The organism is Clostridium cellulovorans 743B, assembly GCF_000145275.1.
Taxonomy (GTDB): Bacteria; Bacillota; Clostridia; order Clostridiales; family Clostridiaceae; genus Clostridium_K; species Clostridium_K cellulovorans.
In genome coordinates, this window is the sequence record NC_014393.1 from 2,133,846 (window position 1) to 2,191,516 (window position 57,671).

The 57,671-nt window shown below is 31.2% G+C and carries 50 protein-coding genes and 1 pseudogene (2 of these 51 cut by a window edge); 46 read left to right on the forward strand and 5 right to left on the reverse strand.

Going from position 1 to position 57,671, the window contains the following annotated elements:
- From CLOCEL_RS08830 to uraA, 10 genes are all read left to right on the forward strand, one after another.
- Positions 1–215: the end of a DUF881 domain-containing protein gene (locus tag CLOCEL_RS08830; RefSeq protein ID WP_010077284.1), read on the forward strand. It extends 502 nt beyond the left edge of the window; only the last 215 of its 717 coding nucleotides appear in the window; its start codon lies beyond the left edge, outside the window; it ends in the stop codon at positions 213–215.
- Between the two features lie 117 nt (positions 216–332).
- Entirely contained in the window at positions 333–995 is a 663-nt protein-coding gene (locus CLOCEL_RS08835; protein WP_010077283.1) for a YggS family pyridoxal phosphate-dependent enzyme, read from the forward strand.
- Positions 996–1,008: 13 nt separating this feature from the next.
- Complete coding sequence (locus CLOCEL_RS08840) at positions 1,009–1,458, forward strand: cell division protein SepF (RefSeq protein WP_010077282.1); 450 nt, start codon at positions 1,009–1,011, stop codon at positions 1,456–1,458.
- A 9-nt stretch (positions 1,459–1,467) separates the two neighbouring features.
- The gene (locus CLOCEL_RS08845) at positions 1,468–2,235 is read left to right on the forward strand and encodes a YlmH family RNA-binding protein (RefSeq protein ID WP_010077281.1); all 768 of its coding nucleotides are present in this window, start codon (positions 1,468–1,470) and stop codon (positions 2,233–2,235) included.
- A 12-nt stretch (positions 2,236–2,247) separates the two neighbouring features.
- Complete coding sequence (locus CLOCEL_RS08850; RefSeq protein WP_010077280.1) at positions 2,248–2,841, forward strand: DivIVA domain-containing protein; 594 nt, start codon at positions 2,248–2,250, stop codon at positions 2,839–2,841.
- 90 nt (positions 2,842–2,931) lie between these two features.
- Positions 2,932–3,624, forward strand: coding sequence for a 5'-methylthioadenosine/adenosylhomocysteine nucleosidase (locus CLOCEL_RS08855; RefSeq protein ID WP_010077279.1), 693 nt, complete (start codon positions 2,932–2,934; stop codon positions 3,622–3,624).
- Between the two features lie 148 nt (positions 3,625–3,772).
- Positions 3,773–4,372, forward strand: coding sequence for a TraR/DksA C4-type zinc finger protein (locus CLOCEL_RS08860; protein WP_010077278.1), 600 nt, complete (start codon positions 3,773–3,775; stop codon positions 4,370–4,372).
- Positions 4,373–4,392: 20 nt separating this feature from the next.
- Positions 4,393–5,334, forward strand: coding sequence for an RluA family pseudouridine synthase (locus CLOCEL_RS08865; protein WP_010077277.1), 942 nt, complete (start codon positions 4,393–4,395; stop codon positions 5,332–5,334).
- A 191-nt stretch (positions 5,335–5,525) separates the two neighbouring features.
- On the forward strand, positions 5,526–6,059 hold the full coding sequence (pyrR, locus tag CLOCEL_RS08870; RefSeq protein ID WP_010077276.1) for a bifunctional pyr operon transcriptional regulator/uracil phosphoribosyltransferase PyrR: 534 nt from the start codon (positions 5,526–5,528) through the stop codon (positions 6,057–6,059).
- Between the two features lie 96 nt (positions 6,060–6,155).
- Positions 6,156–7,451 (forward strand): uracil permease, encoded by a 1,296-nt coding sequence (uraA, locus tag CLOCEL_RS08875; protein ID WP_010077275.1) that lies wholly within the window; start codon positions 6,156–6,158, stop codon positions 7,449–7,451.
- 64 nt (positions 7,452–7,515) lie between these two features.
- Here uraA and CLOCEL_RS08880 read toward each other — a convergent pair whose 3' ends face one another.
- The gene (locus CLOCEL_RS08880; protein ID WP_010077274.1) at positions 7,516–7,890 is read right to left on the reverse strand and encodes a YraN family protein; all 375 of its coding nucleotides are present in this window, start codon (positions 7,888–7,890) and stop codon (positions 7,516–7,518) included.
- 155 nt (positions 7,891–8,045) lie between these two features.
- Here CLOCEL_RS08880 and CLOCEL_RS08885 point away from each other — a divergent pair, with 155 nt between their 5' ends.
- The 29 genes and pseudogenes from CLOCEL_RS08885 to CLOCEL_RS09025 form a co-directional block, all read left to right on the forward strand.
- Positions 8,046–9,569, forward strand: a complete 1,524-nt coding sequence (locus tag CLOCEL_RS08885) for a YifB family Mg chelatase-like AAA ATPase (protein ID WP_242655240.1) — start codon at positions 8,046–8,048, stop codon at positions 9,567–9,569.
- 69 nt (positions 9,570–9,638) lie between these two features.
- Positions 9,639–10,673, forward strand: a complete 1,035-nt coding sequence (dprA, locus tag CLOCEL_RS08890; protein ID WP_010077272.1) for a DNA-processing protein DprA — start codon at positions 9,639–9,641, stop codon at positions 10,671–10,673.
- 32 nt (positions 10,674–10,705) lie between these two features.
- The gene (gene topA, locus CLOCEL_RS08895) at positions 10,706–12,808 is read left to right on the forward strand and encodes a type I DNA topoisomerase (RefSeq protein WP_013291693.1); all 2,103 of its coding nucleotides are present in this window, start codon (positions 10,706–10,708) and stop codon (positions 12,806–12,808) included.
- A gap of 121 nt (positions 12,809–12,929) precedes the next feature.
- Positions 12,930–13,706, forward strand: coding sequence for a GTP-sensing pleiotropic transcriptional regulator CodY (codY, locus tag CLOCEL_RS08900; RefSeq protein ID WP_010077269.1), 777 nt, complete (start codon positions 12,930–12,932; stop codon positions 13,704–13,706).
- 280 nt (positions 13,707–13,986) lie between these two features.
- Entirely contained in the window at positions 13,987–14,688 is a 702-nt protein-coding gene (gene rpsB, locus CLOCEL_RS08905) for a 30S ribosomal protein S2 (protein WP_010077268.1), read from the forward strand.
- A gap of 71 nt (positions 14,689–14,759) precedes the next feature.
- Positions 14,760–15,686, forward strand: a complete 927-nt coding sequence (gene tsf, locus CLOCEL_RS08910; RefSeq protein ID WP_010077267.1) for a translation elongation factor Ts — start codon at positions 14,760–14,762, stop codon at positions 15,684–15,686.
- Between the two features lie 81 nt (positions 15,687–15,767).
- On the forward strand, positions 15,768–16,481 hold the full coding sequence (gene pyrH / locus CLOCEL_RS08915; RefSeq protein ID WP_010077266.1) for a UMP kinase: 714 nt from the start codon (positions 15,768–15,770) through the stop codon (positions 16,479–16,481).
- An 11-nt stretch (positions 16,482–16,492) separates the two neighbouring features.
- Positions 16,493–17,050 (forward strand): ribosome recycling factor, encoded by a 558-nt coding sequence (gene frr, locus CLOCEL_RS08920; protein WP_010077265.1) that lies wholly within the window; start codon positions 16,493–16,495, stop codon positions 17,048–17,050.
- 61 nt (positions 17,051–17,111) lie between these two features.
- Positions 17,112–17,870 carry an isoprenyl transferase gene (locus CLOCEL_RS08925; RefSeq protein WP_010077264.1) on the forward strand — a complete coding sequence of 253 codons (759 nt, stop codon included), beginning with the start codon at positions 17,112–17,114 and terminating at the stop codon, positions 17,868–17,870.
- A gap of 1 nt (position 17,871) precedes the next feature.
- Positions 17,872–18,666 carry a phosphatidate cytidylyltransferase gene (locus CLOCEL_RS08930; protein ID WP_010077263.1) on the forward strand — a complete coding sequence of 265 codons (795 nt, stop codon included), beginning with the start codon at positions 17,872–17,874 and terminating at the stop codon, positions 18,664–18,666.
- A gap of 169 nt (positions 18,667–18,835) precedes the next feature.
- The gene (locus CLOCEL_RS08935; RefSeq protein ID WP_010077262.1) at positions 18,836–19,990 is read left to right on the forward strand and encodes a 1-deoxy-D-xylulose-5-phosphate reductoisomerase; all 1,155 of its coding nucleotides are present in this window, start codon (positions 18,836–18,838) and stop codon (positions 19,988–19,990) included.
- Positions 19,991–20,001: 11 nt separating this feature from the next.
- Positions 20,002–21,075: an RIP metalloprotease RseP gene (gene rseP / locus CLOCEL_RS08940; RefSeq protein WP_013291694.1), complete on the forward strand. Its 1,074-nt coding sequence runs from the start codon at positions 20,002–20,004 to the stop codon at positions 21,073–21,075.
- Positions 21,076–21,285: 210 nt separating this feature from the next.
- Positions 21,286–22,335, forward strand: coding sequence for a flavodoxin-dependent (E)-4-hydroxy-3-methylbut-2-enyl-diphosphate synthase (ispG, locus tag CLOCEL_RS08945; RefSeq protein WP_010077259.1), 1,050 nt, complete (start codon positions 21,286–21,288; stop codon positions 22,333–22,335).
- A gap of 208 nt (positions 22,336–22,543) precedes the next feature.
- Entirely contained in the window at positions 22,544–26,875 is a 4,332-nt protein-coding gene (locus CLOCEL_RS08950; protein WP_013291695.1) for a PolC-type DNA polymerase III, read from the forward strand.
- Between the two features lie 299 nt (positions 26,876–27,174).
- Positions 27,175–27,636 (forward strand): ribosome maturation factor RimP, encoded by a 462-nt coding sequence (gene rimP / locus CLOCEL_RS08955; protein WP_010077257.1) that lies wholly within the window; start codon positions 27,175–27,177, stop codon positions 27,634–27,636.
- Positions 27,637–27,648: 12 nt separating this feature from the next.
- Positions 27,649–28,719 (forward strand): transcription termination factor NusA, encoded by a 1,071-nt coding sequence (gene nusA / locus CLOCEL_RS08960; protein ID WP_010077256.1) that lies wholly within the window; start codon positions 27,649–27,651, stop codon positions 28,717–28,719.
- A 9-nt stretch (positions 28,720–28,728) separates the two neighbouring features.
- Complete coding sequence (rnpM, locus tag CLOCEL_RS08965) at positions 28,729–28,998, forward strand: RNase P modulator RnpM (protein WP_010077255.1); 270 nt, start codon at positions 28,729–28,731, stop codon at positions 28,996–28,998.
- Entirely contained in the window at positions 28,988–29,302 is a 315-nt protein-coding gene (locus CLOCEL_RS08970) for a 50S ribosomal protein L7ae-like protein (RefSeq protein WP_010077254.1), read from the forward strand. The genes rnpM and CLOCEL_RS08970 overlap by 11 nt, the downstream gene beginning before the upstream one ends.
- 13 nt (positions 29,303–29,315) lie before the next feature.
- Positions 29,316–31,409, forward strand: coding sequence for a translation initiation factor IF-2 (gene infB / locus CLOCEL_RS08975; protein WP_010077253.1), 2,094 nt, complete (start codon positions 29,316–29,318; stop codon positions 31,407–31,409).
- 21 nt (positions 31,410–31,430) lie between these two features.
- Positions 31,431–31,814, forward strand: coding sequence for a 30S ribosome-binding factor RbfA (rbfA, locus tag CLOCEL_RS08980; RefSeq protein ID WP_010077252.1), 384 nt, complete (start codon positions 31,431–31,433; stop codon positions 31,812–31,814).
- Positions 31,783–32,739, forward strand: coding sequence for a DHH family phosphoesterase (locus CLOCEL_RS08985; protein ID WP_010077251.1), 957 nt, complete (start codon positions 31,783–31,785; stop codon positions 32,737–32,739). The genes rbfA and CLOCEL_RS08985 overlap by 32 nt, the downstream gene beginning before the upstream one ends.
- Before the next feature lies 1 nt (position 32,740).
- Complete coding sequence (gene truB, locus CLOCEL_RS08990; protein ID WP_010077250.1) at positions 32,741–33,607, forward strand: tRNA pseudouridine(55) synthase TruB; 867 nt, start codon at positions 32,741–32,743, stop codon at positions 33,605–33,607.
- An 11-nt stretch (positions 33,608–33,618) separates the two neighbouring features.
- Positions 33,619–34,545, forward strand: coding sequence for a bifunctional riboflavin kinase/FAD synthetase (locus CLOCEL_RS08995; RefSeq protein ID WP_010077249.1), 927 nt, complete (start codon positions 33,619–33,621; stop codon positions 34,543–34,545).
- A 136-nt stretch (positions 34,546–34,681) separates the two neighbouring features.
- A complete protein-coding gene (gene rpsO / locus CLOCEL_RS09000; RefSeq protein ID WP_010077248.1) occupies positions 34,682–34,945 on the forward strand; it encodes a 30S ribosomal protein S15 in 264 nt (87 codons plus the stop codon).
- A gap of 116 nt (positions 34,946–35,061) precedes the next feature.
- Positions 35,062–37,179 (forward strand): polyribonucleotide nucleotidyltransferase, encoded by a 2,118-nt coding sequence (locus tag CLOCEL_RS09005; protein WP_010077247.1) that lies wholly within the window; start codon positions 35,062–35,064, stop codon positions 37,177–37,179.
- A gap of 310 nt (positions 37,180–37,489) precedes the next feature.
- A complete protein-coding gene (locus tag CLOCEL_RS09010) occupies positions 37,490–38,740 on the forward strand; it encodes a M16 family metallopeptidase (protein ID WP_010077246.1) in 1,251 nt (416 codons plus the stop codon).
- A gap of 68 nt (positions 38,741–38,808) precedes the next feature.
- Positions 38,809–39,072 (forward strand): YlmC/YmxH family sporulation protein, encoded by a 264-nt coding sequence (locus CLOCEL_RS09015; protein WP_010077245.1) that lies wholly within the window; start codon positions 38,809–38,811, stop codon positions 39,070–39,072.
- 19 nt (positions 39,073–39,091) lie between these two features.
- Positions 39,092–40,294: an aspartate kinase gene (gene dapG / locus CLOCEL_RS09020; RefSeq protein WP_010077244.1), complete on the forward strand. Its 1,203-nt coding sequence runs from the start codon at positions 39,092–39,094 to the stop codon at positions 40,292–40,294.
- Between the two features lie 53 nt (positions 40,295–40,347).
- Positions 40,348–41,028, forward strand: a pseudogene (locus CLOCEL_RS09025) (ClpP family protease); the annotation flags it as partial.
- A 186-nt stretch (positions 41,029–41,214) separates the two neighbouring features.
- Here the strand turns inward: CLOCEL_RS09025 and CLOCEL_RS09030 are convergent.
- Positions 41,215–41,646, reverse strand: a complete 432-nt coding sequence (locus tag CLOCEL_RS09030) for a threonine/serine exporter family protein (protein ID WP_010077242.1) — start codon at positions 41,644–41,646, stop codon at positions 41,215–41,217.
- Positions 41,643–42,413 carry a threonine/serine exporter family protein gene (locus CLOCEL_RS09035; RefSeq protein WP_010077241.1) on the reverse strand — a complete coding sequence of 257 codons (771 nt, stop codon included), beginning with the start codon at positions 42,411–42,413 and terminating at the stop codon, positions 41,643–41,645. Before CLOCEL_RS09035 ends, CLOCEL_RS09030 begins: the two co-directional genes overlap by 4 nt.
- Positions 42,414–42,828: 415 nt before the next feature.
- Here CLOCEL_RS09035 and CLOCEL_RS09040 point away from each other — a divergent pair, with 415 nt between their 5' ends.
- Positions 42,829–43,041: a hypothetical protein gene (locus CLOCEL_RS09040; protein ID WP_010077240.1), complete on the forward strand. Its 213-nt coding sequence runs from the start codon at positions 42,829–42,831 to the stop codon at positions 43,039–43,041.
- A 132-nt stretch (positions 43,042–43,173) separates the two neighbouring features.
- Complete coding sequence (locus CLOCEL_RS09045) at positions 43,174–44,415, forward strand: cell wall-binding repeat-containing protein (RefSeq protein WP_010077239.1); 1,242 nt, start codon at positions 43,174–43,176, stop codon at positions 44,413–44,415.
- A 161-nt stretch (positions 44,416–44,576) separates the two neighbouring features.
- On the opposite strand, the gene CLOCEL_RS09050 is transcribed toward CLOCEL_RS09045, so the two are convergent.
- Entirely contained in the window at positions 44,577–45,941 is a 1,365-nt protein-coding gene (locus tag CLOCEL_RS09050) for a right-handed parallel beta-helix repeat-containing protein (RefSeq protein ID WP_010077238.1), read from the reverse strand.
- 481 nt (positions 45,942–46,422) lie between these two features.
- Complete coding sequence (locus tag CLOCEL_RS09055; RefSeq protein WP_010077237.1) at positions 46,423–47,562, reverse strand: M50 family metallopeptidase; 1,140 nt, start codon at positions 47,560–47,562, stop codon at positions 46,423–46,425.
- 492 nt (positions 47,563–48,054) lie between these two features.
- Here CLOCEL_RS09055 and glyA point away from each other — a divergent pair, with 492 nt between their 5' ends.
- The 5 genes from glyA to CLOCEL_RS09080 form a co-directional block, all read left to right on the forward strand.
- Positions 48,055–49,287, forward strand: a complete 1,233-nt coding sequence (glyA, locus tag CLOCEL_RS09060) for a serine hydroxymethyltransferase (RefSeq protein WP_010077236.1) — start codon at positions 48,055–48,057, stop codon at positions 49,285–49,287.
- Between the two features lie 247 nt (positions 49,288–49,534).
- On the forward strand, positions 49,535–50,008 hold the full coding sequence (gene tnpA, locus CLOCEL_RS09065; RefSeq protein ID WP_013291570.1) for an IS200/IS605 family transposase: 474 nt from the start codon (positions 49,535–49,537) through the stop codon (positions 50,006–50,008).
- Between the two features lie 194 nt (positions 50,009–50,202).
- The gene (gene addB, locus CLOCEL_RS09070) at positions 50,203–53,661 is read left to right on the forward strand and encodes a helicase-exonuclease AddAB subunit AddB (protein ID WP_010077235.1); all 3,459 of its coding nucleotides are present in this window, start codon (positions 50,203–50,205) and stop codon (positions 53,659–53,661) included.
- Positions 53,633–57,505 carry a helicase-exonuclease AddAB subunit AddA gene (gene addA / locus CLOCEL_RS09075; protein ID WP_242655241.1) on the forward strand — a complete coding sequence of 1,291 codons (3,873 nt, stop codon included), beginning with the start codon at positions 53,633–53,635 and terminating at the stop codon, positions 57,503–57,505. Before addB ends, addA begins: the two co-directional genes overlap by 29 nt.
- Positions 57,506–57,523: 18 nt before the next feature.
- On the forward strand, positions 57,524–57,671 hold the 5' end (the start) of the coding sequence (locus tag CLOCEL_RS09080) for a 3'-5' exoribonuclease YhaM family protein (RefSeq protein WP_010077233.1). Its footprint extends 797 nt past the window's final position; only the first 148 of its 945 coding nucleotides appear in the window; the start codon lies at positions 57,524–57,526; its stop codon lies off the right edge, out of view.

Genomic DNA, 57,671 nt, shown 5'->3' on the forward strand with positions numbered 1-57,671 from the left:
GTATTGCTATTTGTGCCCCGTTTAAAATTTCAGCCATTGGTGATGGCGAAAAGATGGAGGCTTATTTAAATTCTCTTGCAAGTGATTTAGGATATATAAAAAATCTTAGAATTAATTTAATAATTGATATTAAAAGAAAAGATAAGATTTTCATACCATCTTTTGACACACAATTTAAAAGTGAGTATATGGATATTCCAGAAACTCGTAACTAAAACATGTAATATAATATTTTTTTTATTTATATTATAAATTTATGAAGGAATTTTGAAATTAATAGAGAATTAATGTAGTAAATGCAGTAAAACTATATCATGAGAGGGGACATAAAATTGACAATAGAAGAAAATATATGTGCTCTTAGAAATGAAATTCCTAAGGATACAGTTATAGTTGCAGCTTCTAAGACAAGAACTTTAGAGGAAATAGAAAAAGCATATAATGCTGGACTTAGAGATTTTGGCGAGAATAAAGTACAAGAGTTCGTAGAAAAATATGAAAAGTGCAATCTTGATATAAACTGGCATTTTATTGGACACCTTCAAAGTAATAAAGTGAAATATTTAGTTGGGAAAAATGTATTAATACATTCTATAGACTCAATTGCTTTGTTAAATGAGATAGAAAAAAAATCTCAAGCACTTGGAATTGAAACAAATGTATTAATTCAAGTTAATATTGCAAAAGAACAACGTAAATACGGATTTTACGAAGAAGAGCTTAAAGAAGTTCTAAAAACTGTTGAAGGATTTACCAATATAAAAGTAAAAGGACTTATGACAATACTCCCAATAGAGAGTCATGAAGAGAATAGAAAGTATTTTAGAAAAGTAAAAGATATTTTTGATGAAATTAAGGATATAAATTATATTAATTCTGAGATGAAATATCTATCTATGGGGATGTCAAGTGATTATATAGACGCTGTTAAAGAAGGGACTAATATGATCAGAGTTGGTGAAGCCATTTTCGGTAAAAGAAATTACAACATATGAAAGGAGAATTAAAATGAGTGTATTAAATAAGATGATGTCAATAATAGGTTTAGATGAAGAAGATGAGTTAGAAGAAGTAGTTGAGGAGATGGAGGAAACTGTTGAAGAAACACCTGTAATCCCTCAAAATAAAGCTAGAAAAACTTCTAAATCTAATATCGTTGAATTGTCTACAGCACAAAATAATTCAACAAAAGTTATCATTTCAAGACCAAAGAATTTTGATGAAGCAATGATAATTTGTGATGAACTAAAAGATAAGAGAATAGTTATGATTAACACTACAGACCTTGATCCAAAGGTTGCTCAAAGATTACTAGATTTTGTTGGTGGTTGTTGTTATTCATCAAATGGAGAGTTACAAGAAGTTGAACGTAATGTTTATATTCTTTCTCCATGTAATGTAGAAGTGTCAAAGGAATTAGGAAGAGAATTAAATAATAAGAGCATATTTAAAATATAGCAAATAATTATGGATAAAAAACGATTTTTAAGCCTCTTTAATGAGGAAGATAAAATAGAGGTTTCAGCTATCTTTGATAAGATACAATTAGCAGAAAAGACTCAAGGTGAAATTTTTCTTAAGGAATTTTATCCACCAAGGATATGGAGAAAGGTTCAAGATATACAAAATGAAATTTATGCTTCTATAGGAACTTTTGGTATTTTTGAACATGCTGAAAGAAGAATGATAAGTTTTAATTGTAGTAGTGAGTATCAGATGCCTGTAAAAGTACTTTTGATAAAAACTAGTAATAAGTTTCAAAGAGTTGAACATAAAGATTACCTTGGTAGTATAATGTCTCTTGGGATCAAAAGAAGTAAGTTAGGGGATTTAATTGTAATAGATAACCTATGCTATGTACCTTGTACAGAGGATATTGCATCCTATATAATTGATAGTATAAGTAAGATAAAAAATACTCCATGTAAAATAGAAATTTTGTCTTCTTATGATAACTTGCCAGAATATCAGTATGATGAACTGGTTATTACCACAACTTCCCTTAGAGTTGATTCTGTTGTTAGCGGAATTACGGGAATTTCCAGGTCAAAGGGGTTAAGCGCACTTAGTAGTGGAGGGATTCTGCTAAATTATTCGGCAGTTTATGATAAAAGTAAGCTTGTATCTACAGGAGATACGTTGACACTCAGAACTTATGGTAAATTTAGTATAAAGGAAATCATTGGTGAAACTAAGAGTGGACGATTAAAAGTAAAAGTATTGAAATTTAAGTAATGAGGTGTTGAGATGAGACTTACAGCTATGGATATATCGAATAAGGAACTGAATAAAGGTTTTAGAGGGTATGATTGTAATGAGGTTGATGAATTTCTTGAAACCATAGCACAGGACTATGAGGCTATATATAAAGAAAATTCTGCGCTGAAAGAAAGACTTCAAACTTTAGAAGATAAAATTAAACATTATGAGAATCTTGAAGCAACAATTCAAAATACTTTGGTATTAGCTCAAAATGCAGCAGAACAAGCAAAACGTTCAGCTGAAAGAGAAGCTGAATTAATAATTCACAATGCTAACGAAAACTCTCAGAGGACTATCGATAAGGCTAATAGTGAAGTTGTTAAGATTAACGAAGAATATGCAGCTATAAAGCAAGAATTTACTATTTTTAGATCTAAGTATAAGAACTTTATGAAAACTCAAATGGAAATGTTTGAAACTCTTGAAAAAGATTATCTTACAAATTACTCCATATCAGTGCCGAAAAGCGAAGTGGCAGCGGATTTAGAAGATTCTTTTTCGGTAAAAGATGAAGATATAGATGATAAAAATTTTTCAAGCGATTTAGATGAGATAAAAAGTTTTTTTGTTAATGATTAAAAACCACTCCTTTGGGGTGGTTTTTCTTTGGAAAAGTTGACATTAATACAATAATTGAGTATTCTAAACTTAAAAACAGGAGGTAAAAAGATGATTATAGGATTAATTGGTGCAATGGATGAAGAATTAGAGATATTATTAAAGGAAACAGAAGTTGAAAAAACTCAGATAAAAGCTTCTATGAAATTTGTTAAAGGACATCTTTATGGTAAAGAAGTGGTTGTAGTAAGATGTGGGATTGGTAAAGTAAATTCTGCAATTTGTGCTCAAATACTTGTTGATGATTTTAACGTTGATTACGTAATAAATGTAGGGATAGCAGGTGGAATAGGAGCTAATGTTAAACCAGGAGATGTAGTAATAGGCGATTCTTTAGTCCAACACGATGTAGAGGCTATTGCTTTTGGTTATGAAGCTGGTCAGATACCAAGAATAGATACTTTAGATTTTAAGAGTTCAGAATACCTTGTGAACTTAGCTAAAGATGCATGTAAAGATGTATTGACTCACGAATATTTTGTTGGCAGGATAGCTACAGGAGACCAATTTATTGCTGATATAAATAAAATTAAATATATAAAAGAAACTTTTGATGCTATCGCTTGTGAAATGGAAGGTGGAAGCATAGCTCAAAGTTGTTACTTAAATCAAGTTCCTTTTGTTGTATTAAGAAGTATAAGTGATAATGCGGATAATGGTGCACATATGGACTACGAGAAGTTTCAACATATCGCGATTAAAAATTCAACAGAAATCATTAAAAATATGCTTATAGCTATGTAGAAAGTGCTAAAAATATAATTAGTTTATGAAAAAGATTTTATTAAATTAGAATTTTAACTTTTGTTAGTTTTATAATATATAAAAAACATGTTATAAAAAATCTTGTATTTGAGAAAATAGAACTAGAGTACTATAAGGAGGTTCTATTATGCTTAATGAAGACGAAAAGAAATATTTTAAAAATAAATTGTTAACAGAAAGAGAGAGAATTAATAAGTTACTAATGGAGATGAAGGATAACGAAACTATCGACAGTAACTTAAATGCAACTGCCGAACTATCTTTTTATGATAATCATCCATCAGACTCTGCAACAGAGTTAAGTGAAATCGAAAAAGGAAAGGCTCTTAAAGCTAATGAAACGAATATGCTTGGTAAAATAAACGAAGCCCTTGATGCATTAGAAAACGGAGATTATGGACTTTGTGGTAATTGCCAAAAAGAAATAACCAAAGAACGGTTGGATTTTCTACCTTACGCAAAGTATTGTGCTAAATGTCAAGGCATTATGCACACTTTAAGGGAGAGAACCTTTGAAGATAGACCAAATGAGGAGTATGTATTAAAGGATGTTTATTATAAAGGTTTTGGAGGTATAAAAGGTAGTGTAGGATTAGACGCTTTAGATACCTATGAATTAGTTGATAGCCATAATCAATTTGTTGATTCTGATGCAGATAAGATAAATGCACATTATGTTGATCCTTTAGATCGAGTTAGCAATATTAGTTATGAGGAAACTTTGTAAGTTATTAATTCAGTGTATTTATGGAAGAAATAATTATAATTTTTAATGAACTTAGCAGTAAAAGGATAGATAAATTTTTAGCAGAACAATTGGATGGTTATTCTAGGTCATTTATACAAAACATTATTGATGGGAACAATGTTTTAGTTAATGGTAAACCATGTAAGAGTAACTTAAAGCTTAAAATGCAAGATGAGATTACGGTTATTATTCCAGAACCACAAGAAATGAATGTAGTTCCAGAAAATATTTCCTTAAATATTCTATATGAGGATGAGGATTTAATTGTGATAAATAAGCCTCAAGGTATGGTGGTTCACCCGGCTTCTGGAGTTTATAACAATACCTTAGTTAATGCATTATTATATCACTGCAAGGACTTATCAGGGATAAATGGCAAATTAAGGCCAGGAATTGTGCATAGAATAGATAAAGATACTTCTGGAGTTATTGTAGTTGCAAAAAATGATAAGAGCCATAATTTTCTTGCAGCACAGTTGAAGGAGCACTCTATGAAAAGAGAGTATATTGCTTTAGTAGAGGGAATAATAAAAGAAGAAGAAGGAACCATAAATCAACCATTGGCAAGAGACCCTAAGGAAAGGATTAAAATTGCTGTGGTTAAAGGTGGAAGAGAAGCAATAACTCATTATAAAGTAATTGAACGGTTCAAAGAAAATACTTTAGTTAGGTGTATATTAGAAACTGGAAGGACTCATCAAATAAGAGTTCATATGAATTATAAAAAACATCCATTAGTTGGTGATCCAGTATATGGATATAAAAAACAAAGGTTTTCTCTTAATGGACAGTTATTACATGCGCAGAAATTGGGATTTATTCATCCAACTACCATGAAATATATGGAATTTAGTACAAATATTCCACAGGAATTTTTAAAAGTATTAAAGGTTCTTAAAAAAGAATTGCATGGTACTGAAAAAAATGATATTATATATTAAAGAAATATGACCTTTAAAGGTTTCCAGAGAGAGCCAAAGGTAAGCTGTCGAACATACATATTGTATGCTTTTACCTTATGGGTAAAAGCATTTTTTGTTTAAGGATGGTAACTTTTGCTGCATAAAATAATATAGGAATAATTTTATTTATTGTTAAAAGTTAATTTTAAATGTTATAGGAGGTGAAAACATTGGAATTTAAGACTCTATTAATGGATGATAAAGCAATAGGAAGAACTTTAAAAAGACTTTCTCATGAGATAATTGAAAAAAATAAAGGAATAGATGACATTGTATTAATTGGGATTGAAAGACGAGGAGTTCCAATAGCTACTCGTATATCAGAATTTGTCGAATTGTTTGAAGAAAAGAAGATCCCAGTAGGTTCAGTGAATATATCTTTGTATAGAGATGACTTAAGTACTATCTATGATCAGCCGGTGGTAAAAAGTACTGATTTAGGTGTTGATGTAAAAGATAAAATAGTAATTTTGGTAGATGATGTGCTTTATACTGGAAGAACTGTAAGAGCGGCTATTGATGCTGTGATTCAGTGTGGGAGACCTAAGAGTATTCAGCTTGCAGTTTTAGTTGATAGAGGGCATAGGGAGCTACCTATTAGAGCTGATTATGTAGGTAAAAATATACCGACTTCTAAAGAAGAGTTAGTATCAGTTTTATTAAAGGAAATCGATCAAGAGGAATCAGTAAAGCTTTATGAATAGATGGCTATGTGAATAAATAGCTACATTTATAAATATAGAATAACAGAAGAAAAAACTTTTAATGATAGTCCAGTGAGACTACAAGGAGGAAATAACATGAAAAAAGAAAGTGCATCAAAAAATTTTATCGATGTAGAGGATAGGTTGCCAATTTTAAAAACTATACCATTAAGTTTACAACATTTATTTGCTATGGTTGGAGCTACTATACTTGTACCTATGCTTACAAATTTACCGCCGTCTATAGCATTGTTTACAAGTGGTGTAGGAACGCTTTTATATATTCTATGTACAAAGGGCAAATTGCCATCGTATATAGGATCATCTTTTGCATTTATCGCCCCAATGACTGTAGCAGCAGCAACTTATGGAAAAGGTGAAATGCTAAGTGGTGTAATTGCATCAGGCCTTGTTTATGTAATAGTTGCGTTAATAATTAAATATGTAGGAACAAAATGGCTAGATAAGATACTTCCACCAGTTGTTGTAGGATCCATTATTTTAGTTATAGGATTGAGTTTAGCAGGTACTGCAGTACAATGGGCAGGGCTATCAGCTAGTACTGTGATTCCAGAAGGTGTTTCTCGAAGTGCATATATTGCAGTAGCTTTAATAACTTTAGCTGTAGGTGTTTTTGGGACTATGTATTTTAAAGGTTTTCTTGGGGTAATTCCAATCCTTATAGCTATGTTAGTTGGATATGTCCTTGCAATAATCTTTAAAGTAATACCACAGGAAGCTATTAATGAAATAACAAGTACTTCTTTAATTGAAATTCCTAAGTTTGTAGCACCGAAATTTAATTTAAGTGCAATAATACTTATGGCTCCAGTTGCTTTTGTAACTCTTGCAGAGCATATTGGACATGTTTATGTAGTAAATAGTGTTGTAGGAAGAGATTTTACAAAGGATCCAGGACTTCATAGATCAATTCTTGGTGATGGTGTTGCTACTATGTTTGCCGGCTTAGTTGGAGGTCCTCCAAATACTACTTATGGTGAAAATATTGGAGTAATGGCTATTACCAAAGTGTATAGTGTTTGGGTAATTGGTGGAGCTGCGATACTTGCTATAATACTTTCATTCATTGGTCCAGTATCAGCTATAATAACTCATATGCCACAACCAGTAATGGGAGGAGTTAGTATACTTCTTTTTGGTATAATCGCTTCTTCAGGTTTTAGAATTTATGTTGAGGATAAAATTGATTTCAGTAAGAAAAGAAATTTAATTATATCTTCTGTTATTGTTGTATTAGGGATAGGTGGAGCATCATTGTCATTTAATCTAGGACAATCAGTAGTTGAAATTTCAGGAGTAGCATTAGCTACAATTGTAGGAATAGTATTAAATTTAATATTGCCTAAAAATAGCTTTAACGAAGAAAATTAAATATTATATATTGCTGCCTATAGCTTGAGAGAAATCTCATATCTATAGGCATTTTTATAGAGTTTTACTCTATAAAATAGAAGGCATTCTTAAAAAGGTTAAAGAACTTATGATCATTATTATAATTTAGGAATATCTCTAGAACATCAAACCTAAAATTACAATCACTAAGCTTGTTTATGGATATATAGTATTTTGCAACCTTGCAAAGCTTTAGTTGTTTATAGCTATTAACAGACTCACAAGGAACACCGTAGCCCATATTATACCTTGTTTTAACCTCTATAAAAGCTATAGATAAGTTATCTCTTGCAATTATGTCTATTTCACCATGGTAGCTTCTAAAATTTCTATTTAATATATGATAACCTTGTTTCTTTAAATATTCTTCTGCTATATCTTCGCCATATTTTCCTACAGCTACTTTTAAATTTTTCATAATAGGCTCCTTATATATAATTTTAATTAACAGGGTATGTTAGTTTCTAGTTTTATTATTGTCTAATAAAGTTAGAGGTAAAACAAAAAATATAAAAGAAATTTTTATAAGGAAGTATTAGATTATTTTCTGCTGTCAATAATTTTGTTGAGGTGATGAAATTGTCAGTGAATTTAAACTCTGCTACCTTTAATGGCATTGATGGAGTAATTGTACAAGTTGAAGTTGATATTAGTAGAGGACTTCCTAGCTTTACTATAGTAGGTCTTGCAACCACAGCGGTTAAAGAAGCAAAGGAAAGAGTTAGAAGTGCTATTGTTAATAGTGGTTTTGAATTTCCTATGGGTAGGATTGTAATAAATTTATCTCCAGCAGATATTAAAAAGGAAGGCGCATTACTTGATTTATCTATGGCTGTTGGGCTTTTGCTAGAGTCTGGACAAATATCTCTAGAAGATATAGGAGAACATATTATTTTAGGTGAATTATCCTTAGATGGTACTATAAAAAGCATTAATGGAGTATTGGCTATAGTGCTAGAAGGAAAAAACTTAGGATATACTAAGTTTATTGTTCCAGAGGATAATAAATTTGAAGGTGCTTTTGTAAATGAAACAGAAGTTTTTCCTTTTAACTCTTTGAAAGAAGTAATTCACTATTTGAAATATAAAGATATTCATCCTTTTAAAACAGAAATAAAAATGCCTGATAAAGAAGAAGTTTTGGATTTTTCGGACATAATAGGTCAGGAAGCCACTTTAAGAGCACTAGAGATATCGGCAAGTGGTAATCATAATATAGCATTGTATGGGCCTCCAGGTTGCGGAAAAACCATGATAGCGAAGAGGTTTAGTTCTATATTGCCTGATTTATCCTATGACGAAGCACTAGAAGTAACTAAGATATACAGTGTTGCTGGACTTTTAGCAAAGGAAGGGATCATTAATAAGAGGCCAATAAGAAGTCCTCACCATAGCAGCTCTATAATCAGCCTTATAGGCGGAGGAACTAGATTAATGCCTGGAGAGATAACTTTAGCTCATAGAGGAGTGCTATTTTTAGATGAATTTTTAGAGTTTGATAAAAAGTTTCTTGAGAATTTAAGGCAGCCTTTAGAAGATAAAAAGATTAATATAACTAGAATATTTGGAAAGGTAATTTACCCATGCGATTTTATTTTGCTTACGTCTTTCAATCCATGTCCTTGTGGTAATTATGGTGATAAAGATAAGAAGTGTATATGCACAGAACTTGAGAGAAATAGATATATTTCTAAACTTTCAGGACCACTAAAAGAACGTATAGATATGTTTATCGGTATGAATAAGGTTGAAGCTCACAAGCTTGTAGAATCTAAAGGAACTATTGATTCAAAGATTATAAAAGAAAAGGTTATTAAGGCAAGAAAAATACAAAAAGATAGATTTAAAGGAGAAAGTTTTTATTATAATAGCAATATGGATTTAAAAGCTATTAACAAATATTGTGTTCTTTCAAAGGAAGCTAAAAAAGAAATCAAGAAATATATAAAGTACTTTGATCTTAGCGCTAGAAGCTATCATAGGGTTTTAAAAATAGCTAGAACCATCGCAGATTTAAGAGAAGTTGAACTTATATCCAGTGAAGATCTTATGGAAGCTATAAAGTATAGAACGGGATTGGATAATAAGGTTTTATAAATTAAAAGGAGTTGATATAACACGGATATTTATGATATATGGTTTCAAAAGATAAAAATAAAATGCAATATGAAAAGAGAACTTCTTGAGGAATATCAATGTACAAAAGATATATATGAAGTATTGACAGCATATAAAAATTTTGAGTACAACATAAAAAATATTGAGCCCTTAGATAAAAGTTATTGTGAAGAAGTTATAAAGTATTTAGCAAAAAATGATATAAAAATCGTAAAAATTAATGATAAAAATTATCCTAAAGAATTATTAAATTATGATGATATGCCCAGTATATTGTTTTATAAAGGAGATATTGAACCTTTAAACAAAAATGAGAATGTTGCCATTGTTGGTTCAAGAAATCCAACTAATTATGGAATTGATGTAGCAGAAATAATTACAAAGTATCTTTGTAAAAAGGAGATAAGTTTGGTAAGTGGGCTTGCAAAAGGAGTAGATGCTGTAGTTCATAAAATATCCTGTGATAAAAATAACTACACTTGTGCTGTGATTGGCAGTGGTATTGATGTGACTTATCCTTATAGTAATAAAGAATTATATAAGAGAATTATAAATAATGGATGTATACTCAGTGAATTTCCGCTTCATACAAAACCGTTATCTTATAATTTCCCAAGACGCAATAGAATAATAAGTGCCTTGTCAAAGCGGATTATTGTGGTTGAAGCTAGTGAAAAGAGCGGATCTTTAATAACCGCTGGACATGGTCTAGACCAAGGTAAGGAGATAATTGCTGTACCCGGTTCGATATTTAGTGAGCAAAGTAAAGGAACTAACAAATTGATATCTGATGGGGCAATACCTTTTTTAAGTTTAGATACTTTAAGAGAAACTTTATCAATATCCATAGATAAAAATGAAAATATGTGTAATAATAATCGAGATAATACTTGGAGTTTGTCGGAGGTAGAAAGTAGAATTTTTGAAAATTTGAGTGATAGTCCTATACATGTAGACGATTTAATTTCTATGGTCAATATTGACATTAATCAAATCTATAAGGTATTATTTGAAATGCAAGCTAAAAACCTAATCTATACGTTAAGTGGTAATTATTATGCGAAGAAATACACTAGTGTTTGATATAGATTGAATAAAAATCTGGAGGGGAAACGATGGGAACAAATTTAGTAATAGTTGAATCACCAGCTAAAGCAAAGACTATTCGAAAGTATTTAGGAAAGAATTATGTAGTAGAAGCATCGATGGGTCATGTTAGAGATTTGCCAAAGAGTCAGACTGGTGTGGATGTAGAAAATAATTATGAGCCTAAATATATAACCATAAGAGGAAAAGGTGAACTTCTAGATAAACTAAGAAAACAAGCGAAAAAAAGCGAAAAGATTTATCTAGCTACCGACCCTGACCGTGAGGGAGAAGCGATATCTTGGCATTTAAGTAAGGTTTTAAAACTTTCAGAAACAGAAAAATGCAGGATTGAATTTAATGAGATTACAAAAACTGCAATAAAAGCAGCGATAAAAAGTCCAAGAGAAATAAATATGAATTTAGTAGATGCTCAACAAGCGAGGAGAGTACTAGATCGATTAGTTGGTTACGGAATAAGCCCTATTTTATGGAGAAAAGTCAAGTGGGGGTTAAGTGCGGGAAGAGTTCAATCTGCTACTTTAAGAATGATCTGTGAAAGAGACAAGAAAATAAAAGAGTTTATTCCAAAAGAATATTGGACTATTGAGGGGATTTTCAATTCAACAGATGATACTAAAAATAGTAAAGAAAAATTAAATTTAAAGCTTCATAACTTTAAAAATGAGAAAATTGAAATTGATACAAAGGAAAAAGCTGATGAGATATTAAATATTATAAAAAGCGGAAATTATACTGTTTCTAAAGTTAAGAAGACTGAAAGAATTAAAAATCCACTGCCACCATTTATAACAAGTACTCTTCAACAGGATGCATATAGAAAACTTAATTTTACTACAAAACGAACAATGTCTATTGCTCAACAATTATATGAAGGTATTGAGATAAAAGGAAAGGGTTCTGTTGCTTTGATAACATATATGAGAACAGATTCGGTAAGAATTTCTGATGAAGCGCAAAAATCAGCACTTGAGTTTATAAATACATCTTATGGAACTGAGTATGTTCCAAGCGAACCAAGAATATATAAGGGGAAAAAGAATATTCAAGATGCTCATGAAGCTATAAGACCAACTTATATAGATATAACTCCAGATAAAATTAAAGGAGATGTAAAGGATGAAATATATAAGCTATATAAGTTAATATGGGAAAGATTTGTAGCTAGTCAAATGAAGTCATGTGTTTTAGATACCGTTTCTGTAACTGTTGATAACAGTGGTTACAATTTTAAGGCTAATGGTTCTACTGTAAAGTTTGATGGGTTCATGAAGATATATAGTTATGGAACAGAAGGAGACGAGAGTCTTACAACTATTCCAAAGGTGCAGGAAGGTGAAATGCTAAGTTGCATTCAGATTGATGGTCTTCAGCACTTTACTGAGCCACCAGCAAGGTTTTCGGAAGCATCACTTGTAAAGACACTTGAGGAAAATGGTATAGGAAGACCAAGTACATACGCTCCCACAATAGCAACCTTACTTAGTAGAAAGTATATTGAAAGAGAAAAGAAGACACTAGTTCCTACAGAACTTGGAATAATTGTTGATAATATAATGTGTGAATTCTTTAATCAAATTGTTGATGAAGAATTTACTGCAAACATGGAAGAACGATTAGATGATATTGAACTTGGAGATAGTGATTGGCGAAAGATTGTAAATGAATTTTTCACACCAGTAAAGGCTGAAATTGAAAAAGCTGAAATTGAGCTTGCTAAAATAACCATTGAAGATGAAGTCACAGATATCCAGTGTGAAAAATGTGGAAGAAATATGGTTATTAAACATGGTAAGTTTGGAGACTTTTTAGCATGCCCTGGTTATCCAGAGTGCGAGAATACAAAACCAATTGTTGAGGAGATTGATACTCCTTGTCCAAAATGCGGAAGTAAAATAGTTGTGAAAAAGAGTAAAAAAGGTAGAAAGTTTTTTGGTTGCAGCACTTATCCTAACTGTGATTATGTTAGTTGGTACGAACCTTCTTCGAAAAAATGCAATCAATGTGGCTCTATTATGTTAAAAAAATATAACAAAACTAATGGAAATTATTTAGAATGTTCTAATAGTGATTGTAAAAGTAAAGAAATTATACAAGAAGAGACCGAATAATATAAAGCTGTCGAAAAAAGTTGTCACATTCTCTCCTTTATGATATAATTTATTCAATTATTCTTAATTTTTTAATAATTTGTACTGGTCAGTACAAATTATCGGTGGGGGAGAAGAAAAGATGCAATCATTATTAAGTAGGACGAGGATGCTCAATAAAATTTTGCAAAAATCTGGAACAGAACCAGTGGAATTCGATGAGATTTGTGAACTTTTAAGTAGAGTTTTAGATTGTAATGTATATATTGTCAGTAGAAAAGGAAAAGTTCTTGGACATTCTTTTGCAACGAATTTTGAAATTAGTCCTGTAGAAGAAAAAGTTCTTGAAGATGGGCGTTTTTCAGAAGCTTATAATAATAAATTATTAAATATACAAGAAACGAAAGCAAATTTATCTAGTAAGGATCAATTTGTTTTTGAGGAAGTTTCTTTATGTTATTTAAAAGACAAATTGTTTACAGTAGTTCCTATAATGGGTAATAGAGAAAGGCTTGGCACTCTTTTGATGATTAAAGCTCAGGAGGAATTTACAGAAGAAGAATTGATTCTATGTGAATATAGTAGTACAATCGTAGGTCTTGAAATCTTGAGGTCAAAGCAGGATGAGATTGAAGTAGAGGCCAGAAAGAAAGCGGTAGTGCAACTTGCTATAGGGACTTTATCTTATTCAGAACTTGAAGCTGTGGAACATATATTTAATGAGCTAAATGGGCAGGAGGGACTTCTTGTAGCATCAAAGATAGCTGACAAGGTTGGAATAACTCGCTCAGTGATTGTAAATGCTCTTAGAAAATTTGAAAGTGCAGGACTTATTGAATCTCGTTCTTTAGGTATGAAAGGAACTCATATAAAAATCCTTAATGATAGATTGTTAGATGAATTAAGAAAGATAAATTAAACAAATATCAAAAATTTTTATTTAAACATATAGACTTAGATTGGTTATCTTTATAAAACAAAGGTTGTCAAAATCTTAAGATCAATGCTTCGGGGAGCATGTTGATTTAAAGATAAGACAACCTTTTTAGTTTCTTTTTTTATATTGCATTCCAATTTTCTGTATGATATACTACTATAGGTAATAAATTCACACATAATCTTATTGACAAAATTGGTGCTAGAGAATAGTAATTTTGTTAGATGAAGATTATGGAGGTAAAAACCAAGGAGGTACTGTGATGGCAGTTATATCAATGAAACAATTATTAGAAGCTGGTGTTCACTTTGGACATCAAACAAGAAGATGGAACCCAAAAATGGCTACTTACATCTTCACAGAAAGAAATGGTATTTATATCATTGATCTTCAAAAGACAGTTAAGAAAATCGACGAAGCTTACAACTTCATTAGAAGTGTAGCAGAAGAAGGCAAAGAAGTTTTATTTGTTGGAACTAAGAAACAAGCACAAGAAGCTATTTCAGAAGAAGCAGTTAGAAGTAGCATGCACTTTGTAAACAGCAGATGGCTTGGTGGTATGTTAACTAACTTCTCTACAATCAAAACAAGAATAGCTAGACTTGAAGCATTAAATACAATGGAACAAGATGGAACATTCGAAGTTTTACCAAAGAAAGAAGTTGCTAACTTAAAAAATGAACAAGAAAAACTTCAAAGAAATCTTGGTGGTATCACTAACATGAATCACGAAAATATCGGTGCTTTATTCATAGTTGACCCAAGAAAAGAAAAAAATGCAATATCAGAAGCAAAAAAATTAGGTATACCAGTTGTAGCTATTGTAGATACTAACTGTGATCCAGATGAAGTTGACTATGTAATTCCTGGTAATGACGATGCTATAAGAGCTGTTAAATTAATAACTGCAAAAATAGCTGATGCTATTATCGAAGGAAGACAAGGTGAACAATTAGCAGAATAATAAAGTATAATAAGGTAGGTGGCCGTAATTGACCATTTACCTTTTAGTAAATAGAACGGAGGAATAACCAAATGGCAATATCAGCTGGAATGGTAAAAGAATTAAGAGAAAGAACTGGCGCAGGTATGATGGATTGCAAAAAAGCGCTAAGTGAAACAAATGGTGATGTTGAAAAAGCAATTGAAGTTTTAAGAGAAAGAGGCTTAGCAGCAGCAGCTAAAAAAGCTGGAAGAATAGCTGCTGAAGGTTTAGTAGTAACTTACATAGCAGAAGATAAAAAGAGCGGTGCTCTAGTAGAAGTTAACTGTGAAACAGACTTCGTTTCTGCAAACGATGAATTCTCTGCATTTGCTGCTAATGTAGCAAAACAAGTAGCATTAAGCAATGCTGCAACTGTAGAAGAATTAGTAGAAGAAAAGTTTATAGCAGATGAAGCTGTAACTGTAAAAGAAGGTTTAACTAACTTAATAGCTAAGTTAGGTGAAAACATGACTATAAGAAGATTCACTAAGTTTGTAGCTGATAAGGGTATTGCTCAAAGTTATATCCATGCTGCAGGAAAAATTGGTGTATTAGTAGAACTTACTAGTGAAGGTGATGCTGAAGCATTATCAGCTGTAGCTAAAGACGTTGCAATGCATGTTGCAGCTTCAAATCCATTATTCTTAGATTCTTCACAAGTTGATGCTGAAACACTTGAAAAAGAAAAAGAAATCTACAGAGTTCAAGCATTAAATGAAGGAAAACCTGCAAATATCGTTGAGAAAATGGTTGAAGGTAGAATTAAAAAATACTACAAAGAAAGCTGCTTAATAGAGCAAGTATTTGTTAAGAACCCTGATTATACAATAACTTCATATTTAAATGAAAAGAGCAAGGAAATTGGTTCACCAATATCTGTTGCTAGATTCGTTAGATATGAAAGAGGCGAAGGTATAGAAAAGAAAGAAGAAAACTTTGCTGAAGAAGTTCAAAGACAAATGCAGCAAGGAAAATAAAAAAAAGGGACACTGTGTGTTCCTTTTTTTTAAAGATAAAATTTTCTTTAAATTCGTATAAATAATTGGAGGTCAATTTAAATGGAATCTGTAAAGTATAAGAGAATTATGTTAAAATTATCTGGGGAAGCATTAGCTGGAGAAAAGGGTTATGGCGTTGATTTTGAAGTAGCCAAAAGAATTGCAGAAGAGATAAAAGAAATAATTGATATGGGTGTAGAAATTGGTGCAGTAGTTGGTGGCGGCAACATTTGGAGAGGTAGAGACGGCGGAGAAATGGACAGAGTAACTGCAGACCATATGGGAATGCTAGCAACTTGCATAAATGCCCTAGCACTTCAAGATTCTTTAGAGGCAGTAGGCGTTCATACAAGAGTTCAAACAGCAATTGAGATGCGTCAAGTTGCAGAGCCGTATATAAGAAGGAAGGCTATTAGACATCTAGAAAAAGGAAGAGTTGTTATATTTGCAGCAGGAACAGGTAATCCATATTTTTCTACAGATACAGCAGCATCATTAAGAGCAGCTGAAATAGAAGCAGAAGCCATTTTACTTGCGAAAAAAGTTGATGGAGTATACGACAAAGATCCAAATAAGTTTACAGATGCCAAGAAGTTTGTTAACCTCTCTCATCTAGAAGTAATTAAGCAAGGGTTACAGGTTATGGATTCAACAGCTTCATCCTTATGTATGGATAACAATATACCAATTATTGTTTTCGGACTTGATAAGCCAGGTAATATAAAGAAAGTAGTGCTTGGCGAGAATATAGGAACAACAGTAAGTAATCAATAAGGAGTGTAATTATGGTTAAAGAAATTATTTCAAATGCTGAAGAAAAGATGAAAAAAACAGTAACAGTATTAAAGAAAGATTTGAATACTTTAAAAGCAGGAAAAGCTAATCCTACTATGCTTGATAGAATAGAAGTAGAGTATTATGGTACAATGACACCAATAAACCAAGTTGCTAATATATCAGCACCAGAACCAAGAATATTATTAATCCAACCTTGGGATAAAGGGTCATTAAAAGCTATTGAAAAAGCTATATTGATTTCAGATTTAGGAATTAACCCAAATAGTGATGGTAATGTCATTAGGCTTATAGTTCCAGAACTTACGGAAGAAACAAGAAGAGATATAACTAAAAAAGTTAAAAAGTTTGGTGAAGATGCTAAAGTTGCAGTAAGATCTATAAGAAGAGATGCTAATGATAAAATTAAAAATCTTAAAAAAGAGAATACTATAACTGAGGATGAAATGAAGTCTGCAGAAGATAATGTCCAAAAGAAAACTGATGCATTTGTAAAAGAAATAGATTCCATTATCAGCGATAAAGAAAAAGAAGTTATGTCTCTATAATGTGATAGTAAAACCTGCGTCGTCGCAGGTTTTATTAATAATTTAAAAGGGTGGCAATAAAATGTTTGGATTTTTGAAAAAAGATAATAATAATAAAGCTATTGAACTTGATATGGATAAAATTCCAGAACATATAGCTATTATTATGGATGGGAATGGCAGATGGGCTCAAGGAAAAAAACTTCCTAGAAGTGCCGGACATAAAGCTGGAGCAGAAAATGTTAGAGAAATAACAAAAGAATGTTCTAAACTAGGAGTAAAATACCTAACACTATATGCTTTTTCCACAGAAAATTGGAAGAGATCTAATGAAGAAGTAAATATTTTAATGAAGCTGATGGTAGAATTTTTAAATAAAGAAATTGATGAGTTACATGAAAACCAAGTTGTAGTTAGGTGCCTAGGGGATATAACTAAGCTTCCAGAAGAATGTAGGAAAACTTTAGAAGAAGCTTACGAAAGAACGAAAGATAACACCGGAATAAACCTTAACCTAGCTATAAATTATGGTGGTAGAGATGAAATTTTAAAAGCTGTAAGGTTAATCGCAAAGGATGTATTAGAGAGTAAGAGCAATATAGAAACCTTAGATATTGGAGATGTTGAAAAGTATTTGTATACTGCAGGAATGCCAGATCCAGATCTTATTATAAGACCAAGTGGTGAAAAAAGAATTAGTAATTTTCTTTTATGGCAATGTGCGTACTCTGAATTTTGGTATTCAAATATAAATTGGCCTGATTTTAACAGAAATAATTTACAGGAGGCTATTTTAGATTATCAAGATAGAGATAGACGATTTGGAGGTATAAATAAGTAGGATGAATAAACGTTATTTAGGAGCACTAATATTAACACCTCTTGTTATTTTTATATCAGTTGGTGGAGATTTACTTAGGTATGGTCTTTTACTATTATCTTTCATGGGAATATATGAATTATATAGTGTTGCCTCGAAAAAAGGTATTAAACCAATTAAATTTGTAGGATACTTCGCTACTATAGCGTACTATATATTTCTTAAGAATGTTGATTTTGCAGTAGTAGCATTTTTGATATTCTTAAGCATGATGCTATTACTTTCTATTACAGCGGTAAATTCAAGATATAATTTTAATGATATTTTTACAACTATAGGTGGTTTCATATATGTTCCTGTATTTTTTAGCTTTATATATTTGACTAATGTTAAGGAATATGGAGAATATTTGATATGGATAATATTTTTTTCTTCGTGGGTTTCTGATACCTGTGCGTATTTTGTAGGAGTGAATTTCGGAAAACATAAAATAATTCCTAAAATTAGCCCCAATAAAACTGTAGAAGGTTCTTTAGGTGGCTTATTAGGTGGAGGAATATCATGCTTTTTATTTGGACTTTTTGCCAAGTCTAATGGCGTACAAGTGGAATTATACCATTATATTATAATTGGATTGTTATGTAGTATTTTTTCACAACTTGGAGATTTAACCGCATCATCAATAAAACGACATGTAGGAGTAAAGGATTATAGTAACTTGATACCAGGACATGGTGGAATTTTAGATAGATTTGATAGCATTTTATTTTCTTCAGTAATAGTTTTTTATTATGTATCATTTATAATAGGTTTATAGTAGAGCTATCTCAAGAAAGAAAAAGTTTCTGTTTGTAGAAAATTTTGCAATCAGAAGTTATTTTCTATTTTGAGATGGCTATTTTGTTTCTTTAGGAATTTTAGAACTTGTGATATATTTATATATAGGTTAAATTATTAATAGTAGTATAAAAAATAAGGAGATACGTATGAGAAATATTACCATACTAGGAGCTACTGGATCCATAGGAACGCAAGCTCTAGAAATAATTAGAGGAGATAGAGGAAATTTTAATCTTCTTGCTGCGTCTGCAAATACTAATGTAACTTCCATTAAGAATATTATAGATGAATTTGCTCCAAAGTACATAACGATGATGGATAAAGATTCCTATAACATTGTAAAAGATTATTGTAAAGCTAAAAATTTGTCTGTAGAGGTTTTATATGGTGTCGAAGGCTTAATTGAAATAAGTACATTAAGTGATGTTGACTTGGTGCTAACTTCACTTGTAGGAATGATAGGTTTAAGACCTACTATTGAGGCAATAAAAGCTGGTATTGATATAGCACTTGCTAATAAAGAAACTTTAGTAGTAGGTGGAGAGATTGTCATGGACCTTGCTAAAAAGCATAAGGTCAAGATATTACCAGTGGATTCAGAACATGGAGCAATATTTCAATGTCTTCAAGGAAATCAATATAAGGACATAGATAAAATTCTTTTAACCGCATCAGGTGGACCATTTAGGGGTAGGCCTTTAAATGAGCTCCAAAAGGTAGATGTTAATGATGCTTTGAGTCATCCAAAATGGAATATGGGGAAAAAGATATCAATTGATTCGGCTACATTAATAAATAAGGGTCTAGAGGTTATTGAAGCAAAATGGCTTTTTGATATTCAGCCTTCTAATATAGAAGTTTTAGTTCATCCTCAAAGTATAGTTCATTCAATGGTTCAGTACAAAGATGGTAGTGTTATAGCTCAGTTATCAAACCCTGATATGAAGCTACCTATCCAATACGCACTTAATTATCCAATTCGAAAAGCTAGTGTAATTAAGACTCTTAACTTATTGGAAATAAGGGAGCTAACCTTTGAAAAACCAGACTTAAATACTTTTAAAGGTTTAAAACTTGCATATGATGCTATAAATGAAGGAGGAAATCTTCCAACGATCTTAAATAGTGCCAATGAAGTGGCAGTAGAATTGTTTTTGAATGGTAAAATAAGTTTCTTAGATATAGCTAATATCATAGAACAATGTATGTTAAAAATTGAAAAAATAAGGAATATTACTTTGGATGAAATATTATATACAGAAGAATTAGTAAGAAGATATATAAAAGATTTAATAAAGTAGGAGTGATTTTAGTGGTTAGTCAAATATTATATGTTATTTATGCTTTGTTGGCATTTAGTTTTTTAGTGTTAATTCATGAATTAGGACATTTTATAGTGGCAAGACTTAATGGAGTTAAGGTAGAAGAATTTGCAATAGGAATGGGACCTAAGATATATTCATATCAAGGAAAAGAAACTATGTATTCTATAAGATTATTGCCTATAGGTGGCTACAATAAGATGCTTGGAGAATACGATGGTGCAAATGGTGAGGTTGGGGAAGATACGAATTTTGAAAATCTTTCTGATAACCCTAAATCTCTTACAAGTAAAAAGAATTGGCAAAGATTTTTAATAATAGCAGCTGGACCATTTATGAATTTAATTGGAGCAATAATGCTATTTGCTATAGTAAATATAGGCGCAGGTGGCTTTCAGACTTTAGGAGTTGATTCCCTTACAGATAATTCCCCAGCAAAAGAAGCAGGAATTCTTCCAGGAGATAATATTGTTAAAATTGACGGAAATAAAGTAAAATATGTTGAAGACTTAAAAAATGAATTACTTAAGGCTAATGGAAATAAGGTTACTGTTGAAGTAAACAGAGGTGGGGATGTAAAATCTTTTGATATTACTCCAGCAAAAGGTGAAGCAAAAGGCGATTACAATTTAGGATTTATACCTGTAATAGCTAAAAATCCTAGTATTCTTCAAGCACTTAATCGTGGAGTATATGAAGTTAAATTTATGGTGAAGCTAACTTTTGATTTCTTTAAAGATTTATTCACTGGAAAAGCTGATATTGCTAATAGCGTTGGAGGACCTGTTACTATAGTTAAGGTATCAGTAGCACAAGCTAAGGCTGGATGGCTAAATCTTGTTTATTTTATGGCACTCATGAGTGTTCAGTTGGCTGTATTTAATATTTTACCTATACCTGCTTTAGATGGAGGATACCTTTTACTGTATTTATTCCAAATGATAACAAGGAAAAAGATAAGTGAACAAAAGGTTGGTTCAATTGTGACTGTTGGTTTCTTGATATTAATGGGATTAATGGTCATAGTGACAATCAAAGATGTGTTATTTCCTGTAAACATATAGTTATAGCAGAATACACATCTTGCAATAAAGAGACTTTTAAAAGTTATAAATATGTACCTTCTTTTACAATATCAATGAAAGATTATACAAGAACCTATAAAGGGTTCTTGTATAGTTTATAGGATAATTAAATTAAAATTGATATACACACAGGTCAAAAGTAGAAGATTTATATAATAAAGTAACTTTTTCTATGAAGGAGATAATAATATGTTGAGGAAAAAGACTAAAAAAATAGCAGTAGGCGATATATTTATAGGAGGAGACTCTCCTATATCTGTTCAATCTATGACTAACACTGATACTAGAAATGTAGAGGCTACTGTTTCACAAATTTTAGCATTGGAAGAAGCAGGTTGTGATATTGTAAGATGTGCTGTTAAAGATATGGAAGCAGCTTCAGCAATTAAGGAAATTGTAACAAAGGTAAATATTCCTGTTGTAGCTGATATCCACTTTGATTATAGATTAGCTTTAGAGTCAATAAAGAATGGTATATCTGCTTTAAGAATAAATCCAGGGAATATTGGAGATCTTGAAAGGGTAAGAGCCGTGGCATCAAAAGCCAAGGAAAGACATATTCCAATAAGAATAGGTGTTAATTCTGGTTCTTTAGAAAAAGAAATATTAAATAAATATAAAAAGGTTACTAAAGAAGCTTTAGTTGAAAGTGCTTTAAATCATGTAAAAATATTGGAAGCTGTAGATTTTAATGATATAGTTATTTCGATAAAATCTTCAGATGTAGTTACTATGGTGGAAAGTTATAAATTAGCTTCAAGTCTTTGTGACTATCCTATGCATTTAGGTGTTACGGAGGCTGGTACTATATGGAGAGGAACTATAAAGTCTTCTGTAGGTATTGGAGCTTTATTGTGTGAGGGTATCGGTGATACAATAAGAGTTTCTCTTACAGGTGATCCTTTAGAAGAAATTAAAGTTGGAAAAGAAATTTTGAAGAGTGTAGGATATAATAATTCAGGTATACAATTCGTATCATGTCCAACTTGTGGAAGAACAGAAATTGATTTAATAAATATTGCCAATGAAGTTGAGGCAAAACTTGAATCTTGTAAAAAGAATATTAAAGTTGCTATAATGGGATGTATAGTTAATGGACCTGGTGAAGCTAGAGAAGCTGATATAGGTATAGCTGGCGGAAACGGTGAAGGTTTAATATTCAAAAAAGGACAAATTATAAGAAAAGTTAAGGAAGAAGATCTTGTTAAAGAACTTCTACAGGAAATTGAAAATCTGTAGGCTATGAATCCGTAGAAAAATTGAGTTTTATAGTATAGCTATGTATCATAGAAAAATTATGTACCATAGTTTCTTATAAAATTTAGTAGGGCTATGATACATAGCCTGTGTTTTTATTTTATTATTTACTATAAAATTTAAAAAATGTAGATAGTTCTATAATACGATCACCAATAGGATTTTTATTTTAGACAAAGTAGGTGCTAGGATGAATTCAACAATGTTAAATTCAATTAATGATGAATTCGATTTAAATCATTTTTTAATTGGGTATGACATCAGGCTTATAAAATTGCAGTATCTAAAAAAGAGTAATATACTTAGAGCTATTGTTAAAGCTAAAGAAGAACTTGATGAAAACCAAGAAGAAAGTATAAAAAAGCTTATTTTAAAAAGAGTAACATTTATTGATGGTGTAGAAATATCCTTTCATAAAGATATTTCGAATTTAACTCTTAAGGAGATTTCAACAAAGTACTGGGCAGATATAGTAAATGAGGCATCAAAAGGGCTCCCTATATGCCTTTCAGCTTTAAATAAGGCCGAAAGAAAAATTGATGAAGAGAAATTAAATGTTTATGTGGAAAACGAGTTTTTAAGTAAGCATTTAGAAAATAAAAATCTTTCTTCTATAATAAAAAATCAAATAAGGGATTTATTTGGAATAAATTGTACTGTTAATTTCCATATTAGTAAAAAACAAGATGAAGAAAGCTATTCTAAATTTAAGGAAATCGAAGATAGCAAAATTGTAAAAGAGATATTGACTAACTTACCAGTAGCGAGAAAAGAACAGGATAAAGAGAAAAAGGAAAAACCAAAACAAAACCAACAAAGTCAGTATAAGCCTAAGATTCAAATTAATAAAAATATAAAAGAAGAAGATCTTATCTATGGAAAAGGAATAGCTGGTGATATCTTAAAAATCTCTGAGATAGACGAGACTTATGAGTGGGCTATTGTAAAAGGTGATATTTTTAAGGTTGAAATTACGGAAACAAAAACAGGTAGAATAATATTTACTTTATATATTACAGACTATACAAGTTCCATGGTTGCAAAATTTTTTACAACTAAAGAAGAAAAGGATGAACTTGTTGATCAACTAAAAAAAGGTAGCCATGTTCTTCTAAGAGGAAGAGTATCCTATGATACTTTTATAAAAGAAAACGTGATAATGGTAAGAGATATAAATAAAGCTGATAAGGTTATTATAAAAGATAATGCAAGGGAGAAGAGAGTTGAGCTTCATGCCCATACAACTATGAGTGCTATGGATGCTGTGGTAGCTCCTTCAAAACTTATAGAAAGGGCTGCTAAGTGGGGACATAAAGCAATTGCTATAACAGACCATGGCGTGGTTCAAGGATTCCCAGAAGCTATGGATGCAGGTAAGAAGCATGGAATAAAGATTATCTATGGAGTAGAAGGATACTTAGTAGATGATGGAGGAAGTGTTGTTCTTAATGAAGGGGATAGGGATATTGATGACATTTTTGTGGTTTTCGATATAGAAACAACAGGTTTTTCTAGTCAAAATGATAGGATAATTGAAATTGGAGCAGTAAAGGTAAAAAATGGCGAGATAATAGATGAGTTCAGTGTTTTTGTAAATCCACAAAAGGATATTCCTTTAGAAATAACTGAACTTACTGGAATAGATAATTACATGGTTAAGGATGCAAAAACTATAGATATCGTTATAAAAGAATTTTATGATTTTGTTGATGGATCTATATTAGTAGCTCATAATGCAGCCTTTGATACTTCTTTTATAAAGAAGAATTATTTAGATAATGACCTAGAATTTAATTATCCAATCATGGATACTATACCTTTGTGTAAATATCTTTATCCAGCACTAAATAAATATAAACTCAATGTTATATGTAAGTACCTTGGTATTACACTTCTTAATCACCACAGGGCTGTAGATGATGCTAAAGCTACAGCTATGGTGTTTTTAAAAGCACAAGAGGAGCTTAGATCAAGAGAAATCATCAAGCTTAGTGATTTAAATAAAGAATATAAGCAAACACAAGATATAAAAAAATTGCCGATGAACCATATTATTCTTCTTTCAAAAAACCAAGTAGGTATTAAAAATCTATATAAACTAGTTTCTTTTTCGAGTTTAGACAATTTTCATAGAAAGCCAAGGCTCCCAAGAAGTCTTATAGAAGAATATAGGGAAGGGATTATAATTGGTTCAGCTTGTGAAGCAGGAGAATTATATAAAAATATTCTTCAAGGGCAAAGTGACGATGAGTTAGAACCTATTATAAATTTTTATGATTATTTAGAAATACAACCTATTTGTAATAATTTCTTCTTAATTGAAAAAGGTAATGTAAAAGATGAAAATGAGTTAAGAGAGATAAATAGAAGAATTTATAATCTAGGCCAAAAATACAATAAGCCTGTTGTAGCAACTGGAGATATTCATTTCTTAGATGAACGTGATGGGGTATTTAGAAAGATATTACTTGCTGGGCAAGGCTTTAGTGATGCTGAAAATCAACCACCTTTGTATTTTAAGACCACAGAAGAAATGCTCAGAGAGTTTAGTTATTTAGGAGAAAAAGCTTGTTATGAAGTGGTTATTAAAAATCCTAATGATATTGCTGAGTCTGTAGAGACGGTAAAGCCGATCCCAGATGAAACTTATCCGCCTAAGATAGAAGGGGCAGAAGATGAAATAAGAGAAATGACCATGAAAAAGGTACATTCGATTTATGGAGATCCTCTTCCAGAGGTAGTACAAAAAAGATTAGATAAGGAACTTAATTCTATTATAAATAATGGATATGCGGTGCTTTATCTTATTGCACAGAAGCTTGTTGCAAAATCTTATTCTGATGGATACTTAGTTGGTTCAAGAGGATCTGTTGGGTCTTCTTTTGTAGCAACTATGAGTGGTATCACTGAAGTTAATGGATTGCCACCACATTACGTTTGTCCAAATTGTAAAAATAGTGAATTTATTATGGATGGTTCTGTTAACTGTGGGGCGGATTTGCCTGAAAAAAATTGTCCTAAATGTGGTTCTGAATATATAAGAGAAGGCCATGATATACCTTTCGAAACCTTTTTAGGCTTTGATGGTGATAAGGAACCAGATATAGATTTAAACTTCTCTGGAGATAATCAAGGGGATATTCATAAATATACTGAGGAACTCTTTGGTAAGGGGCATACATTTAAAGCTGGAACAATAGGAACTATAGCTGAAAAAACTGCTTATGGTTTTGTGAAAAAATACCTAGATGAAAAAGAAATGAGAGTCTCAGTAGCAGAAGTTGAAAGGCTTACTCAAGGATGTACTGGTGTAAAAAGAACATCAGGTCAGCATCCAGGGGGAATTATGGTTGTTCCAAGTGACAATGAAATATATAATTTTACTCCAGTTCAACATCCAGCGGATGATCCTAATTCTGATATAATAACAACTCATTTTGATTATCACTCTATAAGTGGTCGTTTGTTAAAACTAGACATACTAGGTCACGACGATCCTACTATTTTAAGAATGCTTCAAGATTTAACGGGGATAGATCCGAAAACACTTCCGTTAAATGATGCAGCTGTGCTTAGCTTATTTACATCACCTGATGCGCTAGGGGTTAATAGAGAAGAATTGGAATGTGAAGTAGGAAGTTATGGACTTCCAGAGTTCGGAACCAAATTCGTAAGACAAATGCTTGTGGATACTCAGCCGAAAACTTTTTCAGATTTGGTTAGAATATCTGGGCTTTCACATGGTACTGATGTATGGCTAAATAATGCGCAATATTTTATAAAAGAAGGGTATACTACATTAAGAGATTGTATTTCAACAAGAGACGATATTATGGTATATCTTATATATCAGGGATTACCTGAAAAGGATGCCTTTGTAATAATGGAAAAGGTAAGAAAAGGAAAAGGATTGTCGCCAGAAAATGAAGAGCAGATGCGAGAACATAAAGTTCCGGAATGGTATATTGAATCTTGTAAAAAGATAAAATACATGTTCCCTAAAGGCCACGCAGTAGCTTATTGTATGATGGCTGTAAGAATTGCATATTTTAAGGTGCATCATCCAAAAGCATATTATGCAACATATTTGACAGTAAGAGGTACTGATTTTGATGGTAATCTTATTATAAAAGGTGAAGGCGTAATAAGACAAAAGATTCATGAATTAAATAGTAGTAATGATATTTCTGTAAAAGACAAAGGACTTCTTACAATTCTGGAAATATGTTATGAAATGAATAAGAGGGGAATACAATTCTTAAAAATAGATCTATATAAATCAGACCCTGTTAAGTTTACAATAGAAGGTGATAATTTACGAATGCCTATAAATGCTTTGGCAGGAGTAGGAGAAAATGCTGCAAAAAGTATAGCAGAAGCAAGAAAAGGTGGAGAGTTTCTGTCTAAAGAGGATCTTAGAATAAGAGCTAAGGTATCGAAAAGTGTTATAGAAGTTTTGAATGAACATGGCTGTTTAGAAGGACTTCCGGATACAAATCAATTAACTCTATTTTCTTTCTAAGAAAATAAGTTGCTTGTTTTTAGGAGTGTTTTTGTGTAGATATTAAATATTTAGCACAGTTATGCTATTTAGATATAATTTTTTTATATTATAGAAGTTTTTATAAAAAACTTGAAAAGTATTTTGAGTTGTGTTAAGATTTTAGTAGTATACGTTATGCAGTGAGATTTAACATTCAAAGAGTGGGTTGAAAAGCCCGCTCTTTCTGTTTATGTAAACGCAACTTTAGAGTTGCGTTTTTGCTTAATTATCAATATTTATGTATAATTTGCAAATCATATATAAAAGGAGGCTTGATTATGGATAAAGAAAAATTATTAATTGAAATCGAAAGTCGTATGGGGTCTGTTATAAAAGATTTGGGTTATGATCTGTATCATATAGAATATGTGGTTGAAGGTGGAGAAAATTTCTTAAGATTTTACATAGAAAATGAAGCTGGGATAGGCTTGAATGATTGTGAAAAAGTTAGCAGAGCTATAAGTGATATTATCGATGTAGAAGATCCAATTGATGAAAATTATTATTTAGAAGTTTCATCACCAGGTGTTTTTAGAACTCTTTTTAAAGATGAGCATTTTAAAAGATATATTGGAGAAGAAGTTACTGTAAAACTGAAGTCCTTACTAAATGGCAGAAAGAAATTTGATGCTGTTTTAGATAATATAGATGATGAAAATATTTATGTAAAGGCTAATAACGAAGTAATTACTGTACCAAAGAAAATATTAAAGCAAGTTACGCTTAATGGGGAGATATAAGGAGGTTAAAAAATGAATGCAGATTTTTTACTTGCATTAAAGGAGATTGTCAAAGAAAAAGGCATCAGTGAAGATCAATTGTTTGAGACCATTGAAGATGCTATGGTTGCAGCTTATAAGAAAAATTATAGCAAAGGTTCTGAAACAAACCAAAACTTTAAAGTTACTATGAATAGAGAAACTGGGGATATAAAAGTATTTTCACGTAAAGATATTGTTGAAAATGTTCTTAATCCAGTAAATGAAATAACTTTAGAAGAAGCTAAAAATTATGATCCAAGATACGAAATTGGGGAAATTGTAGATATAGAAGTTACACCAAAAGATTTTGGTAGAGTAGCGGCTCAAGCTGCGAAGCAATTAGTTATTCAAAGGATAAAAGAAGCAGAGAGAAATCTTATATACGAAGAATTTGCTGAGAAAGAATTTGATATAATAAATGGAACTGTTATAAGAAAAGATAAGAAAAATGTACTTGTTAATATCGGCAGAATTGAAACGGTATTAAATGAATCAGAGCAAATACCAGGAGAACAGTATAACTTTAATGAAAAGTTAAAATTATATGTTGTAGAAGTAAAAAAGACGAGTAAAGGACCATCTATCGTAGTTTCAAGAACACATCCAAACTTAGTAAAGAGATTGTTTGAAATAGAAGTTCCTGAAATATATGAAGGAATAGTTGAAATAAAGTCTATAGCAAGAGAAGCTGGCTCAAGAACTAAAATAGCAGTTTATTCAAATGATGAAGATGTAGATGCTATGGGAGCTTGCGTTGGTTCGAAAGGTTTGAGAGTTCAAAACATTGTCAATGAATTAGGAAACGAAAAAATTGATATAATAAAGTGGAACAAATTGCCAGAGGAATATATAGCTAATTCACTAAGTCCAGCTAAGACTCTTGATGTTTCTATTGATGAACAAAACAAATGTGCAAAGGTTATAGTGGATGATAACCAATTATCTTTAGCAATTGGTAAGGAAGGACAGAATGTTAGATTAGCTGCAAAGCTTACAGGTTGGAAAATAGACATTAAGAGCAAAAGCCAGCATTCTGTTGAAGCTACAACAGAAGAAGAGTAGGTGATTTTCATGAAGGTTAAAAAGATTCCTCAAAGAATGTGCACTGGTTGCATGGAAATGAAGCCTAAAAAAGAACTTATCAGAGTTGTTAAAAACAAAGAAGGAGAAGTATCTGTTGACCTACAGGGGAAAAAACCTGGAAGAGGAGCTTATATATGCAGGTCAGTTGAATGCTTTGAAAAAGCATATAAAACCAAAAGGTTAGAGCGTAACCTAGAGGTTAAAATAGATGAAGTTCTTTATAATAACATAAAAGAGGAGATTCAAAGTGGTAAATAAATTTTACAACTTTCTTGGGCTTGTAAAAAGATCAGGAAACCTAATAGAAGGTTATAACCGCTGTGATGAGGCTATCAAATATAAAAAGTTACCCTTGATACTTATGTCAAAGGATGTATCTGATAATACAAAGAAAAAATTTTTAAATTATTCTTCGAAAAGCGCCATTAAAATATTAGAAGGTTTTGAAAAAGAAGACTTAGGTCGTGCTATTGGTCGAGCAGAGATCAAGATAGTAGGGATATTAGATGGAAATATGGCAAAAAAGCTTCTGGAATTATATGGGTGTCAAGACGAAGTTTAATGGAGGTGGATATATGTCAAAAATTAGAGTATATGAATTAGCTAAAGAATTAAATGTCCAAAGTAAGGATCTTATATCCTTGTTAGAGGAAGAATTTGGTATTGAAGTAAAGAATCATATGAGTGTTATTGATGATGAAGACGCTGCACTTATCAAAGAGATGCTAGAAGAACAAGCAGAAGATGCAGAAGCTAACGGCAAAAAGCAATCTATCATAGACGAATATGAAAATGATCTAAATGAAAGTGTTAATGTTGTAGTAAAGAAAAGTAAGAATAAAGGCCGCGAGAAAGACGCAGAAGGAAAACAATTAGGATCAGAAGAAGTTATTGATGGTTCAGTTATAGAAATGGAAAATACAATAACCGTTAAAGAATTAGCTGATAAGTTAAAACAACCAGGTACAGAAGTTATTAAACAACTTATGTTTTTAGGTGTAATGGCAGCAATTAATCAAGAAGTAGATTTTGCTACTGCAGAAAAGCTTGCTGCTAAGTTTAATACTGAAGTAGTTTTAAAAGAAGACCAACTTATTTCAGATGAAGAAGAAGCGGATATAACTGAAGAAATAGATGAGGAAGAAGAAGGCGAAAACTATATTAAGAGACCGCCGGTAGTTACTGTAATGGGGCATGTTGACCATGGTAAAACATCTTTACTAGATGCTATCAGAAAAACAAAAGTTACTAATTCAGAAGCAGGTGGAATAACACAACATATCGGAGCTTATATGGCTAAGGTAAATAATGAATTAATCACATTCCTTGATACACCTGGACATGAAGCTTTTACTGCTATGAGAGCTAGAGGTGCTCAAATAACAGATATCGTTATCTTAGTTGTTGCTGCTGATGATGGTATAATGCCACAAACTGCAGAAGCAATAAACCACTGTAAAGCTGCAGGTGTACCAATGATAGTGGCTATTAATAAAATGGATAAACCAGGTGCAAATCCAGATAAGGTTAAACAAGAACTTACAGAGTATGGTCTTGTTGTAGAAGACTGGGGTGGCGATGTAATCTGTGTTCCAGTATCTGCTAAGACAGGTGAAAACTTAGATACTCTATTAGAAATGGTACTATTAACGGCAGAAATGGAAGAAGTTATAGCTGATCCATCAAGAAAAGCAAAAGGTACAGTGATTGAAGCCAAGCTAGATAAAGCAAGAGGTTCTGTTGCATCATTATTAGTTCAAAATGGTACATTAAAAGTAGGAGATTCAATTATAGTTGGTACTACTTACGGAAGAATTAGAGCTATGTTTGATCATACTGGAAAGAAATTAAAAGAAGCTGGTCCATCAGTTCCAGTTGAAATTTTAGGTTTATCAGAAGTACCAGCAGCAGGAGATAAGTTCTACGTAGTTAAAGATGAAAAAACTGCTAGAAATATGGCTGATTCAAGAAAAGAATCTCAAAGAAATGATTATTTATCTTCAACAAGAGTATCATTAGAAGATTTATATAGCCAAATCCAAGAAGGTAAGGTTAAAGAGTTAGGTTTAATAGTTAAGGCTGATGTTCAAGGTTCAGTTCAAGCATTAAATCAATCATTAGAAAAGCTTTCAACAGATAGCGTTAAGGTTAGAGTAATTCATGGTGCTGTTGGTGCAATATCAGAAGCAGATGTTACTTTAGCTAAAGCTTCAAGTGCTATTATTTTAGGATTTAATGTTCGTCCTGATAACAATGCAGTTGCAGCAGCAGATAGAGATAACGTTGATATAAAGACTTATAGAATAATTTATGATGCAATCGACGATGTTAAAGCAGCTATGATAGGAATGCTTGAACCAGAATATAAAGAAGTAATTTTAGGTACAGCTGAAGTTAGACTTGTATATAAAATTTCAAATGTTGGAACTGTAGCAGGTTGTTATGTTACAAATGGTAAAATAGTAAGAAATGCTAGTATAAGATTAGTTAGAAATGGCATAGTAATACTTGAGTCTACTTTATCTTCATTAAAGCGTTTCAAGGATGATGCTAAGGAAGTTGCTAGTGGATATGAATGCGGACTTACTGTAGAAAAATATAATGATCTAAAAGAAGGAGATATTATTGAAGCCTTCACTATAGAAGAAATTAAACCTACTTCACTATAATTTCAGTAAGGAGGTATTAAAATGGCTAGATATAGAAGTGAAAAGATAAACGAAGAAATGAAAAAACAAATTAGTGATGTTATACGCAATAGGGTTAGAGATCCTCGTTTAGCTCCGATGATAAGTGTTACATCTGTAGATGTAACAAAAGATTTAAAATATGCGAAGGTATATGTTAGCATATTTGGTAGTGACACAGAAAAAGATGAGAGTCTTAAAATATTAAAAAATTCATCCGGTTTCATCAGGAGGGAAGTAGCTTCAAAAATAAACCTTCGTAGTACTCCTGAATTGCTTTTTAATCTAGATACTTCAATAGAGTATGGTATGCATATTGATAGATTAATTCATAGCATAAAGGAGAATGAAGACAATGGTGATGAATCAGATACTGAAGAAAATTAAAGAAAGTAAAAAGATTGCTGTATCATTTCATACATCACCTGATGGGGATTCAATTGGATCCTCATTAGGCTTATTGTTAGGACTAAGAACTCTTGACAAAGAAGTGTACATATTATCTAAAGAACAAGCACCAGATAACTTAAAATTTCTACCTAATGCAGAAGAAGTAGGTTTCAATCCCACAATATTAGAAGGTACTGATATACTGATTGTACTAGATTGTGGTAATGTGGCAAGAATAAATAGTGATACTTCAATAGAAAATAATGATATTATAAAGATTAATATAGATCATCATGCGTCTAATGGCCTTTATGGTGACTTTAACTATGTTGATACAAATGCTTCTGCAGTTAGTGAAATCATTTATCAAATGCTTCAGCTCTTAAGCGTAAAAATAACAAAGGAAATGGCTACATGTTTATATGTATCTTTACTTACAGATACAAGTTCTTTCAGGCATTCAAATACTACAGCTTTAACTCATACTATTGCTGGTGATTTAATAAATGTAGGAATAAACTTTAGTCAAATACATTCTTTAGTTTTTGATAATAAATCTTTAAGTGAAACAAAGGTTCTAGCAAGGGTTTTAGAAAATATGTATTTAGTATGTGATGATAAAATTGTAGTATTAAAGGTTACTAAGGAATTACTTTCAGCTTTAGGAGCTGAGGAAAAGGATGCTTCCGATTTAATCTCTTATGGATTAAAACTTAAGGGAGTTGAAGTAGCGTTACTACTTAAAGAATCAGACAAAGGTATTAAGATAAGTTTAAGAGCCAAAAATGACGTCGATGTAAGACATGTGGCAGAAGCTTTTGGTGGCGGTGGACACAAAAAAGCAGCAGGAGCACTAATGGAAGGAACCATTGAACGTTGTGAAAAACAAATAATTGCATTACTAGAAAAAGAGTTGAGATAAGATGAATGGTATAATTAATGTATATAAACCACAAGGGATAACTTCTTTTGATGTTGTGAGATCAGTTAAAAAGATTACAGGTCAAAAAAAAATAGGTCATACAGGCACTTTAGACCCCTTAGCAACAGGGGTTCTTCCTATTTGTATAGGAAGAGCCACAAAGCTTGTTGATTATATTATGAATGGAAGAAAAACTTATATAGCTACCTTGAAGCTTGGTGTCGAAACAGATACCTATGATAGAGAGGGTGAGGTTCTTAAAACATTAGCTACAGAGCATTTATCAGAAGCTGAAGTTAAAGAAGCTATAAATTCATTTATTGGAGAAATAAAGCAAGTCCCACCAATGTATTCAGCTTTAAAGGTGCAAGGAAAAAGACTTTATGAACTTGCACGTGAAGGAAAAGAAGTTGAAAGAAATGAACGAAGCATAACTATTTACGATATTAAAATTCTTGAAATTAAAGTTCCAGATATAAAGTTTGAAGTAGTTTGTTCTAAAGGAACATATATAAGAAGCTTGTGTTTTGATATTGGTGAAAAGTTAAAATGTGGTGGTGCTATGTGGGACCTAGAGAGAACCGCTTCTAGTTCTTTCAAAAAGGAAAATTCCGTAACATTAGAAGAATTAGCCGTAAACTATGAAAATCATATTATTTCAATTGAAGAGGCAATTATGGAATTTTCTCCACTATATTATAATGAGAAAATTGGTAACTTGCTTTTAAATGGGGTTTGCCTAAACAATCCTAATATAATTAAAAATATTGAATTTGATAAGATTTATAGAGTATATAAGGAAAAAGAACTTCTTGGTCTCGGTATGCTACAAGAAAAAGGCTTTAAAATAATTACACTGCTTAATTAGGAGTTTTAGTTATGAGAATATTAAATGATAATTTTCATATTGATTTAGAAGATAGTACATATATTACCTTAGGTAGCTTTGACGGTCTTCATATGGGACATCAGCAGTTAATTAAATCAACAGTTTCTAAAGCAAGGGAAAATAATATAAAAAGCATGGTTTATACTTTTTCAAATCATCCTTTGAGTATTTTGGCTCCAGATAAAGAACCAAAGCAACTTATGGTCAATGAAAAGAAGATTGAAATTTTAAAAAAACTAGAAGTGGACATAGTTAATTTTGCTCATTTTAATGAAGAGTATCTAAAAATCCAACCAGTTGCATTTATAGAACTTTTGGTTAAGAAATATAACATGAAAGGCATAGTGGTAGGATACAACAATAGATTTGGATATAAAAATCAAGGTGATGTTGAACTTTTAAAGGCCTATAGTAATGAATATGGCTATGAAGTTATTGTTATAGATCCAGTTAAAGAGCATGATACTATTGTTAGTAGTACGAAGATAAGGGCTTTTATTACAGAAGGTGAAGTAGAGAAAGCTTCTGTGCTTCTTGGAAGACCTTATTCTTTAGAAGGTAAAGTAGTATCTGGAAAGCACTTAGGAAACACTATAGGCTTTCCAACTGCTAATATTGAGATAAATTTTAAAAGACTTCTTCCCAAAGGCGGAGTTTATTATAGTAATGTAAAAGTCGAAAATAAAATCTACAAAGGTATTACAAATATTGGATACAACCCTACGGTTCAAGGGGATAGCCTTTCAGTAGAAACTCATATTTTGGATTTTAATCAGAGTATATATGATGAATTTATAGAGGTATACTTTGTTAAAAGAATTCGTGATGAGAAAAAATTTAAATCAATAGATGAGTTAGTTAAACAATTAAAGCAAGATAAAGCTTATGCTGAGAAGTTCAATTTTGCTGTAAAATAGATAATTTAATTGTAAATCAAAGATTTGATTTACAATTAAATTATTATTTGATATAATTCTTGTGAACCTTATTCTATGAATATAGAGTCACCGACTTTTTCATGGAGTATAGGGGATATTATTCGGAGGTGTAGAAATGGATAAATTAAGAAAAGAAGAGTTAATAAAAACATATGCGAGACATGAAGGAGACACTGGTTCACCAGAAGTTCAAATAGCTTTATTAACAGAAAGAATAAACCACTTAAATGGTCACTTAAAAGAACACAAAAAAGATCACCACTCTAGAAGAGGTCTATTAAAGATGGTTGGTCAAAGAAGAGGTCTATTAAACTACTTAATGGCTCAAGATATCGAAAGATACCGTGATATAATCGCTAAGTTAGGCCTAAGAAAGTAATATCTTTAAAATAATAGAGCGGTAAAACCGCTCTATTATTTTAAACTAATGAAAATTACATAAAATTTTACTTTTAATAAATAATATAATGTAGGAGCCTTGAAAGGAGGTTAATTATGAATCATATTTTAGAAACAACTGTAGCTGGAAGAACGCTAAAAGTTGAATTTGGAAAAATTGGTATGCTATCAAATTGTGCGATGCTTATCAGCTATGGCGATACTGTTGTTATGGTAAATGCTAATGCATCAGAAAACCCTAGGGATGGAATAGACTTTTTCCCATTAAGTATCGAATATGAAGAAAGATTTTATTCAGTAGGAAAAATTCCAGGTGGATTTATAAAAAGGGAAGGTCGTCCTTCAGAAAAATCTATTTTAAATGCTAGAGCTATTGATAGACCTATAAGACCATTATTCCCAAAAGGATATAGAAACGATGTTCAAGTTGTTTGTACTGTACTTTCAGTAGAACAAGATAATCTTCCAAATATCTTAGCAATGAATGGAGCTTCTTTAGGATTATTATTATCAAGTATTCCATTTGTAGATCCAGTTGCTACTGTATCAGTTGGATTAATTGATGGGAACTTTGTATTAAATCCTACTGTAGAAGAAAGAAAACTTAGCACTATGGACTTAACAATTTGTGCCACAAGAGAAAGAGTTATGATGATTGAAGCTAGTGGAGATGAAATCCCAGAAGAAGTCATGATAAGTGCTATAAATTATGGATTTGAGCAATGCCAACCAATAATAAAATTTCAAGAGGAAGCAAGAAGCAAGTTTGGTAAGGAAAAAGTAACACCAACGCTTTATCATGTAGATGAAACTCTTGAAAAAGAAGTAACTGAATATTCTTTTGAAATGTTAAAAGAGGCTATGTACATAACTGATAAAGATCAGAGAAATGAAAGACTTAAGGTTATAAAAGAAGATATTAATAGTGCTTTTGCTGAAAAATATCCAGATGCAAAAGGTGATATTGGTGAAGTAATCTACAATACTCAAAAAGAAATTGTAAGAGATATGATGCTTAATAAGAAACGTAGACCAGACGGTAGAGCCTTTGATGAAGTAAGAAATATAGGATGTGAAGTTGATTTACTTCCAAGAACTCATGGTACAGGATTATTTACAAGAGGTCTTACTCAAGTTTTAACTGTAGCAACTTTAGGTGCAATTGGTGATGTTCAAATTATCGATGGTTTAGGTGAAGAAGAATCAAAGAGATATATGCATCATTATAATTTTCCTGCATATTCTGTTGGAGAAGTTAAACCGTTAAGAGGACCAGGAAGAAGAGAAATAGGTCACGGAGCTTTAGCAGAAAAAGCATTAGTACCGCTTATACCAAGTGAAGAAGAGTTCCCATATACAATTAGATTAGTTTCAGAAGTATTAAGTTCTAATGGATCAACTTCTCAAGCAAGTGTTTGTGGAAGTACTCTAGCTCTTTTAGATGCAGGTGTTCCAATAAAAAGACCAGCAGCAGGAATAGCTATGGGACTTATAACTAATGAAGATTTAACCCAAGAAGGTGTTCTTACAGATATCCAAGGTATAGAAGATTTCTTTGGAGATATGGATTTCAAAGTTGCAGGTACTACTAAAGGTATCACAGCAATTCAAGTTGATACAAAGATAAAAGGTTTATCAGATTATGTAATTCGTACAGCAATTGAAGATGCGAGAAAAGCAAGACTTCATATTCTTGAAAAAATCGATGAATGCATTGAGAAACCAAGAGAAGAATTATCTCAATATGCACCAAGAATAATAACTATGTCGATAGACCCTGAAAAAATTCGTGATGTAATAGGTGCAGGCGGAAAAGTTATAAATAAGATAATTGCTGAAACTGGCGTAAAAATAGACATAAAAGAAGATGGCAAGATATTTATAATGTCAGCAGACAGTGTTGGAGCAAATAAAGCTGTTAAGATGATTGATGATTTAACAAGAGAAATAAAGGTTGGAGAAATATACTTAGGAAAAGTTACTAAAATAACTACCTTTGGTGCTTTTGTAGAAGTACTTCCTAATAAAGAAGGTCTCGTTCATATATCTAAATTAGATGTTACGAGAGTAAATAAAGTTGAAGATATCGTATCTGTAGGTGATGAGATACTTGTAAAGGTTACTGAAATAGATAACCAAGGTAGAGTAAATCTATCAAGAAAAGATGCTTTAGCTGATACTGAAGAAAAAAACAAAGAAGATGATGAGAAGTAAAAAATAGAAGGGCAAAAGTTGCCTTTTTATTTTTTGTTTTTTTAAGCAAAATCACAAACAATAATATATAATAAGGTTGTATCCAAATAATTTATCCGATGGCTACCAGTCGTAACACTTCCATCTTCTATAAAGTAGGAAAGTAGGGAAAACCAATATTTATTTGGTGTGAATCGATTTCTCTTTAGATTATAACGGTTGCTATGTCTCTGGATAACGATTTCTAAATTTTATATGAAGTAAAAAGTTTCATATGAAACTTAGAACTCTGTTTATGAACCATGAAAAATTAGACAGTGGGAGGTAATAAATGTATACTTTTTTTACAATAGACAATGGTCTTAGGGTTGTTCTAGAAAATATTGACCATGTTAGCTCTGTAAGTGTAGGCCTATGGGTAGAAAATGGTTCTAGAAATGAAACAGCAGAAAGCAATGGAATTTCGCATTTTATTGAGCATATGCTTTTTAAGGGAACATACAATAGAAATGCCAAAGAAATAGTTGAAGCGATAGAGGATTATGGCGGCCAAATTAACGCTTTTACAGGTAAAGAAGCTACTTGCTATTATACAAAAACTTTAGACTCTCATATGGAAAGATCCTTTGGAGTATTAAGTGATATGATTTTTAATAGTAAATTTGATCCTGTTGATATCGAAAGAGAAAAAAAGGTAGTAATAGAAGAAATAAATATGAGTGAAGATTCGCCAGAAGATGTGCTCAGTGATCTTCATTCCATAGCTATTTGGGGAGATGATCCTATAGCTTTACCAATTTTAGGTACAGAAGAAACTGTAAAATCTTTCACTAGAGAGCAGTTATTGGAATATATTGAATGTAGGTATATACCAGAAAATTGTGTTTTATCTATATGCGGAAATATAGATTTTGATGTAACCACAAAATTAGTTAACAAATATTTTGGAAGCTGGAGTAGCAAAAATAAAAAAGTAACAAAACATTCAACGCCTATATTCCAAAATAAATTCTTAGTTAAGCAAAAACCAATAGAACAAGTTCATTTAAGTTTAGGGATTAAGGGTATAGAGACAGGAAACAGAGATAACTACCCTTTGCATGTAATCAATAATGTCTTTGGAGGAACTGCATCATCAATATTGTTCCAAAAACTTCGTGAAGAAAGAGGAATGTGCTATTCTATATATTCCTACAACTCTCCTTACATGAATACAGGAATAATGAACGTATATGCAGGACTTAATCCTAAAGATACAAAGGAAGCAATTATACAAATAAAAAATGAGTTAAGTATTTTAGTGGAAAAAGGAATATCTAAAGAGACACTAAATAAAACAAAAGAGCAATTAAAAGGTAATTATATGTTGGGACTTGAGAGCACCAGCAATAAGATGTTTGCTAATGGCAAAAATGCTTTATTTTTAAATAGAATAAATACTCCAAAGGATATAATGAAAAAAATTAATGATATAACCTTAGAGGATATAAATAGAGTAATGAAAAATACTTTTGGAGAAGGTATAATCAATGGTGCTTTGGTTGGTGACAATATAGATGACGACATATTAAAAATCTTTTAGGATATTTTATGTTATATCCTCCTTATAATTATCATATTTATAAGTAGTAGATTATAAGGAGGATACATATGAGTCAAAATACAAAGCTTTTTAGTGAAATGGAAAGGTATGAAATTATCAATATCAATGATGGAGAAAAATACAGTACTTTGGGTAACAATGATATTTTAGTAGATAGTTATGGCAATCTAAAACTTTTACTCTTAAATGATGAGGGTAGTAGATTCGGACTTTTTTCGAGAAGCGATTATAAAGAGATACCATGGCATTATGTTAGAAAAATTGGAGCGAGGACTATAATTATGGATATAGATGAGGATATGCTCAAATAATGGGATGAGTGGTGAGAAGATGAAGATTATTGTACAAAAGTTTGGAGGAACTTCGGTTTCAACATTAGAAAAACGAAAAAATGTTATAGAAAAGATAAAAAACTCTATAGAAAAAGGATATAAGCCAGTGGTAGTAGTTTCAGCTATGGGAAGAATTGGTGAGCCATATGCCACAGATACTCTGCTATCACTGATTTCTGAAGAAACTAAAAAGAATAATAAACAGGCTACAGATCTTTTAATGAGTTGTGGAGAAGTAATTAGTACTTGTGTTATGTGTAGTGAACTAAATTCATATAATATAAAATCAGTTCCATTAACAGGTGGACAAGGCGGTATAATTACCGATAATAATTCTGGTGATGCTGAGGTAAAGGAATTAAGACCAAATAGAATTTTTAAGTATTTAGAAGAAGGATATGTTCCTGTTATTGCAGGATTCCAAGGCGTTTCTAATGAGGGTATTATAACTACTCTTGGAAGAGGTGGAAGTGATACTTCCGCAGCATTAATTGGAAAAGCTTTAAAGGCAGAAAAAATAGAAATATACACAGATGTAGATGGTATAATGACTGCAGATCCAAGGATTGTTGGAAATGCCTCATTAATAGAAGAAATAAGTTATGCAGAGGTATTCCAATTTGCAGATCAAGGTGCAAAGGTAATACACCCAAGGGCTGTGGAAATTGCAATGGAAAGTGGAATACCATTAATAATAAAAAACACTGTTACAGATTGTGAAGGAACTATAATTAATAGTTTAGGTTGTAGTAAAAATAAAAAATTGATAACAGGTATTACTCATATGAAGGACAGAGTCCAAGTTACCATAAAAGGTGATGATAATAAAGGTAATGATAGATATGAGAATATTTTAGATATAATGGCAGAAAACTATATTAGTATAGATCTTATAAATGTTTTTACAACAGAAGTGATTTTTACTATAGGAACAGAAGATCTAGATAAATTCATAAATATAATGGAAAAGTCTCAAATAAAATATATAATGATAAAAAAGTGCAGCAAAATAGCTATAATAGGAAACAAGATCAGAGGTGTTCCTGGGGTTATGGCAAGAATAATAAGGGCACTGAAAAATGAAAATATACAGGTGCTGCAAACTTCTGACTCACATACAACAATATGGTGTCTTGTAAGGGAGTCAGAAACAGTTAAAGCAATAAATACACTTCATAAAGAATTTCAAATGTATAAATAATGAGAATAGCCTCTTATGATGTAGGGAAAACTAATCATAAGAGGTGATTTTTATTGATTAGAGAAACCAGTAGTGTAGAGAGTAATGAAGAAAAAGAAAATATAAAAGAACTAGGAGTATCTGAGGTTCCAGGGATAGAAGAGAGAATTGCTATTTTACCAATTATAGGACAAATTGAAGGTCATATGGTAGCTCCACCTCAGCATAAGACTACAAAATATGAACATATAATTCCTCAAGTTGTAGGAATAGAAACCAATGATAAGATAGAAGGTGCACTTATAATTTTGAATACTATAGGTGGAGATGTGGAGGCAGGGCTCGCCATTGCGGAAATGATCACATCTATAAGCAAACCTACAGTATCCTTAGTCATTGGAGGTGGGCATTCCATTGGAGTACCTCTTGCCACCGCTGCTAAGTATTCATATATAACTACTTCAGCTACAATGATAGTTCACCCAATAAGGATGAATGGAACTGTAATTGGAGTACCTCAAACCTTTGATTATTTTAATAAAATGCAGGAAAGAATCGTAGAATTTGTAGTGAGAACTTCAAAGGTTCAACGTGATAGTTTTATTTCTATGATGATGAAAACTGATGAGTTATTAAATGATATGGGAACTATTTTGATAGGGAAGCAAGCTGTAGAAAAAGGTCTTATTGATGAGGTTGGAGGTATAAAGCGAGCGTTAGATAAGCTTGAGCAGTTAATTGAAGAGGTAAAAAAGAAAAATAAAGCCAACGATAAAGTTAAAGAGGAGATTAAAGAGGAAGCTACCAACTTAGAGAAAAACCAAAAAGAAGAACAAAAAGCCAAAGAGTCCACAAAAGGAAAAAGAAAGGTAAAAAATAAAAAAGGAGAAGATGTATAAACACAATATATGCAAATGTAAAAGTAAAAAGTCATAGAAAAACTATGACTTTTTGTTTTTGGCTTTAGTTATTATTTTAACGATAGAAGAAACTAGAACTATGCCGATAGCTATTGAGCCAGCGCTTAATATTGTTTTATAACCAGTGGTAAGGGATGCAGATAAGTCTCCAGTTATACCGTAAAACATAGTTTCATACATACCTTTTCCAGGCACTAGAGGGATTAATGCTGCAACTAAAAAAATCGTTACAGGAGTTTTGAAGACCCTTGCCATAACTTCAGAATAAATTGTGATGGCACAAGTGGCAACAAACAAAGCATTAAATTCTGATGAATAAAGGCCCGTAAGACGGTAAAAAAACCAGCCAATACCTCCTCCAAGAGCAGCAAGGACTACTCTTTTCCCTTTAATATTAAATATGATTGCAAAGCATAAAGAGGAGATTATTGCAAAGGTTGATTCAAATATCATAGTGTGATTCCTCCAAAAAGAAAAATGAGTTTGAAAGTTAAACCAGTTCCTGCAGCGATGGCAACAGCTATAAAAAAGGCTTCCATAAGCCTACTAGTACCAGATACTAAATCACCAGCAATTATATCCCTAATTGCGTTTGTAACAATCATTCCTGGAACCAATAACATTATAGAGGAAATTATTATAGTATCCATATTATCTCCAAGTCCTAGAGCTTTAAGACTATAACCAAAGAGGGCACCAATGGAACCACCTATAATATTTATAAAAAAATCGTTCAATTGAATTTTTTTTGAAAACAGTGTTGTAATTTTTATTAAAAAGCCGATGAAGAAAGCACATAAAAAATCATTTATGGTTCCTTTAAAAAGGAATGTAAAGCTTGCAGCACCCAAGGCTGAACAAAAAATCATAAGTTTATCTCCAAAAGGCTTTTGATCTTCTATATTTTTCAAATCAGAATAAACTTCATCAAGTGTGAATGGTTCTACTGATAATTTTCTAGAAAGGTTATTAACTTGATGGATTTTATCAAGGTTAACGCCTCTAGAGCTTATTCTTTTTATTAGAGAGTGAGTATGTCCATCATCATCAACTAAAGACATCATCAATCCAGTAGGAGTTGCAAAACTATCTACATTTTTTATGCCAAAAGCATGACAAATCCTGGAGATTGTCTCTTCTACTCTGTAAACCTCTCCACCATTTTCCAAAATAATTTTTCCTGCAAGAGCAGAAATCTGAAGAACCCTATTTGCTGTCATATTATCTCTCCTCAATCAAAGTCCATAATATTATATAATATCTCTAAGGCTTGTGTAAATGATAAAAAATTTCGTTAATCTACAAGAAAAGCATTATTATGACATTGTATAGAATTAAAGCAACGCTGATAAAAATTTTTGTATTATATATTCTTACGTAAAAGAATAAAAATATAAGCCTCATTATTGAAACTATATAAATTGTTTATTACGATATTGAAAAGTGAAAAATACTCTATGAGGAGTAATTGTTGAAATATATATAATGTTAACTAGGACATTTAGTAGTAATAAATAATTAGAAAGTTTCCACATAGAATCTACTTACAGTGGCAAAATATATTTATCTACACCATATTAAGTGTGTAAAGATTGTTTTTAGAAAATATATTATAAAAGGGAGGACTTTGGTAATATGGCACATAAGAATAATAAAAATATACATGGTAAGGTAAATAATAAGACAAAGAAAGAATTAAAGAAAATGCTTGTTGAAACAGGGAATGAAATAGGTTATTCTAAAGAATCCAAGAAGTTGGGACATGATGAGCCAAGGCCAGAAGAGTTAAGGTCTAAGGAGGCAAGACTTCAGGAAATAAAAGATATAATGAAGTTTAGTAAGAAATAAGATGTAGAATCATTATAATCTAATAAGAAGTATTACAATATAATTTACTAAGCACAAGGACGTATTAGGGTATAACAAAGTGTATTTTTTAAGCATATGATATTTAGTGGTAATGTTTTAGGAGGAAAATTGATGGAAAGTATCAAGGAAAATTGCCACTTAACATTAAATACTACAAGAATTTGTGAGAATAATCCAATAGATATTTCAATCGCTATATCTGAAATAGCTTTTGCAAATATGAAGCCTAATGCAGTTATTTTGATTGAAGAAGAAGATATTTTTAATAGCATAGCAGCAACACCTTTAGTTCATTTACCAATTAATGCAGCAATTTTATTTACAGACGGCAGAAATTTAAGGGGAAAAACGTTAAAGACTATTGAAAGATTGTCACCAAAGGGTTATAAAGGGATACACGCATTTTTAGTTGGTAATATTTCAAGGCAGGTATCTTTAGAACTTAATAATCATGGCTATAAAACAGAGCATATAAAAGGTTCTAATCATTATGAAACTGCATGTATGATACCTAGTATGAGAGAGGATTTTAAAAATATCCTTATAATGTCTGGAGAGGATTGTACTGAGGGTATTAGTGCGACTTATTGGTCTGCTCATCATGGAGATCCTATTTTGTATGTAAAGCACAATAGCATCCCTTATTGTACAATAGAGGCTATTAGGAAAAATAAAGATATAAATGTCTACATTATAGGATCAACTAAAACTGTGTCTAAAGCAGTTGAAAAATATTTATCAAGATTAGAGAATGTTAAACATTTAGATAGGATTGACGGTGATGATTCATACGATATATCAGTTAATTTTGCTAAGTATAAAAGTCCTAAAAACCAATTTGGTTGGGATAGGAACGATAAGGAAGGTCATGCTTTCACATTTGGAGAACTAAATCATCCAATGGAAACCATAGCTGGTACTTTGTTTGCTCATATGGGTAAGCATACACCATTACTTTTAATAAGACAAGATTCAGTACCAGAAGTTGTTGAGAATTATATTGAGTCAGTAAAACCTACGCAAAAAAAAAATATGCCAGGACCGCCGTTCATGCATGGGTTTATTATTGGAGATAGCCAAATTATAGATCACAAGGCACAGCTGATGGTTGAAGAGAGTCTTTCTATAGACCATGAGATGATGGAGATTTCAAGGAATAGGTGTAAGAGTGAGACTGTAAGGGATAACTTAACTGATAGGGTTGATGCAAATCATTATAGATATCATATGTTTCAGCAAGAGGATGATTATAGAGAATTCAATAATCATAATGATATGATTATTGGAAATCATAGTTACAAGCGTTTAAATGTTGATTACAACGAAGTAGGTATTAATGAGTTACTAGGATAGAGTTTTTATTAGAATAATAGGGTAATGTGTTAAATATAAAGAAAGAATTGATTAAATCAATTCTTTCTTTAATAATATAGGACTTCTAAAAATATTTGTATATTAGATATCTGCATTGTTGGTAAAATCAATGTAGGTTTTTAATGCAAACATTTATTATATTAACGAAGTTCGTATGCTCCTAAATCTGGAGCTGTACCTAAGAATGGTAAACCTATAGCGACCCCTTTATCTATTAAATCACTGTTAGCAGCTAATTTTGCGAAGCCGTTGTTTGGAAGACTTCCATCTGAATTTCTTGGAGCTTTAGCCAAATCTTCGGTTAATCCAGTGAAATCAGAAGCATCAGTAGTAATTTTTAAATTCCAAGTATTATTTTTTTCAATAGAACCACTTGCTATTTCATGATCTAATTTAACCTTTGCTCCAAAGGATACGTTATTTGAGAATTCCATATTTGAAGCAGTTTCAAACATGTAATTGTAACCATTTCCAAAAGAAAGGCAGTTTTGTACGATTACGCTGCCTGCATGACTATTTTGGTCAAAGCCTTTTTTAGACCTTAAGTAGTTATCAAAAGCTACACAATTTTTTACAACGTGTACACCTTTGGAACTACCACCAGCACCGTTTCCACCAAGTTTAAAACCATTACCGTTTCCTTGATAAGAACTCATTTTTCTGCCCATTTTTTTCTGATATATAGCATCGAAATCTGTTTTGTCTCCATTATGCCATGTCCAGCAATTAATTATTTCAACACCCCAATCAGTTTCATATAGATCCCAACCGTCATCAGAATTTCTCCAAGAACGACAGTTTATAAATTTATTTCCTTTTCCATTGTGCATTTTACATGCGAAACCATCAGCATCTCCACCAGAACTATCAAAGTCAAAGTTGAAGTAAGAGTCACAATTTATGATTTCGTTATTAGCGCATAGCGCACCATTTGGGTTTACAGTTTCATGAGCAAAGCCAAGTTGAATTCCTGAGTCACCGTTATGATGAGTTATACAATTTTCAATTTTATTATTGTTACCTTCGATTTTTATTCCATTATCACCTGCATATTGTATTTCTAGACCTTTTAGGTGCCAGTAACTTCCTGTTAAAGAGAAACCTCTTGAGCTTGCCCCATAAGATTGAGCTGAGAAATCAATAACAGGTTTTTCTCCTGGGTATGCAAAAATATTTATAGGATTTGTCTCTGTACCTACTTTGTTAAGGTTAATTGTTGATGAATATTTATGTAAGCCATCTCTTAAATAAATAGTAGTACCTGGGTTAGCGATAGATACTGCATAACTTAAAGTTTTTAGTGGTGCTTCTTTTGTACCAGCACTAGAATCGTTTCCATAAACGGCAACATAAATAGCAGATTCGATTACTGTTTCATTAGCTGCAACATTGGTATTTTCTGCTGCCATAACTAAATTTGACTGGATTGGCATTGTTGAAAAAGACATTGCTGAAAAAACAGCTGCGCCTAAAATTAGACTTTTTACTTTTGAATGTTTTAACATCTTAGTTCCCCCTTATAACTGGTCCGATTATTATATATAATAATCTATGAATAATTTAATAATTATTTTATACGATAAAGTAAAAAATATTATGAGTTACCTAGATTTAAGAATTTTCTTATATATAATCAATATAAGATTAGTTAGTGTTAAAAACTTATCGAAATTATATATAATAAGAATTCAAGTGACACTAAAGACCATTCCAATATTAATATATATTACTGTATTATCGTGTAAAATAATGTATTAATCATTAGTATTTTACCATGATAAACATCATATGTCTATAATTTCAATTATATATATATTTAATAACTATTGTGAATTTAATTTGGAAGTTAAATAGAGCTTTTAAAAAGTATAAGTAGTTAATAATCTAAACTTAAGTGATAAATAATGAAAGCGCCTTGTCCATTAAATTTAAAGACAGGACGCTTTATAATATTTAGCATTAAGCTTTAATATGTTATTAGAAGATTTAGCTATTGGAATAAGAATTAATTAACTGAATAATTTCTCTCTCACTGTCAACTTCTCCTTCATAAGGATAAGTTTTGGCTACCTTTTCAAAAGCAATAAGTTCTTTGTTTGCATTAACAGTGTTTTTATTTACAAGTAATTCATAGGCATACATTAATCTTCTCCTTGAAACATAAGAAGATGTTGCTTTTATGTATTTTTTTAGTTCTTCGGTGTGAAATTTTTCAATTTCTTCTTTACGACATTGTCCAATGATTTCATAAAACATAAGTTCACAGTATAACTCATTTTTATAAACTTGAAGAAGACCAGGAGTATTATTAAGCATAGCTTCACAAGCAGTTTTTGCTTGTCCGAATTCTTTCTTATCATGAAGATAACTACATTGCATTACACCAATTGCGTTTATTAGTGGATTTTTTAAATCAGCATTATCTGGAAGCCTAAACCATTCCTCTGGCATTTCTCGTAATCTCGTACCTGTGGATACCAGAGCGTTTATCTTTAGCTGAAGCCAAAGCATATGGCGAGCTTCATGGTTCCTACAAAGCGATAGGGTATTAAAACCATCGTTAGCTATACCACCTATTTTTAGAGGTATACTGTTTAATAAGGCAAAGCCTATGCCAAATATAAAATTCATAACAAGAAGTGTAGACAATAATGGAACTTCAGAAAATAAAAAATATAAGGAAAGACATAGCAATCCTAATGATATGTTAGCAATAGAACCTCCAAGATTATATGATATGCATGGAAAATTATATCCATCGCACTTTGGTGGTGACATTAAACATTGTCCTCCTGTACCGACTATGTTGAACTTTTTACGTTTTATCTTGTTTTTTTCTTTTACAAACATTAGAGTTCCAATTCTAAAGGAAACGAAATCATACCCTGATAATTTTCCAAAAATATAGTGTCCAGCTTCGTGAACAATAATTTGTATATACATTGAGGTGCATGCAAAAATAAAGATTAATGCAATAAAAAGTATGTTAATAAAAGGTGTATCGCTTGAAGGTAGACTTTCATCAATTACTTTTCCACCAAAAAAGCCACCAAGCCCACCAATTAGGATAAAAATCAGCCCAGCAACTATAGTGCCAATATTTTTCTTCTTTTTATTTTTACTCATTTAGTTACCCACCTTTGTGAAATATAAATAATTTTACTTTGTATTAAAAACATATGTATTACTAGAATTTTAACACATTAATATTTACAATTCTATTTGATTCTTTACTTAATCCTTCATATAATTACAAATATACGGGTACTTAATAGGTAAAAGGTATCATGATAGCATTTATTAAATGTATGATTATATAGAAGTACGGGGAAATACTAAGAAAGTGTAGGTAAGTAATATTGAAAATCTACATCTATTTCACAAAAGGTATAGGTACTTAATGTAGAAATATTATTTAGAACTTATATACATAAGAGATTTTCGGATAATATAATGTAAATCAAGGTAGAGATCCAAAAGAAATTATGTTTAGGCAACCTTTAACAATATTAATTGTAATAAATTAATACTATGATATAATAAATAAATAGTGAATAATAAATCAATAAGAAAGATAAAAAATTCTTAATACATAATACTATAATAGGGGGCAAAACTATGGATTTTAAAAATTTAAAAAACACAGATGAAGCAGTATTTCACATAATAAATGAAGAATTTCAAAGACAGGATAATAATATAGAGCTTATTGCTTCAGAAAATTTCACTAGTGAAGCTGTTATGGAAGCTATGGGTTCATATATGACTAATAAGTATGCAGAAGGCTATCCTCAAAAAAGATATTATGGTGGATGCGAAGTAGTAGATAAGGTAGAAGACTTAGCTAGGGATAGAATGCTTCAATTATTTGGTGGAGACCATGCAAACGTTCAACCACATTCAGGTTCACAAGCTAATATGGCAGTTTATCTTTCTGTTTTGAAGCCAGGAGATACAGTTCTTGGAATGAGTTTAAGTGAAGGTGGCCATTTAACTCATGGAAGTCCAGTTAACTTTTCAGGAATACTTTTTAACTTCCAATCTTACGGAGTAAATGGTGATGGACTTATTGATTATGATGAAGTTGAGAAAATTGCTCTTGAAATAAAGCCAAAGATGATAGTAGCTGGAGCTAGTGCTTATTCTAGAGTTATAGATTTTAAGAGATTTAGAGAAATTGCAGACAAGGTTGGAGCATACTTAATGGTAGATATGGCTCATATAGCTGGTCTTATAGCTGGAGGTGTTCATCCATCACCAGTTCCATATTGTGATTTTGTTACAACAACAACTCATAAAACTCTTAGAGGACCTAGAGGTGGAGCAATCATATGCAAGGAAGAATATGCTAAGGCACTTGATAAAACTATATTCCCAGGAATTCAAGGTGGTCCATTAATGCATGTTATAGCAGCAAAAGCAGTTTGTTTTGGCGAAGCTTTAAAGGATGAGTTTAAGGAATATGCACAACAAGTTGTTAAAAATGCAGCAGTTCTATGCCAAGAATTAAAAGAATTTGGTTTTGATATAGTCTCTGGAGGAACAGATAACCATCTTATGCTTATTGATTTAACTTCAAAGAATATTACAGGTAAGGATGCTGAAAAACTTCTTGATACTATCGGTATCACTGTAAATAAAAATACAATTCCAAATGAAAAGCTTAGTCCTTTTGTAACAAGTGGTGTAAGAGTAGGTACTGCTGCGGTTACAACAAGAGGTATGAAGGAAGAGGATATGAAAAAAATCGCTTACTTCATCAACTATGCTATTGAACATAGAGAAGAAGATTTAACAGATATAAAAGCACAAGTTTCTGAATTTACTTCAAAGTTTAAATTATATAAATAAGCTCAAAGATTATTTATTGATAAGCTGAAATATAATTTTTCAGTACAATAAAAAGATAAACATATAAGTATGGTAAAATATATGTATGCGAAAGTGTACATATATTTTTTTGTTTTACGAATACCACAGGTTTTACCTGTGGTTCTAAAAAGCTTCTAGCGATGAGTAGAAAAAAAGAATACCTCCAATGTAAAATGGTAGTAGGTTTGCCGACCACAACCAAAAGTACAAAGGAGGTATATCCGTAATGGATAATAGTAGTTTAGCACATAGTAAATGGAATTGTAAATATCACATAGTCTTCGCACCAAAGTATAGGAGACAAATCATATATGGAAAAATAAAAGCGGATATAGGGGTAATACTTAGAAAGTTATGTGAACATAAAGGAGTAGAAATTATTGAAGCAAATGCATGTAAGGATCATATACATATGCTTGTAAGTATACCTCCGAAGTTAAGTGTCTCTCAGTTTATGGGGTATTTGAAAGGTAAGAGTTCATTGATGATTTTTGACAGGCATGCAAATTTGAAATATAAATATGGGAATAGGCAATTTTGGTGTAAAGGCTATTACGTTGATACAGTTGGAAGAAACAAAAAGATAATAGAAGAATACATAAAGAATCAAATACAGGAAGATTTAGCATATGAACAAATGAGCTTGAAAGAATTTATTGACCCGTTTACGGGTGAATCAGTAAACAAAGGCAAAAAATAAAGCACCTTTTAGGTGCAGCCAGTAAAGGTATGCGGTTGGCAAACCGCTCAATGTGCGAGTAGCACGGCCAGTAACATGCCCTTATAGGGCTAAAGCAAACCACCCGTTTGACGGGTGGTCCTGATTTCATTAAGTAAAACATTATTTAATGAGGTGCTTATTGATTTAACTAGAAAATTAAAGGGAGGTATATTTTGCTAAAATTTATTTTGGGAAGAAGCGGAAGTGGAAAGAGTTGTAGTATATTCGAAGAAATAAAAAAAATTTTAATTAAGGATAAAAACCAAAAAATATTTATGATTGTCCCAGATCAATTCTATTTTACTGCAGAAAAAAACCTGTTAGAGTTTCTAGGAGAAGAATTATGTGACAAGGTGGATGTTTTAACTTTTAAAAAGCTTGGTTATAGAGTTTTTGATCAAGTTGGAGGGGTTAGCAAAAAACATCTAGATGATGCTGGTAGGTCTATGCTCCTATATAAAATTTTAGAGGAGAACAAAAAAGAGTTAAAATATTTTTCAACTATATCAAACCAAAAAGGTTTTGTTAGTATTTTAGGTGATATAGTCAGTGAATTGAAAAATTATGATATTACTACAGAAACGCTTAAAGAACTATACAGTAAAATAGAAGATAATAAAGGATTAAAAGATAAGCTTTATGATATCTCTCTTATATATGAAAAGTTGAGAGCGGCAATGGAAGAGAAGTATTTAGATCTTGAGGATGAACTTTCAATTCTTTATGGAAAACTAGATGAGTATAGAGATATTAATAATGCTTATGTTTATTTTGACGAGTTTTCATCTTTTACAACTCTTCAATATAACATAATAGAAAAAATTCTCTTAAAGGCAAAGGTATTATCTATATCTTTGATACATTCAAGTCAATATATCAAGAGTAATTCTGATGGGAAAATTGAAAGTTATTCCAATGAGGGTGATGTATTCTCAGTAACTAGTAAAACAATTAATAAGCTTATTGACATAGCGAGAAAGATAAACAGCCCTTTAGAATATAAAGAAATAGAATATAAGAAAATAAAAAGATTCAATAATCAAGAATTGATTCATTTAGAAAAAAATTTATATGCTTATCCACATGAAGAATACGAAGAAAAAACGAAAAAAATCAATATCAATATAAATGTAAATAGCTTTAATGAAATAGAGGAAGTTGCTAAAGGCATTTTAGAAGCAGTAAGAGATAGAGACTTTAGATATCGTGATATTGCAGTTGTAACAAGAAATTTAGATAGTTATGATGAAATGATAAAGGCTATTTTTAATGAATATAATATTCCATATTTCATTGACAAGAAAAAAGAAATTGAAAGCAACAAATTGATTGTGTTTTTAAAATCTGCTTTGGAAATCATCTCTAAAAATTGGAGTGAGGAAGCGGTATTTAAATATCTTAAAAGTGATCTTACGAGCCTTTCAAGAGAACAAGTGGACTTATTGGAAAACTATGCTCTTGCTAATGGTATAAGAGGAAAACGAAAATGGACTAAGGAAACTTGGGATTATGACTTTCCAAAAGAGTTATCTGGCGGTAAAGAGAAAGAAGAAATTTTAGAAGAGATTAATGAATTAAAAGCCCAAGTAGTTAATCCTTTATTAAAGCTTTATGATATATCAATCTCCAAAGCAAAGGTAAAGGAAATTTCTAAAATCATTTTTCAGTTTTTGCAACAGGTTGGGGCTTTTGAAAAAATTGAAAATTGGATACAAGGATTTAGAACTGAAGGAAAACAACTTTTAGCCAATGAGTATAGTCAAATATGGAATTTGATAATAGAAACTTTAGATATGTTAGTTGAAGTTCTTGGTGATGCAGAGATGTCTTTGGAGGAATACGAAAAAATTCTTAGTATTGGCTTTGAAGAGAATAAGATGGGACTGATACCTGCAACCATAGATCAAGTACTTGTGGGAAGTGTAGAAAGATCAAAAACTAATGGTGTAAAAATCTTATATATAATAGGAGTAAATGATGGTGTATTCCCAAGAAGTGTTAGTGATGAGGGGATACTCAATGATGAAGATAGAACTGTATTAATGGAAAATGGAATTACTCTTGCTAGTACTACTAGAGCTGCTGCTTTTGAGGAACAGTTTTTAGTTTATGAAACTTTTACTGCAGCTAGCGATGAAATTATAATTTCTTATCCAATAGCTGACTTTGAAGGAAAAGCACTTAGACCTTCAATATTAGTATCAAGGTTAAAAAATATTTTTAAGAAAATTACAATTAAAAGTGATATTTTAGATGTTGTTTCTATGGAAAAGGTTACTCTTCCTATGCCAACCTTTAATCAAATGATTTCCGCTATAAGGGCAAAGATGGAAGGTGCAGAAATATCAGAGTATTGGTCTGAGGTTTATAAATGGTATCATGACCAAGAGGAGTATAAACTTTTAAAAGACAGAATAATGAGAGGTTTTTATTATTCTAATCAAGGAGTAATAAAAAACAAAGAAAAAATAAAGAAGCTTTATGGAGAAGACTATAGTGTGTCACGATTTGAGACCTATGTTAATTGCCCTTTTAGTTATTTTGTAAATTATGGACTTAAGGCTAAAGAAAGAAAACTTTATAATCTCACGACATTAGATAAAGGAACTTTTCTTCATAATGTTATAGAAAATTTTTGTATAAGTGTTATAAAAGAGCATGCTTCCTTTGAAAATATAGATGAGGATTTTTGTCAGCAGTTTTCAGATAAGGTTTTAAAAGAGACATTAAAAATAGATAATTCTGTTTTAAATAGTTCAAATAGATATCAATATATGGCCAATAGACTTAAAAAGGTTTTAGTGAGAACTCTTATTACAATAACAAGGCAGATAAATAATAGTGACTTTAAACCTATAAGTTTCGAAGCTGAATTTGATGATAACAGAGAGTTTAGACCAATAGAAATCTCTTTAAAGGATGGAACTAAAGCAAAAATAAAAGGTAAGATTGATAGAATAGATATTTTGAAAAAAGATGATGAGTTATATATAAGAATAATTGACTATAAATCTAGTAGTAAAACAATAAACTTAAAGGATGTATATTATGGTGCTCAGCTTCAATTATTAGTATATCTAGATGCTATTTTATCTTATGAGGAAGAGGAAAAGCATGAGAAATCAATGCCAGGTGCTATTTTTTATTATAAGATAGAAAATCCTATAGTATCAAAAAAACAAAAACTCTCAGATGAAGAAATAGAAGAGGCTATTACGGAGAACTTAAAATTAAAAGGATTAATATTAAGAGATTCAGAAATAGCTAAAGCTATGGATAAAGAGCTAAAAGAAGGAGAAGGTTCTAAGATTATTCCTGTGACTTTAAAAAAGGATGGTCAATTAAAGGAAAGTACTTCTATAGCTACAAAAGAAGAGTTTGATATCTTAAGGAACCATGTTAAAAAGAAGCTTAAGGAAATTCTTGAAAATATGATTAATGGGGATATATCCATAGCTCCAAGAAAGCAAAAGGAAAGAACTAGTTGTGATTATTGTAAGTATAGTACTGTTTGTCAGTTTGATACAACTTTTTATGATAATGGTTATAAAAAGGAAGAAAATCTGCGAGAATCAGAAATTTGGGCAAGATTAAAAGAGGAGTGTGGTAATTTTGAAGAACATAGGGACTAGAAAATGGACTGAGGAACAAAAGGCAGCCATTGATACCCATGGAGTAAACCTTCTTGTTGCCGCTGCTGCTGGCTCCGGAAAGACGGCAGTATTAGTTGAAAGAATTATTGAACTAGTATCCAATAAAGAAGCAAAGACAGATATAGATAAGCTTTTGGTAGTAACGTTTACAAAAGCTGCAGCTGCTGAAATGAGAGAAAGAATAGGAAATGCATTAGCAGAAAAAATAAGTGAAAATCCTGATGATACTCATTTACATAGACAATTGGTGCTTTTAAATAAAGCAAATATTACAACTATGCATTCCTTTTGCCAAAGTCTTATTAAGAATTATTTTCATAAGCTTGATATAGATCCTGCCTTTAGGATAGGTGATGCTACAGAAATAGAACTTTTACTTCTTGAAACCATAGAAGAAGTATTAGAGGAATGTTATAAGGAAGAAAATATAACTATAGGTTTTCAAAGATTAGTGGAGGGCTATGGTAAAAATGAAGATGATAAATCCGTTCAAGATGTGATCATAAGGCTTTATAGATTTGTAATGGCTATGCCATGGCCAGAAAGTTACCTTGAAAAGGTTGTAGAAGCATATAGAGCCTTCGAGGAAACATCTCCATTTAAGACTTCTTTTGAGAATAGTGAATTTTCAAAGGAAATATGTAAAATTGTATATGACAAGGTGGAGCCGGACTTAAAAACTCTTAGGATATTGATTAGAGAAGTTGAAGCCCAGGAATCAATAAATCCAAACCTACCACTTTTAATTAAAGAAGAGGCTTATCTTTCTAATATAGTAAAAAATTCAAAAGAAGGATATGAAGCTTTAAGAAATATTCTTATGTCAGTAGAATTTGGGAGATTATCTACGAAAAAGACTTCTATACTTATCGAAACAAAAGAGCAGATGAAAAATGTGAGAGATCAATATAAAGAGACGATTTCTTCTATAATCGAGGACTTTTTTTATGATGATATAGAAGCTATTAACGAAGAATTTAGATTTATAGCCCCTATTATAAGTATATTAAAAGAGATTTTAATTTCAGTTATTCATACTTTTAAGGAAAAAAAACGGTCAAAAGGGATTATTGATTTTAACGATATGGAGCATTATGTTTTAGAACTTCTATGTACTAAAAATGATAAAGATGAAACAGTTCCTACAGAAGTAGCTTTAGAAATAAGGCGTAAATTTGAAGAAATAATGATCGATGAATATCAGGACAGTAGCTTTATACAAGAAGAAATTATGACCACCATATCAAGAAAAGATGAGGCTGTACCTAATATGTTCATGGTGGGAGATGTAAAACAAAGTATATATAAGTTCCGACAAGCAAAGCCTGAACTTTTTCTAGAAAAATATGAAACCTATGAAGAGTTAGATGGGGCGAGAAACAGGAAAATACTTTTATATAAGAATTTTAGAAGTAGAAAAGAAATTTTAGATGGAACCAATTTTATTTTTAAAAGTATAATGTCAAAGGAATTAGGAGAACTGGAATACACAGATAAGGAAGCTTTAAATTTAGGCGCTGATTACGTTACCTTTGAAGACGAAAGCCTTACCTTTGCAGAACCTATTGATGTAATTATTTTTGAAAAGCCTTCAGGAAATATTGAAATCCAGAAAGACACTGATGAAGATGCAGAGGATCTAGAAGAAATAAATGAGTTTCAAATGGAGGCTAAAATAATTGGAGCAGAAATCAAAAAAATCATGGGTAGGGAAGCTGGATATAGAAGAAAAAAAGTTTTTGATAAAGGGTCATATAGGGACGTTGAGTACAAAGATATAGTGATTCTTTTAAGGAGCACAGTAAATAGAACAGATGTGTTCTTAGAGGAACTAAAAAATCTTGAAATACCAGTATATGCAGATAGTACTTCAGGATTTTTTGATAATATTGAAGTAAAAACGATATTAGCATTACTTCAAGTTATAGATAATCCAAAACAAGATATTCCTCTTTTGGCAGTACTAAGATCACCAATTGGTGGTTTTTCAGATGATGAATTAATCGACATTAAGATTTCTATGGATAAAGAATATTGTTATTTTTTTGACAAGCTTAGTAATTATTGTGTAGTTGGAAGTGACAATGATTTAAGAGAAAAGACAAAAGCATTTTTAAGACGACTTAATGATTATAGATCAAAATCATTACATTTATCTTTAGTAGAGTTAATTTGGTTTTTATTTACTGATACAGGTTATTTAGCTTTTGTTGGAACTTTACCTAATGGAATGCAAAGACAAGGAAACTTAAGAATATTGTTTCATAGAGCAAAGCAATATGAAGCTACTAGCTATAGAGGTTTATTTAATTTTATAAACTTTATGGAGAAGATGAAAAACACAAGTAGCGATTTAGGGGATGCAAAACTCTTAGGAGAAAATGATAATGTTGTTAGAATTATGACCATTCATAAAAGTAAAGGTTTGGAGTTTCCTGTCGTTTTTCTTGCTTCTACTTCAAAACGGTTTAATAATAGAGAGCTAAATAATGAATTCCTATTTCATCATAATTTCGGTATTGGAATAAAATATACAGATTTCGAAAAAAGGATATCATATTCCTCTATTTTGAGGAATCTAATACAAGAAAAGATGAAGATTGAAAATTATTCTGAGGAAATGAGAGTCTTATATGTAGCATTAACAAGAGCTAAAGAAAAGCTGATAATAACTGGTGGGGTAAAAGAAATAGAGAAATCTATAAGAAAATGGGCCTTAAGTTGTGAAACTCAACAACATCAGGAGAACTTTTTTATAAATAGTTTAGAACAATGTGAGGAAGATGATAAAGTAAATAGTAACTCTTTAATAGAAAGTTCCTTAGAAGAAAAAATTTCAAAGGATATAATTATAAAAGCAAATAGCTATTTAGATTGGATAGTTTTTGCTCTTATGAGACATAAGTCAACAAATGAAATAAGAGAATTATATAATATCCATTGTAGTCCTTTAGTTTTGACAAATTCACCTTCAAAATGGAATATAAAGCTTTTAAATAGTGAAGATATTTTAGCGTTCAAGAAGAATGGTGCTCTTGATGATCAAATGGATTCAAGAGAGCAGCTATTTCAAAAAATAATTGAGGAAATAAGTGAAAAGGACACTGATCAGTATAAAGCTGAAATCCAAAGAAGACTTTCTTTTAAATATAAATATTCTGTAGCTACAGAAATACCATCGCTTCTTTCAGTAACAGAAATAAAAAGAAGGTTTAATGATATAAACCAAGGTGGAGAAGATATATATATTCCGAAGTTGTTAAAAACCCCAAGATTCTTAGAAGAAGAGAAAGCACTAACATCAGCTGAGAGAGGTACAATTGTTCATTTAGTTATGCAACACTTGGATTTAAATAGAGCATTAACAATGGAGAGCATAAATGAACAAATTTCTGAAATGATTAAAAGAGAGTTTATTAATGAAAAAGAAGCAAAAGTTGTTGATATAAGAAAGATTTTAAGATTCTTTTCTTCTACTATAGGTCTAAGAATGCTTAGAGCAGATAAAATATATAGAGAATATCCATTTAAGATTAGGGTTAAAAGTAATGAAATATTAAAGCTATCTAAAAGTGATGATGAGAATGAGGATATTATTGTTCAAGGGGTTATTGACACTATTTTTGTAGAAAATGATGAAATTGTTATAATTGACTATAAAAATGATTATGTAAATGATAATATAGTAGATACCATTAAAACTCAGTATAAGACGCAACTAAATTATTATAAAATTGCAGCTGAGAAAATTTTAAATAAAAGAGTTAAGAATATATATTTATATCTTTTTTATTCTGGTGAGGTTTTGGAGTATGATTTTTAGCTTTTAGGAGGTATAGGATTGAGTATTAGTGATTTTCAATCAGGAAAAAAGGTCGATGATTATTTTGTTATAAAATCAGTAAGCGTAAAAATATCCACTGCTAATAATAATAGGTATTTGGATTTTATATTTGTTGATAGCACAGGAGAAATAAATGGGAAATTGT

Excerpts from the sequence above, each read along its gene's own strand:
- CLOCEL_RS08925 (WP_010077264.1), top strand. The coding sequence starts at position 17,112 with ATGTTTGGATTTTTGAAAAAAGATAATAATAATAAAGCTATTGAACTT.
- dprA (WP_010077272.1), top strand. The coding sequence starts at position 9,639 with ATGAAAAGAGAACTTCTTGAGGAATATCAATGTACAAAAGATATATAT.
- CLOCEL_RS08865 (WP_010077277.1), top strand. The coding sequence starts at position 4,393 with ATGGAAGAAATAATTATAATTTTTAATGAACTTAGCAGTAAAAGGATA.
- CLOCEL_RS09035 (WP_010077241.1), bottom strand. The coding sequence starts at position 42,413 with ATGACAGCAAATAGGGTTCTTCAGATTTCTGCTCTTGCAGGAAAAATT.
- rbfA (WP_010077252.1), top strand. The coding sequence starts at position 31,431 with ATGGCTAGATATAGAAGTGAAAAGATAAACGAAGAAATGAAAAAACAA.
- CLOCEL_RS08935 (WP_010077262.1), top strand. The coding sequence starts at position 18,836 with ATGAGAAATATTACCATACTAGGAGCTACTGGATCCATAGGAACGCAA.
- CLOCEL_RS08950 (WP_013291695.1), top strand. The coding sequence starts at position 22,544 with ATGAATTCAACAATGTTAAATTCAATTAATGATGAATTCGATTTAAAT.
- CLOCEL_RS09015 (WP_010077245.1), top strand. The coding sequence starts at position 38,809 with ATGAGTCAAAATACAAAGCTTTTTAGTGAAATGGAAAGGTATGAAATT.
- CLOCEL_RS08995 (WP_010077249.1), top strand. The coding sequence starts at position 33,619 with ATGAGAATATTAAATGATAATTTTCATATTGATTTAGAAGATAGTACA.
- CLOCEL_RS08885 (WP_242655240.1), top strand. The coding sequence starts at position 8,046 with ATGAAATTGTCAGTGAATTTAAACTCTGCTACCTTTAATGGCATTGAT.
- CLOCEL_RS08860 (WP_010077278.1), top strand. The coding sequence starts at position 3,773 with ATGCTTAATGAAGACGAAAAGAAATATTTTAAAAATAAATTGTTAACA.
- codY (WP_010077269.1), top strand. The coding sequence starts at position 12,930 with ATGCAATCATTATTAAGTAGGACGAGGATGCTCAATAAAATTTTGCAA.
- CLOCEL_RS09005 (WP_010077247.1), top strand. The coding sequence starts at position 35,062 with ATGAATCATATTTTAGAAACAACTGTAGCTGGAAGAACGCTAAAAGTT.
- CLOCEL_RS09045 (WP_010077239.1), top strand. The coding sequence starts at position 43,174 with ATGGAAAGTATCAAGGAAAATTGCCACTTAACATTAAATACTACAAGA.
- infB (WP_010077253.1), top strand. The coding sequence starts at position 29,316 with ATGTCAAAAATTAGAGTATATGAATTAGCTAAAGAATTAAATGTCCAA.
- rimP (WP_010077257.1), top strand. The coding sequence starts at position 27,175 with ATGGATAAAGAAAAATTATTAATTGAAATCGAAAGTCGTATGGGGTCT.
- dapG (WP_010077244.1), top strand. The coding sequence starts at position 39,092 with ATGAAGATTATTGTACAAAAGTTTGGAGGAACTTCGGTTTCAACATTA.
- topA (WP_013291693.1), top strand. The coding sequence starts at position 10,706 with ATGGGAACAAATTTAGTAATAGTTGAATCACCAGCTAAAGCAAAGACT.
- CLOCEL_RS08855 (WP_010077279.1), top strand. The coding sequence starts at position 2,932 with ATGATTATAGGATTAATTGGTGCAATGGATGAAGAATTAGAGATATTA.
- rpsO (WP_010077248.1), top strand. The coding sequence starts at position 34,682 with ATGGATAAATTAAGAAAAGAAGAGTTAATAAAAACATATGCGAGACAT.
- rpsB (WP_010077268.1), top strand. The coding sequence starts at position 13,987 with ATGGCAGTTATATCAATGAAACAATTATTAGAAGCTGGTGTTCACTTT.
- ispG (WP_010077259.1), top strand. The coding sequence starts at position 21,286 with ATGTTGAGGAAAAAGACTAAAAAAATAGCAGTAGGCGATATATTTATA.
- CLOCEL_RS09040 (WP_010077240.1), top strand. The coding sequence starts at position 42,829 with ATGGCACATAAGAATAATAAAAATATACATGGTAAGGTAAATAATAAG.
- CLOCEL_RS09050 (WP_010077238.1), bottom strand. The coding sequence starts at position 45,941 with ATGTTAAAACATTCAAAAGTAAAAAGTCTAATTTTAGGCGCAGCTGTT.
- CLOCEL_RS08930 (WP_010077263.1), top strand. The coding sequence starts at position 17,872 with ATGAATAAACGTTATTTAGGAGCACTAATATTAACACCTCTTGTTATT.
- CLOCEL_RS09030 (WP_010077242.1), bottom strand. The coding sequence starts at position 41,646 with ATGATATTTGAATCAACCTTTGCAATAATCTCCTCTTTATGCTTTGCA.
- truB (WP_010077250.1), top strand. The coding sequence starts at position 32,741 with ATGAATGGTATAATTAATGTATATAAACCACAAGGGATAACTTCTTTT.
- nusA (WP_010077256.1), top strand. The coding sequence starts at position 27,649 with ATGAATGCAGATTTTTTACTTGCATTAAAGGAGATTGTCAAAGAAAAA.
- frr (WP_010077265.1), top strand. The coding sequence starts at position 16,493 with ATGGTTAAAGAAATTATTTCAAATGCTGAAGAAAAGATGAAAAAAACA.
- CLOCEL_RS08845 (WP_010077281.1), top strand. The coding sequence starts at position 1,468 with ATGGATAAAAAACGATTTTTAAGCCTCTTTAATGAGGAAGATAAAATA.
- uraA (WP_010077275.1), top strand. The coding sequence starts at position 6,156 with ATGAAAAAAGAAAGTGCATCAAAAAATTTTATCGATGTAGAGGATAGG.
- CLOCEL_RS08840 (WP_010077282.1), top strand. The coding sequence starts at position 1,009 with ATGAGTGTATTAAATAAGATGATGTCAATAATAGGTTTAGATGAAGAA.
- glyA (WP_010077236.1), top strand. The coding sequence starts at position 48,055 with ATGGATTTTAAAAATTTAAAAAACACAGATGAAGCAGTATTTCACATA.
- tsf (WP_010077267.1), top strand. The coding sequence starts at position 14,760 with ATGGCAATATCAGCTGGAATGGTAAAAGAATTAAGAGAAAGAACTGGC.
- CLOCEL_RS09010 (WP_010077246.1), top strand. The coding sequence starts at position 37,490 with ATGTATACTTTTTTTACAATAGACAATGGTCTTAGGGTTGTTCTAGAA.
- CLOCEL_RS08850 (WP_010077280.1), top strand. The coding sequence starts at position 2,248 with ATGAGACTTACAGCTATGGATATATCGAATAAGGAACTGAATAAAGGT.
- rnpM (WP_010077255.1), top strand. The coding sequence starts at position 28,729 with ATGAAGGTTAAAAAGATTCCTCAAAGAATGTGCACTGGTTGCATGGAA.
- CLOCEL_RS08985 (WP_010077251.1), top strand. The coding sequence starts at position 31,783 with ATGGTGATGAATCAGATACTGAAGAAAATTAAAGAAAGTAAAAAGATT.
- tnpA (WP_013291570.1), top strand. The coding sequence starts at position 49,535 with ATGGATAATAGTAGTTTAGCACATAGTAAATGGAATTGTAAATATCAC.
- CLOCEL_RS08880 (WP_010077274.1), bottom strand. The coding sequence starts at position 7,890 with ATGAAAAATTTAAAAGTAGCTGTAGGAAAATATGGCGAAGATATAGCA.
- CLOCEL_RS09055 (WP_010077237.1), bottom strand. The coding sequence starts at position 47,562 with ATGAGTAAAAATAAAAAGAAGAAAAATATTGGCACTATAGTTGCTGGG.
- pyrH (WP_010077266.1), top strand. The coding sequence starts at position 15,768 with ATGGAATCTGTAAAGTATAAGAGAATTATGTTAAAATTATCTGGGGAA.